The organism is Rathayibacter sp. PhB186 (genome assembly GCF_003751825.1).
Classification (GTDB): Bacteria; Actinomycetota; Actinomycetes; order Actinomycetales; family Microbacteriaceae; genus Rathayibacter; species Rathayibacter festucae.
Genome location: NZ_RJKO01000007.1, coordinates 1 through 53,567, shown reverse-complemented (window position 1 = coordinate 53,567; position 53,567 = coordinate 1). Strand labels below are relative to the sequence as shown.

Below are 53,567 nucleotides of genomic sequence, written 5' to 3'. Positions count from 1 at the left end.
ACGCGAGGCCCGCTGACAAGTCGAGGTAGGCGCGGCGTCACCGGCCAGCGGCGCTCACCCGGCGAGACGTCCCGCCGACGTCGAGGCGTCCTGCTCCGCGTGGACGCCTCGCCGTTCCGGATGGAGGGTGACTCGGAGTCAGGCGCCTCCCCGCGGCGAGCGACCGCGCAGCGCCAGCACGGCGGCGGCGCCGAGCATCGCGCAGCCCGCGGCGGCGACGGTCGCGGCGACGACGGTCTCGGTCCACGGCGTGGTGTCGAAGGACTGGTAGCCGGTGATCGCGGGCGCCCTGCACCGACGCGGATCCCGCGCGCCGAGGAGCGGTGACCGCCGAGCTCCGGCTCGCCGAATCTGCTCCGGCTCGTCGGAGCACGCGGGTTCCACGAGCCGAGGCGGTTCCGACGAGCCGGATGTCCGCGGGCCGGTCAGCGCCCGTCGCCCGCGGCCAGCAGCTCCCGGACCGTGCGCGGCTCGCGCCCCAGCAGGCTCGCGAGCGTCGGGTCCGTCCCCGCGAAGAAGCCGGCCGCCGCCGCCTGGTGCATGCCGAGCAGGAAGCGCGCCTGCGGCTCCGGCTGCCCGGCGGCGACGCGGCGCGCGAGCCACTCGTCGTCGCCGAGGATCCGGAACTCGATCGGCCGCCCCGCGACGTCCGCGGCGAGCTCCGCGACCTCCGCGAAGGTCGGCGCCTCGAGGGCGGTGAGGGTGACCGGTCCGTCGTGCGCCTCGTCCGCGAGCAGGAGGAGAGCGGCGGCCTCCGCCGCGTCCTCCCGCGCCGTCCAGGAGACGGGGCCGTCGGACGGCACCTCGATGACACCGGTCGAGCGCCAGTCGCCGAGGAAGAACGCGAGGCTGTGGGCGTAGAAGCCGTTCCGCAGCGAGGTCCAGGCGACTCCCGACTCCGCCAGCAGCTGCTCGGTCGCGGCGTGATCGCGGCCCGGCCCGAACGGGGTGTCCGGCGAGGCGCCCTGGTGGCTGGTGTAGAGGATGCGGCCGACCCCGGCCTCGACGGCGGCCTCGACCGCGGCGCGGTGCAGGGCCGGCGCATCGGCTCCCGGGTCGTTCGAGGAGACGAGCAGCAGCTGGTCGGCGCCCGCGAACGCGCCGGGCAGGGACGCGGAGTCGGCGTAGTCACCGCGCCGCACCACGACACCCCGGTCAGCGAAGCGCGCGGCCTTCGCGGTGTCCCGCGCGACGACGACGATCTCGGCGGCGGGCAGGGAGTCGAGGAGGTGGTCGACGGTGGCGCCGTTGAGCGCTCCGGTGGCGCCGGTGACGATGATCATGGAGGGCCTTTCGAGCGGGGACCACCGGGTATCGGTGATACTGCTCGAACGATAACCCTGGAATACCAGCGATAGCAACAGTGCGATATCGTCGATCCATGACCGCGCCCCCCACGGACACCCGAGCCCGCATCGTCGACGCGGCGGCCCGCCTCCTGCGCGAGGCCGGCCCAGCGGCCGTCACCACCCGCGGCGTCGCGGAGGCGGCCGGCCTGCAGGCTCCGGCGATCTACCGCCTCTTCGGCGACAAGGACGGCCTGCTCGAGGCGGTCGCCGAGCACGTGCTGAGCAGCTGGGTCGCCGAGAAGTCGGCCGTCGTCGAGGAGGCCGCGGCCGGCGACGTCGACCCGATCGAGGATCTCCGCGCCGGCTGGACGGCGCAGATCGAGTTCGGCCTCGCGAATCCCGCACTCTTCCGCCTGCTCAGCGACCCGGCCCGCGCGGCCGCCTCACCGGCGGCGACGTCGGGGAGGCGGGTTCTCGCGGCGCGGATCCAGCGGGTCGCGGCCGCCGGTCGCCTCCGCGTCCCTGAGGACCGCGCCGTCGGGCTGATCCAGACCGCGGGGACCGGCGTCGTGACGACCCTGCTCTCCTCCCCCGCGGCGGAGCGCGACGCGGGTCTCGCCGACGCCGCGTTCGAGGCGGTGCTCGCCGGGATCCTGACCGAGCAGCCGCCCGCCGCGGACGACGCGCCACTCGCCGCCGTCGTCGCCGTCCGCGCCCTCGCCCCGCGGCTCGCCGATCTCCGGCCGGCCGAGCGCGAGCTGCTGCGCGACTGGCTCGACCGCGTGCTCGACGGCGGCGTGCGGCGGCGGACCGCGGAGGACTGACAGGATCGCCGGGTGCCCTCCTCCGCCGCGTGCATCACCGAGCGCGACGTCGACTGGATGATCGATGACAGCGACGCGGCCGTCGTCGTCGCGACGAGCTACGGCCGGGACCCCGTGGTCGAGGTCGTGCTGGACGCCGGCCTGTCCGGCGGTCGCGAGATCCTCGCCGCCCTCGCCCCGGCGGTCTCCTCGGTGCCGGCGACACGGAGGTGCTCGTGAGCGGCGCGCGACCCGGAGGCTCGGCCGGCCGCGCGCCCGGAGCCCGCGGGCGCGAGCACGCCGTCCGAGCCGTGCTGGGCGCGATGCTGGCGCTCGTGCCGCTCGCGATCGGGGCGCTCGTCGACAGCGCGAACGGGACCGCGGCCACTCCCCTGTCGGCCGACCCGGGCTTCGTCCTCCTCGCCCTCGGCGGGCTCGCCGTCTGCGCGGCGGTGGCGAGTCTGCCCGTCGGCGCCGCGACGTACCTGCTGGACCGCCTGATCGAGCGCGTCTGGACCAGCAGCGGAGGGCGGCTCGCCGCGCAGGTCGTGGCGAACGCCCTCGTCGGCGGCGCGGCCGGCCTGCTCCTCGGCGGACTCGTCGCCCCGCTCTGGCGTCCGATCGAGCGCGCGCTCGTCTTCACCGGCCCGTGGGCGGTGGCCGCCGCCGCCCTGGTCCTCCTCTCGGCCGTCCTGCGGAGCCGCCGAGCTGCATGCTGATCGAGTAGCTCGCGCAGCGGGCGCATCGAGATCCACCGGCGTCCGAGCGTCACTCCGCCGCGTTCTCCTTCTGCGGCGGGCAGTCGCCGCCGGGCTCGGTCGCCAGCTCGAAGTGCCACATCTCGTTGCCGTAGGTCTGGCAGAGGCCGTAGTCGGCGCCGTGCTGGCTGAGCCAGCTGTCCGCGTCGGTGTAGCCGATGTCGATCGCGTCGCCGGTCACGTGCGCCGAGAGCTCCGGCGTGCTCACCCACTTCCGGGCCTCCTCGAGGCTGCCGTACTCCTGCACGGCGTCGTCGAGGAGCGCCTGCTGGTACGCGGCGCTCCGCCAGCCGGACGTGACGACCGTCTCGACGCCGTCGGCCGCCATCGCGTCGGCCGCCGCCTCGACGGCGGCCCGCAGCGCGGGGTCGAGGTTCGCGATGACCGGCAGGTGGTCGTCGTGGATCGAGACGGAGTCGCCGACGCCGAGGTAGCCGTCCTCGACGGAGCGGCCGGTGTCGCCGGACACGGTGGTGAGGCCTGCGAAGCCGCCGGAGACCTGCTCGGCGGCGGCGCAGCCGGTGAGGCCGAGTGCCGCGACGAGGAGGAGGACGCCGGCGCGGGCCCGGGTTCGCTGGTGGTGCTGACTCATGGTCGATCCCTTCTGCGGCCGCCGTTCGGATCGGCGGTGCGGGGACCACTCCACCGCGGAGGGTGTTGCGGGGGCGTAGGGCTTTTCGGAGACGCCCGCGATACACCGCGGCTCGTAGCATCGACCGCATGCGTGTGCTGGTGGTCGAGGACGAGCCTCTGATGGCGGAGGCGATCCGCGACGGGCTCCGCCTCGAGGCGATCGCCGCCGACCTCGCGTGCGACGGTGACACCGCGCTGGAGCTGCTGGGACTCACCGCCTACGACCTCGTCGTCCTCGACCGGGACATCCCGGGGCCGTCGGGCGACGAGGTCGCCGCCGCGATCGTCGCGTCCGGGAGCGGCGTCCCGATCCTGATGCTCACCGCCGCCGACCGGCTGGACGACAAGGCCTCGGGCTTCGAGCTGGGCGCCGACGACTACCTGACGAAGCCGTTCGAGCTGCGCGAGCTCGTCCTGCGCCTCCGGGCCCTGGACCGCAGGCGCGCGCGCAGCCGCCCGCCGGTGCGCGAGATCGCGGGGCTCCGCCTGGACCCGTTCCGGCGCGAGGTGCACCGCGACGGGCGCTACGTCGCGCTGACCCGCAAGCAGTTCGCCGTGCTGGAGGTCTTGATGGGCGCCGAGGGCGGCACGATCAGCGCCGAGGAGCTGCTCGAGCGGGCCTGGGACGAGAACGCGGATCCGTTCACGAACGCGGTCCGCATCACGATCTCCGCCCTCCGCAAGCGCCTCGGCGAGCCGTGGCTGATCGGCACGCTGCCGGGAGTCGGCTACCGCATCCTCACGGACGGTGCCGGCGACGAGAGCGGCGGCGGCACCCGTGGCTAGGCCGCCCGGCATCACCGCCCGCGTCCGGCTGACCCTCAGCTACGCCGGCTTCCTGCTGCTCGCCGGCGGCCTCCTGCTCACCGTCGTCTGGCTGTTCCTGCTGCGCTACATCCCCGCGGAGGCGGTGGTCGGCCCCGGCACCGACGGCACCGACGGCACCGACGGCTTCCGCCCCGGGCGCGACGACCTGCTCCGCGCCTTCACGCCCGCCGCCGTCGCCGCCCTGGCGCTCCTGCTGCTCTTCGGGGTGGTCGGCGGCTGGTTCCTGGCCGGCCGGATGCTCGCCCCGCTTCGGCGGATCACCCGCGCCACCCGCCTCGCCGCGGCCGGGGACCTCTCGCACCGGATCGCGCTCGAGGGCCGGCGGGACGAGTTCCGCGAGCTCGCCGACGGCTTCGACGCCATGCTCGAGCGGATCGAGGCGCACGACGCGGAGCAGCGGCGGTTCGCGGCGAACGCCTCGCACGAGCTGCGCACCCCGCTCGCGATCACGCGGACGCTCCTCGAGGTGGCGCGCGACGATCCGGACCGCGACGTCGACGCGCTGGTCGCCCGCCTCGGGAGCGTCAACACGAGGGCGATCGAGCTCGTCGAGGCGCTGCTGCTGCTCGGCCGCGCGGATCAGCGCTCCTTCGCCCGCGAGAGCGTGGACCTGTCGCTCCTGGCGGAGGAGGCGGTCGAGACGCTGCTGCCCCTCGCCGAGCGGGGCGGCGTCGCCCTGGAGACCGCCGGCGGCGTGGCCCGCACCTCGGGTTCGCCGGCGCTGCTGCAGCAGCTGAGCGTCAACCTGCTGCACAACGCGATCGTGCACAATCTGCCGGCGGGCGGCTGGGTGCGGCTCGGCACGAGCGTCGACGCGGGCTCCGCCGTCCTCGTGATCGAGAACTCCGGGGCGCCCCTCGACCCGCTGTCCCTCCCCGCGCTGACGGAGCCGTTCCAGCGCGGAGCCGCGCGGGTCCGCACCGAGCACGCCGGGACGGGTCTCGGCCTCGCGATCGCGGCGAGCATCGTCCGCGCTCACGGCGGCGAGCTGGACCTGACCGCACGACGCGAGGGCGGGCTCCGCGTCGCGGTGCGGCTGCCCGCGGCCTGAGTCCGCCCTGCTGGCCCCGCGCTACTGCCCGCCGCCCTGCTCCCCCGCGGCGAGCGCCGCCTGCAGCGTGCGGATGAACGCGCCGAGCGCGCCGGAGGCCAGGAGTCCCGGCCCGAGCGGACCGGACGGGTCCTCGCCGAGCAGCGGCAGGCGCGCCAGGGCCGTCCGCACCGGGGCGCTCATCCCCGCCAGCTGCCGGTCGATCTCGGCCGCGCCGCCGCGCCCCGGGTCGGCCAGCTCGGCCGCCTTCGCCGCGAACGCCGCGGCACCCAGCGCGTGCGCGCCGAGGTGCGCGACTCCGGAGGCCTGCCCCGCCGACCAGGCCGCCGCCTTCGCCGCGGGCGACGTCGCCGACTGCGACGCCCGGCCCGCCTCGAAGCGGCGCCGGATCTCCCCGGCCGCGCTCAGCTCGCCGCGGGCGAAGGCGCGTGCCCGGGCGATGCCGTCGCGGGGGCGGTCGTCGTCGGGCGCCTCCGCCTCGAAGAGCGGCAGGACCCGCTCGGCGCAGTCGGCGGCCCAGGCGGCGACGAGCCGGCGGTCCTCCTCGGTCAGGGTCTGCGGAGAGGGCATGCCAGCACTCTGGCAGACGCCCGGCGGACACTCCGGGCGCGGATCCTCCCCGGCCTCTTGTCGTGCCGCGCACTTCTGGGCAGTGTTGCCCGCATGAGCCTCTACCTCTCCTGCCCCGTCGCGAGCGTCGAGCGCGCCACCGCCTTCTACACCGCCCTCGGCTGGAGCCGGAACGAGGCGATGTCGAACGAGAACGTCGCCTGCTTCGCGATCGCGCCGGATCAGTACCTGATGCTCAGCAGCCGCGAGATGTACGCGAGCGTCGGCGGCACCGAGGAGCTGATCGGCGGTCCGGACACCCCCTCGAAGATGACCGTCTCCTTCGATCTCGGCAGCCGCGAGGCCGTCGACGAGCTGACCGAGCGCGCCGGCGCCGCGGGCGGCCGCATCGGCGACACCGACGAGTACCCCTTCATGTACCAGCGCCAGTTCGACGACCCCGACGGCTACCACTACTCCCCCTTCTGGATGAACCCCGACGCCTGACGCCCGCACCGGCGGCCGGCGAGGCGTCCTCGCACCGTCGAGACGTCCACCTGCGCCGGGACGCCTCGACCGTTCGGGGACGCCTCGACCGTTCGAGGACGCCTCGGCGCCGCCGCCGGGCATAGTGGGCACATGACTGCTGCAGCCGACGTCCTCCTCCGCGGGCCTCGGGGGCGCCGCCTCTGCTGGGAGTACGCAACGGCGGCGGACCCCGAGCTGCACACTGCGGCGTTCCTCCTCGCGCACGCCGCGGTCGGCGGCGGGGAGTCGGTCCTGATGTACGCCTCCGAGGACGGCGCGGACGCTCGCGATCTGCCGGTCCCCACTCCCGAGAGCCTCGCCGCGATGATCGCGGCGCTCCCGCCGACCCCGGCGGAGGACGACGCCGTCCGCGCCGCGTTCCGCAGGAGCGTCGACACGGCGTACTCCTGGCAGGAGCCCGACGCCGAGGACGTCCTCGCCGCACTGCCGGAGCTCCGCGCCGCGCTGCTCCCCGTCGCCGAGCGCGTGCTCGCCTCTCCGGCCGCGGCGACGTGGACGAGCCCCGCCACCCGGACTCAGTGGGCCGTCGACTGGCGCCCCGACACCGCCCGGCCGCTCCCGACCGGCACCGCCGCGCTCCTGGACGAGTGGTCCGCAGCCCGCCGCGCCGACGAGGAGCAGTCCGCCCGCGAGCGCCCGGCCGACCCGCGCGCGAGCTACTCCGGCTCGTGGTGGTCGCTCCCCCTCCGACTGCTGCGCACGCAGTCCCGGATCGAGGATCTGCTGGAGCTGGTCGAGGACGCCGCCGGACTCGACACCGCGACCGTGATCCCGGTGAGCGGCGCCGGCCGCACGCTCGAGATCGGCAGCGCCGAGGACTGGGCCGCGCTCTGCCGCGCCTTCCCCGCCGAGGTCACCGCCTCCCGCCGGCACGACTGGTACCAGGTGACCGGCGGGGAGGGCCGCTGGCTGATCCCGGACTGGCAGCGCGTCGCCGCCGAGTGGGACGCCGTCCACCTCACCGTGCTCGGCTACCTCTCGAGCGCGACCCGGCTGATCCCGGTCGACGACGGCTACTCCTCCGTGATCGCCGGTTGGGCCCCGGACAGCACCCTGTGGCTGATGGACACCGCCCGGGAATCGGACGGGCCCCGCCAGCAGTGGCGCCGGAGCGGCCGCGACCACTGGGCGCGCACCGGCTGACGGCGCGGGTTCAGCCGAGCTGCGTCAGCGCCTCCCGCAGGCGGTCGAGCGCGGCGGTGGCGAGGGCCGGCAGCTCGCCGTCCCGGCCCTCGGACCACTCGGCGAACGACTCCTTGAAGGCGAGCACCCCGAGCTCGGCGGCGGCGTCGGCGACCGCCGGGGCGACCCCGCGCTCGCGGAGGGCGTCCGCCATCGCCGTCGCCATCCCGACCTTCTTCAGCAGAGCCCGCTGCTGCAGCTCTGCGCTGGTGGCGATCACCGCCTCGAGCCGCGGCCCGAGCTCACGGTTGAAGGGCGTCATCGCGGCGGAGGCCGACACCAGCCCGGCGGCGACCGCCTGCATCGGCGTCGCCCCGGCCGGAGCCTCGCGCACCCCCTGCGCGAGCAGCGCCGAGAGCGTCTCCTGACCGGCGGCGAGCACGTCGCGCTTGTCGGGGAAGTGCCGGAAGAACGTGCTCCGGGTCAGCCCTGCCCGATCGGCGATCTGCGCCACCGTGGTCTCGTCGTAGCCCTGCTCGGTGAACAGGTGCAGAGCGGCGGAGACGAACCGCTCGCGGGCATCGGGTTCCCAGCGTGGCATGGGGAGATCCTACCGTGACGCGACACGAGTCCCATCACGGGGCTACAGTGATGGGACATCGATCTCATCACTCAGAAGGAGTCCTCCCATGCGCATCCTCCTCACCGGCGCCCCGGGCGCCATCGGCCTCGCCGTCACCGAGGATCTCGTCGCCCACGGCCACGAGGTGCTCGGTCTCGCCCGGTCGGAGTCGGCTGCCCGCCGGGTCCTCGACGCCGGCGGCGAGCCCCTCCGCGGCGAGCTCGCCGACCTGGAACTGCTGGCGGACATCGCCCGTGCCGCCGACGGCGCGATCCACCTCGCCTTCAGCAACGACTTCTCCGACCTCGAGCGCAGCATCGCGGAGGAGGGCGCGGCGATGGACGCGATCGGCGCCGCGCTCGTCGGCACCGGCAAGCCGTTCTCCCTCGTCTCGGGCACGACCTTCTCCGCCGGTGCCGTCGCGACCGAGCACGACCCGCTGACCACCACCGGCCCGGTCGGCGGCCGCGGGGTCAATGCCGCGCGGGTCCTGGGTCTGGCGGAGCAGGGCGTCCGGACGACCACCGTCCGGCTCCCCCGGTCGGTGCACGAGCGCGACGTCGCCTACGGCTTCGCCGGGCTCCTCATCCAGGCCGCGCAGCGCTCCGGAGTCTCCGCCTACGTCGGCGACGGCGGCCAGCGCTGGCCGGCCGTGCACCGTCGCGACGCGGCGTCGCTGTTCCGCCTGATGATCGAGCGGGGCGAGGCGGGGACGGCCGTGAACGCCGTCGCCGACGAGGGCGACACGATGCTCGCGATCGCCACGGTCATCGGGCGGCGCCTCGGCCTGCCCGTCGAGCAGGTGCCGGCGGAGACGTTCGGACCCCTCGGCGAGATCTTCGCGATGGACCAGCCCGCGTCGAGCGCCTGGACCCGCAGCACCTACGGCTGGGCGCCGACCCACCCGAGCCTGCTCGCGGACCTCGAGGCGGGCGACTACCCCGCCCGGAGCTGACCCCGGCCTCCGTGCGCTTCGGCGGTCGAGCGCCGCGCGTCGCCGTCCGCCCGGGCGGCGCGCAGGCCCTACCGTGGGTGGTCGGTTCCGGGGAGGGCGACGTGCGCAGTGCAGTGGTGAAGGACGGTGTCCGCAGGCGGACGCCACTGCGGGACCCGGACACCTCGTCGCGGGCGGTGATGACCCGCCGCGCCTGGTGGCTGCTCGGGCTCGGCCTGCTGATCCCCGGGTCCGCGCAGGTGCTCGCCGGCTCGCGGCGTCTCGGCCGGATCGGTCTCGCCGCGACCCTGCTGCTGTGGGCGGTCGTCGTCCTGCTGCTGCTGGCACTCCTCGTCGTCCCGTCGCTCGTCTTCTCGGTCGCCGCGCTCGACGGGACGCTGACCGTCCTGCAGGTCGTGCTGGTCGCCTGCGCCGCGCTCTGGCTCGTGCTCACCCTCGACACCCTGCGGCTCGCCCGGCTCGTGAAGCTCCGGCCGCGCGCCCGCGTCGCACTCGGGGTGGCGACGGCGCTCGCGCTGCTCGTCTCGGTCGGGTCTGCGGGCTACGGCGGCCACCTCGTCGGGATCTCCCGTGGACTGCTGTCGACGGTGTTCGGCGACGGGCCGGTGGCCGCGCCCGTCGACGGCCGCTACAACGTCCTGCTGCTGGGTGGCGACGCCGGCGAGGACCGCGCGGGGCTCCGCCCGGACAGCATCTCGGTCGCCTCGATCGACACGGCGACCGGAGCGGCGACGGTCATCGGCCTGCCGCGGAACCTCCGGAACGTGCCCTTCCCCGAGGACTCGCCGATGCACGACCTCTACCCCGACGGCTACCTGTGGCGGGGCTGCAACGTCGATCCCTGCATGCTCAACTCCATCCACACGGAGGTCGAGCTGAAGAGCCCGGAGCTGTACCCGGACGCGGTGGCGCACGGCAGCTCCCCCGGCATCGAGGCGACGCGCGACGCCGCCGAGGGCGCGCTGGGGCTGCCGATCCAGTACTACGCCTTCGTCGACATGCAGGGCTTCGCAAGCCTGATCGACGCGCTCGGCGGCATCGACGTCGACTACACCGGCGACGGCGACCTCCCCTTCGGCGGCGTCCTCGACGAGACCACCGGCGAGCTGGTCGGCGTGAACGCCTGGCTCACCCCCGGGGAGCACCACCTCGACGGCAGCAACGCGCTGGCCTACGCCCGTTCCCGCTACGGCTCGGCCGGCGGCGACTACGACCGGATGGTCCGCCAGCGCGAGGTGCAGGGCGCGATCCTCGCCCGCCTCTCCCCGGTGAACGTGCTGCTGCAGTTCCAGGGGATCGCCGACGCCGGCGCGCGCGTCGTCCGCACGGACATCCCGCAGGGCGCGCTGGGCGGCTTCCTGCAGCTCGCGCTCCGGACCCGCTCGCAGCCGATCGGCTCGGTCGAGCTGACGCCCCCGGCGGTCGACCCCGAGCATCCGGACTACGACGCGATCCACGCGTCGGTCGCCGAGGCGCTCACAGGCGGCTGACCCGCGTCCGGCGGACGCGCCGCGTAGAGCCGCCGAGCCGTGGATAGTCGACGAGCGCGATGTCGCGGGGTCGCGGTAGCGTCGGCAGTGGTGGTCAGCCCTCACCAGAGAACGGGAGAACGCCGTGAACGCCGTGAAAGCCGTGATCCATCGCCTCCGATCCCTCGCCGCAGCGCTGCGGAGCGCCGTCTCGAGGACTCCGGCCGAGCTGCCGGTCGACCCCTTCGGCGAGCCGCCGCGGGCGCCGCACGATCCGCACGCCTACCGGTCGGAGGCGTGGAAGGCGCCGTCGCCGTCCACGCTCAACTTCCACTGACCGGCGGAGCTCGATCGTGCGCGGGACGTGCGGCGCACTGGCGGTCGTTTCCGCGGTCGCGCTGCTGCTCGCCGGGTGCTCCTCGGAGCCGGAGCCGGTGCTCGTCGGAGCCACGGGCGACCTGCACGTGAGCCCCGACGGCGGCATGCTGTTCTGCGAATCGGTCATCGACACCGGCTTCGGCACGGACTGCCGCGACGGCGTCCCGACGGCGGGGATCGACCGGGCGTCTCTCGCGAGCACGCCCGGCGACACGGTCGTCCTCTCCCCCCGGGGCGAGCGGTCGACGTCCCCCGGCGGCCTCGTGCGCACCCTCGAGGACGGCACCCGGGTGTACTCGCTCTTCCTCGTCGGCACGAGGGACGCCGACGTCTTCACCGTTTCCTCGATCGGGACCGCAGACTTCACCCTCCCCGAGGAGTACCGGAAGCCGGACGTCGACGTCCCCGGCGGCTTCCTCGTCCCGGTGGTCCCGACGGGCTGACCGTCCGGGCCGGGCGAGCGCGGCGACGCCGAGCCGCGCGCCACCCCCGCACTGCGCCATGCCGGCACTGCGCCAAGATCGAGTCATGGTCGCGTCGGTCGAGGTCGTCACCCGCTCGGAGCGGTCGGTCGAGGACCTGTTCGACCGCGCGCGGAGCATCGACCTGCACACGGAGTCGCAGGCCGCGGCCGGTGAGCGGGCGGTCGGCGGAGTCGTCAGCGGCCGGATCGGCCTCGGCGAGGAGGTGACCTGGCAGGCCCGGCACTTCGGCGTCCGCCTGCGGCTGACCAGCCGGATCACCGCCTTCGACGCGCCGCACTCCTTCACGGACGAGCAGACCCGCGGCCCGTTCCGCTCCTTCCGGCACGAGCACCGCTTCGAGCCGGACGGCAGCGGCTCGGTGATGACCGACCGGCTCACCTTCCGCGCGCCATTCGGCGTCCTCGGCCGGGTCGCCGAGCGGCTCGTCCTCGCGCGCCACCTGCGCCGGCTGCTCGAGGAGCGCGGCGCGTTCCTCGCGGCCTCGCCCGCTCCGGGAGACGACCGGCGCTCGTGACGGCCGCCCGATACTCCTGCCGTTGGAGTATGGTGTCGCCCGTGCCCGAGGAGATGCGAGAGACGACCTTCTGGATCCTGACCGCGCTCGCTCTCGGGCGCCGCCACGGCTACGCGCTGCTGCAGGAGATCGAGGAGCAGTCGGAGGGCCGCGTGCGGCTGCGGGTGACCACGCTCTACGCGGCGCTCGAGCGGCTGGGGTCGGCGGGTCTGATCGCCCCCGACGGCGATGAGCGGGTCACCGGCCGCGTGCGCCGCTACTTCCGGCTGACGGACAGCGGCCGATCCGCACTCGGCGCCGAGGTCGCCCGGATGGAGGCGAGCGCCGTGCGGGCGCGGATCAACCTCGGGCTCTCGCCGTCCGCCGCGCTCTGACCCGACCACTCGACGAAGGAGAACGGCATGACGACGAACGAGGACGCGCGGCGCACCGACCGCTTCCGCCGCGCGCTGCGCTGGTACCCGGCCGCCTGGCGCGACGAGCACGGCGAGGTCCTGCTGGGGATCCTGCTCGACGAGGCCGACGACCGCGGGCACCGCGGCCCGGGCATCGGGCAGCGGATCACCCTCGCGGTCGGCGGTCTGCGCCACCGCCTCCGATCCGCTCCCGGGCGCTCTTCGTCGACGATCGTCCCCCTCGCCCTCGCCACGGCGTTCTTCGTCTTCTACGCCGTCGTCAACTGGTCCCCCCGTGTCAGCTACCCCGGTGCGATCGGACCGTTCACCAACCCCTCCTTCCTCGCCGGGGCGCTCTTCGCGATCGCCCTCGGCCTCGCCCTCGCCGCCCGGACCGGTGCCGCCCGGGTCACGGCCCTGCTCGCCTCCGGCACGGAGCTGAGCATCGCGCTCGTCGCCGCGGCGGCCGGCTGGCTCGGTCCCGATCTGTCGACGGCGGGTCCGGTGGCGGCGCTCGGCGTGCTCGCCGTCGTGCCCTGGCGCGGTCGGGTGGCGGCCGTGATGTCGGTCCTCCTGCTGGTCGGCCTGTCGGCGCTGCTGACCGCCGTCGACGCCCTCGGCGCGACGGTGCTCGCGGACGTGCCGGCCGCCCGCGTCGTCCTGCCGCTCCCCGTCATCGCCGCCGTGCTGCTCGCACTCGCCCTGGCCGCCCGCCGCGCCACCCTCCTGGAGCGGAGTCTCCCCCGCGGCGTCGGGGCGTGACGCGCGAGGCGTCCCCGAACGGTCGAGGCAGCCCGTTCCTGCGGGACGTCTCGACCGTTCCGGGACGCCTCGTGGAGGCGTGACGGCTGACCGCGGGCCGACCCGCGGCAGGGGTGCCCCGGCAGGGAGTCCCAGCCGTGCGCCCGGCGCTCCTAGCCTGGGCGGACCCGAGGAGAGGACGACGACATGGACCCGGACCCGGACCTGGACCTGGACCTGGACCTGGACGACCTGATCGCCGCGTTCGACGCGCGGCGGACGATCGAGGGCGGCTCCCCGCTGCACGCGGTCCTGCACACGGCGAGCCAGGAGGCGCTGCGCATCACCGGCGAGCTGAACAGCGGCTACCATCCGCCGGAGCGCGTGCGGGAGCTGCTGGCGGAGCTGACCGGCCGGACGATCGACGAGTCGGTGACCCTGTTCCCGCCGCTGCGCGCCGACTTCGGCCGCAACCTCCGGATCGGCGCCCAGGTCTTCATCAACTCCGGCTGCGCCTTCCAGGACCAGGGCGGCATCACGATCGGCGACGACTGCCTCATCGGGCACGACGTCGTCTTCGCGACCCTGAACCACGACCTGGATCCGTCGCGACGCGGCGACCTGCACCCCGCTCCGATCGTCGTCGGCTCCAACGTCTGGATCGGCGCGAAAGCCGTCCTGCTCGCCGGCGTCACGGTCGGCGACGACGCGGTGATCGCCGCCGCCGCGGTCGTCACGAAGGACGTCCCGGCGGGAGCGGTCGTCGTCGGCGCCCCGGCCCGCGTCGTCCGGAACGTGCGGGAGGCCGGCGCGGACGCGACGGCCTGAGGGCCCGCCCGCGGCCGGTTCCGCGCGTCACTCCGACGGGACGGCGCAGGTCTCCTCGGCGGCGGTCTGCCCGGGAGCGTCGAGCGGCTCCGGAGCGGGCTCCGCGGCGGCGGGGTCGGGTGTCGCAGGAGCGGAGGTGCCCGCCTCGACCGGCGGCGCGGGCTGCTCCTCCGCGGGCGCCGACGCGAGCACGACCGGCTCATCGTTCAGAACCTTCGCCATCAGCTCGCCGCCGAGCACCGTGTCCGGCACGACCTTGCCCGGCCGGTCCGGGTCGTCCAGCGCCGGGTACTGCACGAACACCATCTGCGCGAGATCGACGTCCTTGAGCGCCAGCGCGAGCGAGATCATCGTCGACGGGTTCGCCAGCGTGGTGGAGAGGTGCACGTTCGAGGACACCGCCTGCGCGAGTCCGTAGAGCGCGGGCACGTTCGACAGCGTGTCCGCCGAGCGGACCGTGCGCATCAGCGAGGCCAGGTACTGCTGCTGCGAGGAGATCCGGCTGAGGTCGCTCTCGTCGCCGACGCCGTGCCGGGTGCGGAGGAACGCGAGCGCGGTCGCTCCCGAGACGGTGCTCGTGCCGGCGGGGAGGTCGAGCCCGGAGTCGGTGTCGCGGATCGGCCCGGTGAGGCAGATCGGCACTCCCCCGACGGCGTTGCTCATCTCGATGACGCCGTTGAAGGAGACCCAGCCCGCGTACGGCACGGTCAGGCCGGTGAACTGCTGCACCGTGTCGTTGACGCAGGAGAGCCCGCCGGCCTCGAACGCGGAGTTCAGCGGGACGTCGGCGGTCGCCTCCGTGACCTCGCCGGTCTCCGGATCGGTGCAGGCCGGGCGGTCCAGGACGAGGTCGCGCGGGAAGCTGATCACCGTGGCGCTGCGATGGTCGGCGGAGACGTGCAGCAGGATCGTGACGTCGTTGAGCGTGCCGTCGCGGACCCCGAAGGCGTCGCCCTGCACCGCGTCGTTGTCGGTGCCCACGATGAGGACGTTGAAGCCGCCCTCGATCGCACCCAGCTGTGCGGCGCGCGGCTCCGCGGAGGGCGCGATCCCGAGGTCGACCGCGTTGCCCGCGACGTTGCTCGTGATGCTCGCGGTCGCGATCCCGACCAGGCAGGCGCCGCTCACGGCGAGGACCGCGACGGCGGCCGCAGCGCCGCGGAGCAGAGTCCGCGGTCCCGAGCGCGGCCTGAGCCGTCCGTGCCGTGCGCCACCCGTCGTCGCCATCGGTCCCCGCCACCCCCGCAGCTCGTGCCGCCGTCCGCGCGGCGCCCGGGCCAGTGTACGGAAGCGCCTCGACCGGGAGCGGACGGCGTCGCGCCGGGTAGCCTTCCCCGGTGACGACTCCGACCGCAGCGCTCGATCTCGGCTACGCACGCCTGGCGGTCGGCGCCCGGGGCCTCGTGCACGCAGCACTCGCCGCAGTCCTGGTGCCGTTCGTGCTCCTGGGCACCGCGTCCGCGATCGACCCGGGCATCGACAGCTGGAAGGACCTGCGCGTGCTGTCGCCCGCGGTGCAGTGGGCCGTGCTCGGCGCGTGGCTGCCCGTCCTGATCACGCCCGTCGTCGGGTTCGCGGTGGTCCAGCGGCTCGCGAGACCGCTGCGCTGGTGGTGGGTGACGCCCGCGATCGGTGTCCTCGCGACGCTCGTCCTGCACTTCCTGCCGTACCTCTTCTTCACGGCTCCGCCGCCCGCGATCGGCGGGTAGCGGCACCGCCTGTGCCACCGTCTGTGCCACCGCCTGTGCCACCGCCTGTGCCACCGTCGCCCGGTACGCTCGTCAGCGGATCCGAGAGGGAGGCGACCGGTGCTGGAGACGATCCTGGAGGCTCTCTCCCTCATCACGCTCCCGCTGGGGCTGCTGTTCCTGTTCGCGGCGTTCGTGGGGCTGCTGATCGACGGGCGGTGGTCGACGACGACCGCCTACCTCGAGGACGGTCCGCCGCGCGCGCTGCACTGGGTCACCCGTGCGGGCGAGGTGCGCTCGCGGCCGCTCGCCGTCGACGACCCGCTGACGCCGGTCGGCTCGGACCAGCGTGAGGTCTACTACCGCGAGGAGGACCCGGAGCGCATCCGGCTGCACCGGCGCGCGGATCCGGTGCGGGCGCTGCGGCTGACGGGCCTGATCCTGGTCGGCACCGGCGCGGTCTGCGGGATCCTGTCGACGGTGCTCGCGATCCTCGGGAGCTGAGGCCGCGGCGGTGTGCCCGGCTCACGTGCGCCGGGCTCACGTGCGCCCGGGCTTGGGTGCGCCGGACTCGGGTGCGCCGGGCTCAGGCCTCCGGACGCCGCTCGTCGTCGATCGCGCGGCGGTGAGCCTCGTCCTCGCGATCGAGGGCGGCGGCGCTCGCCGGAGTGATGACTCCGGCCCGCCGCAGCGCGCTCGTCACCGCCGCCCGGACGACGAAGTAGACCGCGACGAGGACGAGCGCGAACCAGAAGAGGTTGATCACGAGACCGGTGAGCAGGGCTCCGAAGCTGGGTTCCATGCCCTCCACGCTAACCACCGAGTCCGTCCGGAGCCGAGTGCGCCCACCCCCGAAATCGCGGCGATCCGCCGATCGACCCGTCACGAACGGCTCCCTCGGCACGTCGGCGAGAGCCGTCCGCGACGGATCGACCGCCCGCTGGGAGCGCTGCGGAGCCTCAGCGCCAGTGCGCGAGCGTCGCCTCCATCAGCAGGCGGGCCCGGGAGAGCTGCCCGCGGACCACGGTCGCGCTGACGCCGAGCTCGGCGCCGATGTCGTCGTAGCTGCGCTGCTGCAGCTGGCGGAGCTCCCAGCAGCGGCGCTGCAGCTCCGGCATCCGGCCGAGCACGGCGCGCGCCTCGGCGACGAGCGCCGCGCGCTCCGACACCGCGGTCGGGCAGTGGTCGAGCGACTCGGGCAGGTCCTGCTCCAGCTCGGCGTGGTTCTGGTGGTCGCTCGAGCGCAGCCGGTCGTAGCAGCGCCGGCGCACCGTGGTCAGCAGCCAGCCGACGATCGTCTCCCCGTCGATCACGCTGTCCATGTGCGTCCAGGCGGCGAGGAACGTCTCCTGCACCGCGTCGTCCGCCTCGCTCGAGGCGCGGAGGATGCGCAGCGCCGTCGCGCGCAGCAGAGAGGTGTGCCGGCGGACGATCTCGGCGAACGCGCCGTCGTCGCCCGAGGCCGAGCGGATGACGAGCATCCGGTCGGAGTCGGGCGGGAGCAGCGGCAGCGCGGGCGCGAGGACGGCGCGCGAGCGGCGGGCGGCAGCGGTGCCGGCGGTGGGGGCGGTGCCGGTGGCGGTGGCGGTGGCGGTGGCGGTGGCGAGCATGCGGGCTCCGGTCCGAGGTTGATGTGTACGCATGATTCGGAGCAGACCTGGGAGCGGATGGCGAGAAGGGCCGCTCTGGCGCGACACGACGGCCGGAACGTCGCCGCGCCAACGATTCTGAGCACCTGCGCAGCCGCTGCCGGTGTGGCGTCCGTTGTTGCCGGTCGAGCAGCCCGGAGGGGCGTATCTCCTTGGCAGAGGCGCTCGCACACATGCTGGTCGAGTAGCCCCGGAGGGGCGTATCGAGACCCACCGTCGCCAGCAGGGCAGCCTGCAGACCCGCCTTCCGACGCTGGTGGATGTCGATACACCCGCTCCGCGGTCCACTCGATCAGCAATGGAGGCGCCCACTCGCGCCGGGTGCGGCACGCCCGGGATCGCCTACCGCGACTTCCGCGGCGAGGTGGTGCCCTGGTGACGGCGGTGCGGTGCCGGTCCTGCGGTACCGGTCCTGCGGTAACGGTCCTCCGGTAGCGGTCCTGCGGTGCCGGTCCACCGGTAGCGCTCCTCCGGAGCCGGTCCTCCGGTGACGGTGGTCTTCCGTACGCTCGGGGGGTGCCCTCTCCTCGACCCTTCCAGCAGCGACTCCTCCGGCAGCTCGTCGGCACGCTGAGCGGCCAGCGCCCCGCCGCGCCGGTGAGCCGGCGCTCGCAGCGCGCCGTCCTCGCCGAGCAGACCGTGCGCGGCGTGCTCGAGCTGGCGGTGCGGCTCGGCGAGACCCTGCTCTCGCTGGGGTCCGCGGCGGCGGAGGTCACCGAGACCATCGAGCGGGTCTGCCGCGCCTACGGCATCGAGGTGCAGGTCGACCTCACCTTCACCTCGATCCTGGTCGTGCACGACGGGAGCGAGGACTCTCCCAGCGTGAGCGTGCTGCGTGTCGTCGCCTCCCGCAGCGCCGACTACGAGCGGCTCGCCCGCGTGACGACGCTGGTCACCGCGATCACCGACGGCTCCCCCGAGGTCCGGGTCGCCGACACCGTCGACTCGTCGACCGCGCGCGACGAGGCCCGGCAGCAGTTCGAGGACGCGCACGAGCGGCTCGACGCGATCCTCGTCCAGCCGCACCGCTACCGGCGGAGCGTCGTGACGCTCACCCTCGCGGTGATGGCCGCGGGCGTCGCGATCCTGCTCGGCGGCGGGCCGCTCATCGTCCTCCTCGCCGCGCTCACGACCGCCGCGATCGACGGCGTCAACCAGCTGCTCGGCCGCTGGGGGCTGCCCGCCTTCTTCCAGCAGATCGCCGGAGCCGCGCTCGCGACCGGAGTCGCGGTGCTGCTGCTCGCGGTCGTGCCGCAGCTGCCGGTCGAGTTCGCCGTGCTGCCGCCGGCACTGGTGGTCGCCTCCGGAGTCGTCGTGCTGCTCGCCGGGCTCTCCTTCGTCGGAGCGGCGGACGACGCCATCAACGGCTTCCCGATCACGGCCGGCGGCCGGCTGCTCGAGGTCGGGCTGCTGACGCTCGGCATCGTCGTCGGGATCGCCGCCGTGCTCGACGGCGCGCGCACCCTCGGCGTCGAGCTGGTGCTGGTCGACTCCTATGCCCGCCCCTGGCCGGCTAGCGTGCAGGTCCTCGGTGCCGGCATCGCAGCCGGGGCCTGGGCGCTCTCGTCGCACACTCCCCCGCGGCCGGCACTCGTCGCCGCTCTCACCGGCGCGGGAGCATGGGTCGCCTCCGACGCGCTGAGCGGGCTGGGCGCCGCGCCGCTGCTCGCCAGCGCCGTGCCCGCGATCGTGATCGGCCTGCTCGGCGAGACCCTGGCCGAGCGCTGGCGCGTGCCCGCCGTGGTGACCACCGCCTGCGGCATCGTGCCGCTGCTCCCCGGCCTCACCCTCTACCGCGGCGTGCTCGACCTCACCTCCGGCCGTGGCCCCGAGGGCGGGATCGAGCTGCTGCTCCAGGCGGGCATGATCGCGATCGGGCTCGCGGGCGGCGTCACCCTCGGCCGCATCGCGTACCGGCGGCTGCGCACTCCGGTCGTCCGCGCGGTGGCGCCGGTCCGGGCGCGCCGCTCCCCGCATCCGGAGTCGGCGCCGACCGCCGAGGAGCCGCTCGCGCGGACGGGCACGATGCCGATCATCAGCACGATCGGGGTGAACGAGCCGACGGAGGACGACCTCGCCGGAGGGGCCGCGGCGGCGAAGGACTGAGGCGCGTTGGCAGTGGGCGGCGTCACTCGCTGTCGATGCGGCCGATCTCGCGCCCGTCCTCGCGGAACGCCGCCCGCGCCGCCGACCAGCTGCTCTCGTCGACGCCGAGCGCCGTGCGGAGGTAGGCCGTGGTCAGCTGCTGGATTGTGGAGAGTCTCGCCGGATCCGCGTCCGTCGTCTCGGCGACCTCCTCGCCGACGATGCCGCCGAGCGAGTGCTCGCCGCCGTGCAGGGTGAGCAGGTCGGTCGCGCCCGGGCTCTGCCTGTAGGCGTCGGTGAACCAGTCCGTCCCGCGCCGGGAGAGCCGCGACTGATCGCGGTCGCCCGCGACGACGAGGGTCGGCGTGCTCAGCTGCGCGAAGGAGGGGCGGAGGAAGGGGAAGGCCGCCTGCGCGAACGGCTCGAGGTCGTCGCCGGCGACGCCTGTCGCGGCGAGGAGGACGCCGGCGCTCACCCGGCGGTCGGAGCGGTCCGGGCTGAGCGAGCCGTCCTCTCCGACGATGCGGGCGCCGAGCAGCGTCTGCGCCGTCTGCGCGCCCCAGGAGTGCCCGGCGACGGCGATGCGGCTAGAGTCGACCCGGCCGGCGAGACCGGGCACGGCCGCCTCGAGGACGTCGAGCCGGTCGAGCACGCGGGTGAGATCGGCGATCCGCTCCTCCCAGATCGTCGGGAAGACGGGATGGTCGAAGCCGAAGCCGTGACGCCTCGAGTCCAGATGCGTCGGCTGGATCACGACGAAGCCGCGCGAGGCCCAGTAGGCGGTGAGCGGCGCGTAGCCGTCGTGGTTCCAGCCGTTGCCGTGCGAGAAGAGCACGACGGGGAGGTCCGTGCCGGTCGCCGGGGCGGAGATCCGCACGGTGAGCGGAACGGGGCGGCTTGGAGCGTCGAGCTCGACGGGGGCGACCGAGACGACGGGGACTGCTTCGGGGAGTACTTCTGGGAGAGAAGTGGGGACGGTGCTGGTCATGCTGGTGCCTTCCGGTTCGCGCTCTGCGATACTGCTTGTCGGAGCGACGTTCCGCAACGATACGGAGCGTTGTTCCGTTAAGCAAGCGGAGCGTTCGGAGGAGGAGCAGCAGTGACGGATGATGGCGGCACCGGCCCGGCGGTCCCCCGCGTCGGCCGGCCTCGGCGCGACTCGCAGGCGCTGCTCGACGCGGCCGCCGCGGTCTTCGTCGAGTCCGGCGTCGACGCCCCGGTTCGCGAGATCGCGACGCGCGCCGGTGTGGGCACGGGCACGATCTACCGGCACTTCCCCACCCGGGCCGACCTCGTGGTCGCCGTCTACCGGCACCAGGTCGAGGCCTGCGCCGAGGCCGGGCCGCGACTCCTCGCCGAGAGCGACTCCCCCGAGGCGGCGCTCCGGGAGTGGCTGGCGCTGTTCGTCGACTTCCTGGTCACCAAGCACGGGCTGCCGGATGCGCTGCAGGGCGACGGCGCCGGCTCCGACGCCCTGCACGCCTTCTTCGTCGATCGGCTGGTGCCGGTCTGCGCGACGCTGCTCGAGGCGGCGATCGCGCCGGACGCCCCACCCGTCGAGGCGTACGGCCTGCTGCGCGGCATCGGCAACCTCTGCATCGGCGGCGCGGGCGACCCGCGCTACGACACGGACGCCCTCGTGCAGCTGCTCGTCACCGGTGTCCTGGCGCGCGGCGGGTCCTGAGGCGCGCGGTCCGAGGCGCCGCACCCTCAGTCGCCGAAGCGGGTCTCCTTGTGCGGGGCGCCGGTGCGGTCGTAGGTGGTCCAGACTCCGACCTGGCGCCCGCGATCGAACGACCCGCTGCGCAGGCGGGTGCCGTCCAGGCGGAACCACTCCCAGTAGCCGTGCAGCTCGCCGTCGAGCGTGGCGCCGCGAGCGCGGAGGCTGCCGTCGCGGTGCAGGACGTCCTGCGGTTCCGGGTCGGTCATCGGTCTCCTCCGCGGTCGTGCTGTCGCATGCCGCATCGTCGCACGCCGGATCGCCGCACGCCGAGCCGGCCGGCTGCGCTTGGATGGACGGATGACCGCGCTCATCGTCGCCGCCCACCCCGATCGGGACTCGCTCACCCTCGCTCTGGCCCGACGGCTCGCGGAGGAGCTGCCGCCGGCCGAGCTCGCGGATCTCGCCGCGGAGGGCTTCGACCCGCGCTTCAGTGCGGCCGACCGGCACAGCTACCGCGTCGCGGGCGAGTACCCGGCCGACGTCGCGAGCGAGCAGCGCAGGCTCGACGCCGCCGAGCACCTCGTGCTGGTCTTCCCCGTCTACTGGTGGTCGATGCCGGCGCTGCTGAAGGGCTGGATCGACCGTGTCTTCGTCAACGGCTGGGCCTTCGAGATCGACCCGGCCGACGGAATGCGCCGGAAGCTCGGCGGGCTCACCGTCCACCTCGTGCCGATCGCCGGCGACAGCGCCGGGGTGTACGAGCGGCACGGCTACGAGCAGTCCCTGCGCACCCAGATCGAGCACGGCGTCGTCGACTACTGCGGCGCCGGGCGCGGCACGACGGCCTTCGTCCACGACTCCGAGCACGAGGACGCCGCCGCCCGCGCGGCGAGCGTCGACCGCGCGGTCGCGGCCGTCGTCGCCGCGGTCCGCGGGCGTGCCCCCGCGCCGGCCGAGTAGCCGCATCGGCCGCCCTCCTTCTCGCCCTCGCCGCCCTTCGTGCCGGTCGAGCAGCCGCCTCCGGCGCCGTTCATGCTGGCCGAGCAGCCGCCTCCTGCGGCATTCATGCTGGTCGAGTAGCCCCGGAGGGGCGTATCGAGACCCGCCCAGCTCAGCACGGTGGATCTCGATACGCCCGTTCCGCGGGCTGCTCGATCAGCGTGGGGTCGCCGTCCGCAGCCGCGATGCGGGTCGTGGGCTTCATGCCGGTCGAGTAGCCGCCACCGGCGCCTCCTCTTGCTGGTCGAGGAGCCGCCACCGGCGGCTCCTCATGCTGGTCGAGTAGCCGCCTCCGGCGGCGTATCGAGACCCACCATCACCGACAGGTTCGGGAGCGAGCCTCCTCCACACTCGCGTTCCATCGACGTTGTCCCCGATCAGCCCCTGGTTCCGACCATGCTGTCGGTGCCCCCTGCTTCAATACGCGTATGTCAGAGGATGAGAACGCGGCAGCACTCGCGGAGGTGCGCGACTGCTTCACCGACGCCGCGTCCGCTGAGCGCGCCGCGTCCCCGACGCGCCTGAGAGCCGCGGAACGCATCCACCGCGGCTACCGCGTCGCCCTCACCGTCCCGGAGGCGTTCGCCCGCGGCGCCTCTCGGAGCGAGACCCGTGACCTCGTCGAGCGCTCGATCCGTGCCGAGCTCGCGGTGACGCTCGGCGTGTCCGAGCGGGAGGTCTGCCGCCGGCTCGAGACCGCGCAGATGCTGATGGAGCACCTGCCGCTCACTCGCGCCCTGCTCAGGGACGCGCGGATCCTCTGGGAGGCGGGCGAGGCGATCTGCAGGACGGCGAGCAGTCTCCCTGAGGCCTCCCGCGCTGCACTCGACGAGCGCGCGGCCGACGCCGCGCTCACGCTGACGACGACCCAGCTGCGCCGCGCCCTGAGTCGCTGGCGGGAAGAGCTGCACGAGCAGCCCCTGAGCGAGCGCCACGCCCGCGCCACGCTGGACCGCGCGGTCTGGATCACACCGGACGTCGACGGGATGGCCACCCTCTGCGTCCACGCTCCCGCGCCGGCGGTGACGGGCGCGTACGACCGGCTGCGCCGCATCGCCCGCACCCTCCGCGACGACGGCGACCCCCGCACGCTCCAGCAGCTCAGCGCCGACGCGGCCGTCGATCTCCTCTGCGACGGCGACATCGCAGGAACGACGCCCGACCCCGAGCACCAGCCGGACCCGACCTTCGCCCCCGGAGTCCGCGCCGAAGTCCGGCTGACCCTCGCCGCCTCCACCGCCGTCGGCCTGGACGACGCACCCGCGGACCTCGACGGCTACGGACCCGTCCCCGCACCGATCGCCCGCGAGCTGGTCCGCACCGCCGCCTCCTTCACCCGCGTCCTCACCGACTCCGATACCGGCGCCGTCGTCTCCGTCGGCCGCACCCACCGTGTCCCGCCGCCGCAGATGCGCCTGCACCTGCAGCTGCGGGACCAGACCTGCCGCTTCGCCGGCTGCACCCGCCCCGCCAGCACCAGCGAGGCCGACCACACCCTCGAATGGCGCAACGGCGGAGAGACCTCCCTCGAGAACCTCGTCTCGCTCTGCACCTCGCATCACCATCTGCGGCACGGCGACCAGTGGACGTACATCGGGAGCGGCGACGGGACGATCGTCTGGACGAGCCCGACCGGTCGGCGGATCAGCAACCGCCCGCCCCCGCTCCCCGGCCGACCTCCTGACCCGCCCCCACGGCCGCACTTCGTCGACGTTCCCGCCCCGTTCTGACGACAGTGGATCTCGATACGCCCGCTCAGCGGGCTACTCGATCAGCAGGCAACGCGCGCGATACAGGCGTGCGCTCCCGGCCCGCACATGCTGGTCGAGCAGACCCGGGGGGCGTATCGAGACCCGCCCAAGCCCGCACGGTGGATCTACTCGGAAGAGACGCCCGCAAAAAGGCTGGTCGAGTAGCCCCGCATTGGCGTATCGAGACCCACCCACCCCAAGGACGTCGGTCTCTTACCCGCCCTCCGCTGGCGCCGGAGGCGCCCCCTCCGCTCGATCCGCCCGCGTGGCGGGCTACTCGATCAGCATGCAGGGGCTGCCCGATCGGCACGCGTCCGGGGCGGGGGCGGCGCCGTGATCGGATCGCGACAGCCCTCGATCCGATCGGGACACCCGCCGTCGGCCTCCGCCGCGAGGCTGGATCCATGACCGACACCACCACAGTCCCCCTCCTCACGGACGACCGGCTCGCCGGCCGCACCGCCCTCGTCACCGGCTCCTCCAGCGGGCTCGGCGAGGCCATCGCCCACCGGCTCGCCTCGTCCGGCGCGCACGTCCTCGTGCACGGCCGCGACCGCGCGCGCACCGAGGCGGTCGCGCAGGCGATCACCGCGGCCGGCGGCACCGCCTCCGTGCTCGTCGCCGACCTCGGCGGCACGCCCGATGCCACCCGAGCCGTCGCCGCCGAGGCGCTGCGCCTGCTCGGCGGCCGGATCGACGTGCTCGTCAACAACGCCGGCGTCTTCCCCGTCGGCCCGACCGCCGAGCTGAGCGACGCCGACGTCGACGCACTGCTCGTCACCAACATCCGGGTCCCGCACCAGCTCGTCGGAGCGATCGCGCCGACGATGGCCGAGCGCGGCTCCGGCGTGATCATCAACATCACCTCGTGGATGGCGCGCGTCGGCACCCTCGGCACCGCCCTCTACCCGGCGACCAAGGCCGCGCTCGACCACCTGACCCGCGCCTGGGCGGCCGAGTACGGCGCGGACGGCGTGCGCGTCGTCGCGGTCGCCCCCGGCGCGACGCTCACCCCCGGCAACGCGCACGCCTCGGCGATCCTCGACGCGATGACCGCCCCGACCCCCGCCGGCCGCCCCGGCCGCCCGGACGAGATCGCCCAGGCCGTCCGCTGGCTCGCGACCGACGAGGCGTCCTACGTGCACGGCACGACCCTGCTGGTCGACGGCGGCATCGTCGGCGCGCGGCGCTGACCGCGGACCCGGGAGCGCAGGTCAGTCGACCTGCACCAGCCGGCCGGGGTGCAGCGCGGCGTCGGCGGCGGGGGTCGTCTCGTAGGCGCGGCGGTAGTCGCGGCCGAAGTGCGATGCGCTCGCGTAGCCGACGGCCGCCGCCGCGCCCGCGGCCGTCTCGCCGCGCACGAGCAGGAGGCGCCGCGCCTCGCCCAGCCGCAGCCGACGCAGGTAGCCGAGCGGCGACATCCCGGTCAGCTCGCGGAACCGCCGGGTGAGCGTCGGCACGCTCGTGCTCGCCTCCGCGGCCAGCGCGTCGAGCGTCCAGCCGTGGGCGAGCGCGCCGGTCATCGCGTCGACCGCCCGGGTCACCGCGGCCGAGCGGACGGCGGACGACGCCGACAGCAGGCGCGGCGCCTGGTCGCTCTGCAGCAGCCGGAGCACCAGCTCGCGGGACACCGCCGGCCCGAGCACCGGGATCTCCTCCGGCGCGTCCAGGAGCCGGAACAGGCGGTGCAGCGCGTCGGCGAGCTCCGGGGTGATCGTGCCGATCCGCTCAGGGATCGCGGCGGCTGGCCGGTGCGCGACGAGCCCGGCGACCTCGGCGACGAGCACCGGATCGAGGTGCCAGTTGGCCGAGACGAAGTCGCCCTGCTCGCCGGTCTCGACGACGGCCGCGATCACCGGCAGGTCGACCGGCGTGATCAGGAAGCGGCCGGCGCCCCACTGCTCGTCCGAGTCGCCGACGATCGAGCGCTTCCGGCCGGAGAGCACGAGGCTCAGCGTCGGCGGGAAGCGCGTGTAGACCAGCGAGGTCGGCGCCGTGACCCGGTGCAGCCGCAGGTCCAGCGCGGCGGCGCGCTCCGGATGCTCCAGGTGCCGGCGGGCGAGATCGGCGGCGGCAACGAGGTGCTGCCGGGTGCTCCCTGGCGCGGCGGTCACGGGCGCGGCAGCGCCGCGAGGGCGAGCTCGCCGATCTCGGCGACGCGCTCGGCGCTCCCGCCGTCGCGGGCCTGCGTCGACATCCCGGTCAGCACCGCGACGACGAAGGCGGCCGTCCGCGCCGCGTCGGTGCCGGCCGGCACATCCCCCTCGGCGATCCCCCGCTCGATGCGGGCGGCGATGACGTCCTCCATCGAACGGCGGCGCTCGGCGAGGCGCGGCTCGCTCAGCACGAAGCAGCCGGAGGGCGTGCCCGGGTCGGAGTAGCCCGCGGCGCTCGAGCGGACGACGGCGGCCAGCGCGTCCCAGGCCGTCGGGGCGTCGAGGAGCCGGGCGAGGGCGGCGTCGGCGGTGTCGGAGTAGCAGCTCGCCGCGGCACGGAAGAGCTCGTCCTTGTCGCCGAAGGCCGCGTACAGGCTCGGCGCCGAGATGCCGATCTCGCGGGTGAGCACGGCGACCGTCGTCTCGTCGTAGCCGTCGCTCCAGAAGCGGCGCATCGCCGTGTCGAGCGCCTCGTCGCGGTCGAAGCCCCTCGGTCGTCCTGCCATGCTCCGATTCTATAACAGTCGCTACGGAACGTGCTAGCGTGCGTCGCACCAGTTCTTTATCGACCATTACAGAAAGGCACTCCCATGCAGATCCAGGACTCTGTCGTGCTCGTGACCGGCGCCAACCGCGGCATCGGCGCCGAGTTCGTCCGGCAGCTGACGGCGCGCGGCGCCCGCACCGTCTACGCCGCGGCGCGCGACGCCTCGACGATCGCCGCCGCGCCGGGCGTCGTGCCGATCGCGCTCGACGTGACCGATCGGGACCGCATCGCCGAGCTCGCGGCGACCCTCGGCGACGTGTCGATCGTCGTCAACAACGCCGGCATCGCCCCCACTGTCGACTTCGTCACCGGTGACCTCGACGAGATCCGCCGCACGGTCGAGACCAACGCCTTCGCGCCGCTGATGCTCGCGCGCGCCTTCGCCGGGAGCCTCGGCCGCGCGGGCGGCGGCGCCGTGCTGAACGTGCTCTCCGTGTCGGCCTTCGTCTCGTTCCCGGGCTCGGAGTCGTACTCGATGTCCAAGGCCGCGGCCTGGAGCGTCACCGACGGCCTGCGCCTGGCCCTCGCTCCGCAGGGCACCCAGGTGCTCGGCCTGCACATGGGCCTCGTCGACACCGACATGGCCTCGTGGTCGGACGCTCCGAAGTCGAGCCCCGAGGCGATCGTGACGGCCGCCCTCGACGGCCTCGAGCGCGGCGCCGCCGAGGTCCTCGCCGACGACACCGCCCGCGCGGTGAAGCCCGGCCTCGCCCTCGACCCGGCCGAGCGCGACGCGGACGCGCTCGCCACCACCCGCTGACGCCTCATGCTGGTCGAGTAGCCGCGGGACGCGGCGTATCGAGACCCGCCGTCCCAGCAGGACAGGTCTGCAGACTCGTCCTGCTGACGCCGGTGGATCTCGATACGCCCGCTGCGCGGGCTGCTCGATCAGCATGGAACGGCCGACACGAAGAGGACGCTCCCTCCCAGGATTCGGAAGGGCGTGGCCGCCGCTTGCCATCATGCTGGTCGAGTAGCCCCGCAGGGGCGTATCGAGACCCGCCGTCACCAGCACGTCAGGTCTGCACACTCGCCCTGCCGACGCCGGGTGGAGGCGGATCCGCGATCTCCGACGCGGTGCGGCCACTGCTCCGCCTTCGCGGGAATAGAGTGGCCTCTGAGACGCAGAAGCGGAACTCCTTCCCGCACCGTCGAACCCAGGAAGGCCCCTCCATGACGCTCCCCCGCGCCGCCGCCGCACTGCTCACCTCCGCGGCCCTCCTCGCGGTCCTGGCCGGCTGCTCCGCCTCGGCACCCGCCGAGACCGCGACGGCCGAGGCCTCGAGCACGCCGACCGCGACCAGCGCGCTCTCCGGCTCGATCACCGTCTACGCCGCCGCGTCGCTGAAGGGCACCTTCACCGAGATCGCGACCGCCTTCGAGGCCGAGCACCCGGGCACCACCGTCGAGCTGACCTTCGCCGGCTCGTCCGACCTGGTGACCCAGATCACGAACGGCGCGCCGGCCGACGTCTTCGCCTCGGCCGACGAGAAGAACATGGCGAAGCTCACCGACGCTGATCTCCTCGCCGGCGACCCCGTCGACTTCGCGACCAACACCCTCGAGATCGCCGTCCCGCCGGCCAACCCCGCAGGGATCGCCTCGTTCGCCGACCTCGCCCGCGAGGGCGTGAAGACGGTCGTCTGCGCGGCCCAGGTCCCGTGCGGCGCGGCGACGGTCACCGTGGAGACCGCGACCGGCGTCGACCTCCGGCCGGTCAGCGAGGAGTCGTCGGTCACCGACGTCCTCGGCAAGGTCACCTCGGGCGAGGCCGACGCCGGCCTGGTCTACGTCACCGACGTCGCCGCCGCCGGCGACGCGGTGACCGGGATCGAGTTCCCCGAGTCGTCGCAGGCCGTGAACACCTACCCGATCGCCCCGGTCGCCGGCTCTGCGAACCCGGACCTCGCCGCCGCCTTCACCGCATACGTGGCCGGCGACGAGGGCCGCACGGTCCTCGCCGCGGCGGGCTTCGGCGCCCCCTGAGCACCCTCCCCCTCCGCCGAATCGGCTCTACGATGGCTCCCATGCCGCAGATCCGGATCAAGAACGCCGCCGACTACCTCGGCGTCAGCGACGACACCGTCCGCCGATGGATCGAGAACGGCACCCTCGCGAGCAGCAAGGACGCCTCCGGCCGCAGCGTCGTCGAGGGCCTCGACCTCGCCCGCCTCGCCCGGCAGAACGCGATCCTCCCCGTCGACCCGAGCGAGGTGGGCCGCTCGGCGCGCAACCGCTTCGTCGGCATCGTCACCGAGGTGGTCTCCGACACCGTGATGGCGCAGGTCGAGCTGCAGTGCGGCCCGCACCGCGTCGTCTCGCTGATGTCCGCCGAGGCCGTCCGCGAGCTCGGCCTCGAGCCGGGCTCGCCCGCGATCGCGATCGTCAAGGCGACGATGGTCGTGGTGGAGACGCCGAACGGGAAGGCGTGACGCGCTCGCCCGTGACCCGCTCGCCCGTGACCCGCCGGCCGGTGACGCTCTCCGCCGGAGTCCCCCGCTGGGTCGTCGCCGTCGCGGTCGTCGGCGGTGCCTTCGTGCTGCTGCCGCTGGTCGGCATCCTCACCCGCGTCGACTGGGCCGGGTTCGTCCCGCTGATCACCTCGGACTCCTCGATCGCGGCGCTCCTGCTGAGCCTGCGCACCGCCGCCGCCGCCACCGCACTCTGCCTCGTGATCGGCGTGCCGATGGCGCTGACCCTCGCGCGCACCTCCTTCCCCGGCCAGGGCCTGGTGCGCGCCCTCGTGCTGCTCCCGCTCGTGCTCCCCCCGGTGGTCGGCGGCATCGCCCTGCTCTACACCTTCGGGCGGCTCGGCCTGCTCGGCGGCGCCCTCGAGGCGCTCGGGATCCGGATCGCGTTCTCCACCACCGCGGTGATCCTCGCGCAGACCTTCGTCGCGCTGCCGTTCCTGGTGCTCAGCCTCGAGGGGGCGCTCCGCTCGGCCGGCGACCGCTACGAGAGCGTCGCCGCGACCCTCGGCGCCCGGCCCTCGACCGTGCTGCGCCGGGTCACCCTGCCCCTGATCCTGCCCGGGCTGCTCTCCGGCGCGATCCTCTCCTTCGCCCGCGCGCTCGGCGAGTTCGGCGCGACGCTGACCTTCGCCGGCAGCCTGCAGGGCGTCACCCGCACGCTGCCGCTCGAGATCTACCTGCAGCGCGAGACCGACCCGGACGCCGCGGTCGCCCTCTCGCTGGTGCTGGTCGTCGTCGCGGTCCTCGTGATCGGGCTCGCGCATCGCCGGCCGCGCGCCGCCCGAGTGGAGGCTCGCCCGTGACGCTCGAGATCGACGCGCGGCTGCACGCCCGCGGCGTCGACGTCGCGCTGCGGGTCGAGACCGGGACGACCACGGCCGTCCTCGGCCCGAACGGCGCCGGCAAGTCCACGCTCGTCGGGCTGCTCGCCGGCCTCCTCCGCGCCGACGACGGACGCGCGATCCTGGCCGGAGCGACCCTGTTCGACTCCGCCCGCCGCCTGCACCTGCCGCCGCACCGCCGCAGCGTCGCCCTGCTGGCCCAGGACCCGCTGCTGTTCCCGCACCTCAGCGTGCTCGACAACGTCGCCTTCGGCCCGCGCAGCACCGGCGCCGGCCGCTCCGCCGCGGCCGAGACCGCGCGCACCTGGCTCGAGGCCGTCGACGCCGTCGACCTCGCCGACCGCCGGCCGGCGCAGCTCTCGGGCGGGCAGGCGCAGCGGGTGGCCGTCGCCCGGGCGCTCGCTCCGAGCCCGGAGCTGCTGCTGCTCGACGAGCCGATGGCGGCGCTGGACGTCGCGGTCGCCCCGCTGCTGCGGCGGATGCTGCGCCGCGTCCTGCCCGGGCGGACCACGATCCTGATCACCCACGACGTGCTCGACGCCTACACGCTGGCCGACCGCGTCGTGGTGCTGCACGGCGGTCGGGTGATCGAGGACGGCCCCACCCACGAGGTGCTGGAGCGTCCGCAGAGCCCGTTCACCGCCGAGCTGGCGGCGCTCAATCTGCTGACGGGCACGGCGACCGGCACCGGGCTGCGGACCGACGACGGCGTGGAGCTGCGCGCGGCGGGCTCCGTCGCCGCGGGCGTGCGGGCCGCGGCCGCGTTCCGGCCCGCCTCCGTGACGGTCGCGCCGGCCCTGCCGGGGGCGCCGGGCGCGAGCCGGGTCCGCGCCCGCATCCGCGACCTCGAGCGGCGCGGCGACCTCGTGCGGGTGCGCGCCGCCGGCATCGCGGCCGACCTCTCCCCCGCACAGCTCGCCGCCCTCGGCGCGGGGATCGACGACGAGGTCGACTTCGTGATCGATCCGGAGGCGGTCGCGCTCTACCCGGCGCGCGGCGTCGCGGGAGGAGGGTAGCCCTCCGCGGCCCGCACGAGAAGGGCCCCCTCCTGCGCCCTCTCTCGCGGGTAGCTTTCAGCCATGGCGCAGCGCAGCGAGACCAGGTCCGTGCCGTCGACCGCGATCGACGTCACCGTGAACGGCGAGTCGAGAGCGGTCGAGGTCGACAACCGCACCACCCTCCTCGATCTGCTCCGGGAGCGGCTCGACCTCACCGGCTCGAAGAAGGGCTGCGATCACGGCCAGTGCGGCGCCTGCACCGTGCTGCTCGACGGACGCCGGACCAACAGCTGCCTCGTGCTGGCGGTGTCGGTCGACGGCCGCGAGGTGACCACGATCGAGGGCCTGGCCGACGGCGACGACCTGCATCCGGTGCAGCGGGCGTTCCTCGAGCGCGATGCCTACCAGTGCGGCTACTGCACCCCGGGGCAGATCTGCTCGGTGGTCGGGATGCTCGCCGAGGCGCGCGCGGGCATGCCCAGCCACGTCACCGCCGAGCTGAGCTCCGACGACGCCATGCTCGACGACGAGGTTCCCGGCGATGTCGTCCTCGACGACGAGGAGGTGCGCGAGCGGATGAGCGGCAACCTCTGCCGCTGCGGCGCCTACGCCAACATCGTGCCCGCCGTCCACGACGCGGCGGAGCACCCGAGCGAGACGGAGACCGCGCGATGAGGACCTTCGAGTACCAGCGGTCCGCGGACGTCGCCGACGCCGTGCGCCTGCTCGCCGCGTCCCCCGAGGCGAAGCCGCTCGCCGGCGGCACCAACCTCGTCGACCTGATGAAGCTCGGCGTCGAGCGCCCCGCCGCGCTGGTCGACGTCAGCCGCGTCGATTTCGGCGGCGTCGAGGAGACGGCCGAGGGCGGACTCCTGATCGGCGCGGGAGTCGCCAACAGCGACCTCGCCGCGCACCCGCTCGTCCGCCGCCGCTACCCGGCCCTCAGCCGCGCCCTGCTCGCCGGCGCCTCCGGCCAGCTGCGGAACCAGGCCTCCACCGGCGGGAACCTGCTGCAGCGCACGCGCTGCACCTCCTTCACCGACGTCTCGAAGCCGTGCAACAAGCGGGAGCCCGGCACCGGCTGCTCCGCGCTGAAGGGCGTCTCCCGCGAGCTCGCGATCCTCGGCATCGCCACCGGCGCCGACCCCGGGCACGTCTGCATCGCCACCCACCCCGGCGACATGGCCGTCGCACTCACCGCGCTCGACGCCGTGATCCGCTTCGAGACCGGCGACGGGCCGGCGAGCCTGCCGATCACCGACTTCTTCCGGCTCCCCGGCGAGCACCCCGAGCGGGACACGAACCTCCCGGCGGGTGCGCTGATCACCGCCGTCGAGCTGCCGCCGCTGCCGTTCGCCGCGACCTCCACCTACCGCAAGGCCCGCGACCGCCGCTCCTACGCCTTCGCACTCGGCTCGGTCGCTGCGGCCCTGGACGTGACCGACGGGACCGTGACCGACGTCCGCCTCGCCCTCGGCGCGGTCGCGCATGCGCCGTGGCGGGCGCGGGTCGCGGAGGACCTGCTCCGCGGCGGCCCCGCGACCGTCGAGGCGTTCACGCGTGCGGCGGAGGCGGAGCTCGCCGCCGCGACGCCGACCGAGCAGAACGCCTTCAAGGTCCCGCTGCTCACCAGGCTGATCGTCGGCGTCCTCGCCGAGCTCGCCGGATTCGACGAGGAGGTGGCGGCATGACCGCGCTGGGCACACCACTGGCCCGGCTGGAGGGCCGCGACAAGGTCACCGGCGCGGCCCGCTACGCCTTCGAGCACTCGCCGGAGGGTCTGCTGCACGCCTGGCCGGTGCAGTCGGCCGTCGCGACGGGCATGGTGCGGCGGATCGACGTCGACGCCGTGCTCGCGCTGCCCGGCGTGCACTCGGTGATCACCCCCGACTCCGCGCTTCCCCTCGAGGACGCGGACGACGGCGAGCTGCAGGTGCTGCAGTCGCACGCGGTCGCCTACCGCGGCCAGGTGATCGCGCTCGTCCTCGCCGAGACGCTCGAGACCGCCCGCGAGGCCGCCGCCGCCCTGCGCGTCGAGTACGTCGACTCCGGGACCGACGTCGTGCTCACCGAGGACCAGCCGAAGCTCTACGCGCCGGAGCAGGTCAACGCCGGCTTCCCGACCGACAGCTCCGACGGCGACGTCGACGCGGCGATCGCGGCAGCGGCTTTCTCGATCGACGCGCGCTACTCCACGCCGGCGCTGTTCAACTCGCCGATGGAGCCGCACGCCTCGGTCGTCACCTGGTCCGACGGCCGCCTCGACGTCCTCGACTCCTCGCAGGGCACGAGCTCGGTGCAGTCGACCCTGGCGACGCTGTTCTCACTCGATCCCTCCGTGATCCGGGTGCGCAGCGAGCACGTCGGTGGCGGCTTCGGCTCGAAGGGCTCGCCGCGACCGAACGTCGTGCTCGCGACGATGGCGGCCCTCCTCACCGGCCGGCCGATCAAGATCGCCTACACCCGGCAGATGATGTTCGCGCTGGCCGGCTACCGCACGCCGACGATCTCGCACGTCCGGCTCGCGGCCGATGCGGAGGGACGGCTCACCGCGATCGCGCACGAGGCCTTCTCGCACACCTCCACGATCCAGGAGTTCGCCGAGCAGACCGGTGAGGCCACCCGCCACCTCTACGCGGCGCCGAACCGACTGGTCACCCACCGGGTCGCGGCGCTCGACGTGCCGACGCCGCGCTGGATGCGCGCCCCCGGCGAGTGCCCCGGCATGTACGCGCTCGAGTCGGCGATGGACGAGCTCGCGGTCGCCGCGGGGATCGACCCCATCGAGCTGCGGGTGCGCAACGAGCCGGACGTCGATCCCGATTCGGGCTCGCCGTTCTCCAGCCGGCACTACCTCGAGTGCTTCCGCCGGGGAGCGGAGCTGTTCGGCTGGGAGGACCGCGATCCGCGGGCCGGCAGGGACCGCCGCGGCCGCTGGCTGGTCGGCACCGGGGTCGCGGGCGCCACCTACCCCGTGCTCACCTCGCCGAGCGGGGCGCGGGCCACCGCGCTGCCCGGCGGCCGCTTCGTGATCGCGGTCAACGCGACCGACATCGGCCAGGGCGCCCGCACGGTGCTCACCCAGGTCGCGGCCGACGCGCTGGGCGTGCCGGTCGACCGGATCGAGATCGTCATCGCCGACAGCGCGCTGCCGCAGGGCCCGGTCGCCGGCGGCTCCTCGGGCACCGGATCGTGGGGCTGGGCCGTCACGAAGGCCTGCCACCGCCTGCTCGCCCTGCTGGCCGACGGGCAGCCGCTGCCCCCGGAGGGCCTCGACGTCGTCGTCGACACCACGGAGGACGTCGCCGGAATGGGCGACTTCGCCCGCTACGCCTACGGCGCCCACTTCGTCGAGGCGCGGGTGGACCTCGACTCGGGCGAGATCCAGGTGCCGCGGATGCTCGGCGTCTTCGCCGCGGGCCGGATCCTCAACCCGCGCACCGCGCGCTCGCAGTTCCTCGGCGGCATGACCATGGGCCTCTCGATGGCGCTGCACGAGCACGGCGCACTCGACCCGGTGCTCGGCGACTACGCCAACCACGACTTCGCGACGTACCACGTGGCGGCGAACGCCGACGTGCTCGACCTGCGGGCGGAGTGGCTGGACGAGGAGGACCCGCACCTCACCCCGATGGGCGGCAAGGGCATCGGCGAGATCGGCAACGTGGGCACCGCCGCGGCCGTCGCCAACGCCGTCTTCCACGCCACCGGCGTCCGCGTCCGCGACCTCCCCGTGCAGCCCGACTCGCTGCTCGCCGCCCTCCCGCCCCGCTTCTGACCGTGAGCTCTCCCTCTCGGTCGGACGACTGCATGCTGATCGAACCCCGCGCAGTCGCGTCTCGTCACATGCTGGTCGAGTAGCCGCGGAGCGGCGTATCGAGACCCACCAGCGTCAGAAGACGAGTCTGCAGACCGCCCTGCTGCCGACGGCGAGTCTCGATACGCCCCTGCGGGGCTACTCGACCAGCATGATCTCGCCCCTGCGGGGCTACTCGACCAGCATGATCTCGCCCCTGCGGGGCTACTCGACCAGCATGATGTCGCCCCGCGGGGCTACTCGACCAGCATGACGGGGCGACGCCGCGTCCGTTCCCTCAGCACCGAGCCGCGGATCGACTGAGGCCCGGCAGCCGGCCGAAGGCGGCGACGACGGCGGTCGCGGCGAACGGGAGGACGGCCCCGGCGGCCGCGAGGCCGAGCCCGGGGAGTCTCGTCGCGAGCGCCAGCAGCAGGAGCAGCACCGCGCCCAGCATCAGGGTGCAGAGCGGCCGCGCGAGCAGCAGCTGCGCGGTGGTGCGCAGCTGCCAGCGCGTCCGCTCCGCGAAGTGCGCGCGGACCACCCAGAACTCCACGGCGAACACCGCGAAGAGGGCTGAGACCACGAGGAGGACACCGGTCACCGCGACGCCGAGGCCGTCGACCTCGACGCCGCCGAGGATCCGGTGGTCGACCCAGAGGACCGCGCCGACGCCGAGGAGTGCGCAGCCCGGCACGTTCGCGCGCGGGAACTCGTCGCGCCAGAACCGCGCGAACAGCGAGACGGTCTGCCGGAGCGACCACGGACCGTCCGGGTCGAGCAGCCGGGCGCGGTGCACCGCGTGCGCGGCGGCCACCGCAGGGAAGAACCCGGCGACCACCGCGCCGCGCAGCGTGAAGAGCAGCATCGCCGCCGAGACGACCAGCACGAGCAGCACGACCCGGCAGGCCGCCTCGTAGCGCTCGGCGAGCGACGCCATCAGCCCTTCACCGCCCCGACCAGCACGCCCTTGTCGAAGTAGCGCTGCAGGAACGGGTAGAGCACGAGCAGCGGCAGCGTCGAGACGATGATCACGCCGTACTTGATCTGGTCCGCGGTCTCCTGCAGCTGCTGCGCGGACTGCCCGCCGCTGCCGCCCTGGCCCGCGACCGACTGGTTCGCGAGCAGGATGCTCTGCAGCACGTTCTGCAGCGGTAGGAGCGAGGCGTCGCGGACGAAGACCAGGCCGGTGAAGTAGTCGTTCCAGTGCCCGACGAAGTAGTACAGCCCGATCACGGCGATGATCGCGGCGGAGAGCGGGAGCACGATCCGCAGAAAGAAGCCGAGGTAGGTCACCCCGTCGATGCGGGCCGCGTCGTGCAGCTCCTCGGGTATCGAGGTCTCGAAGAACGACCGGGCGATGATCAGGTTGAAGACGCTGAGGGCACCCGGGAGCACGAACACCCACATCGAGTTCAGCAGCCCGAGATCGCGGTAGAGCAGGTAGTTCGGGATCAGTCCGCCGGAGAAGAACAGCGTGACCGCGAACACCAGCAGCAGCACCCGCCGCGGACGGAACTCGGGCCGGGAGAGCGCGAACGCCGCCGGGATCGTGACGAGCAGGTTCAGCGCCGTCCCGAGGACGGCGTAGACGACGGAGTTCCGGTAGCCGTTCCAGATCCGCTCGTCCTGCAGCAGCCGCTCGTAGCCCGAGAGCCGGAACCCCTCCGGGATCAGCGTGAGCCGCCCCGAGGAGACCGCACCCGGATCGGAGAACGACGCCACCACGATGAACCAGAGCGGGTAGAGCACGGCGAGCACGACGATCGCGATCAGGAGGCCGGCGACGGCGTCGATCACCCGGTCGAGCGGCCGCTTCGGCACCGTCCGGCGCCGTCGGCGCGGCAGAAGGGGTGCGCCGCCGCCGGCTCGGGCGTCGGCGACGGCGAGGCCGCGGGTGTCCGGTGCAGGGGTCATGGACGTCCTCTCCCTCGGGGTCCAGGGGTCCCAGCGGCGGGTCGCCCCTCCGCGCTCCGACGACCCTCCGCGCTCGGAAGACCCTCCGCGCTCAGAAGACACTGGAACCCGTGGCGCGCTTGGCGAGCTGGTTGGCCACGATCAGCAGGGTGAAGTTGATCACCGTGTTGAAGAGGCCGATGGCGGTGGAGTAGGAGAACTGATTGCTGAGAATGCCGATCTTGTAGGTGTAGGTCGCGATGACCTCCGCGGAGGACAGGTTGAGCGAGTTCTGCATCAGGTAGACCTTCTCGAAGCCGACGCTCAGCACCGACCCCATGTTGAGGATGAGCAGGATGGCCGCGGTCGGCAGGATCGTGGGGATGTCGACGTAGCGGATGAGCCGGAGCCGCCCGGCGCCGTCGATCTTCGCGGCCTCGTAGAGCGACGTGTCGACGGTCGAGAGCGCGGCGAGGTAGATGATCGCGTTCCAGCCGCAGTGCTGCCAGACCTCGCTCATCCAGTAGATCGCCGAGAAGGCGTCCGGCTCGGCGAGGAGGTTCTGACCCGGCAGGAACCGGCCGAGGAGCCCGTTCTCGGGCCGCAGGAAGATGTTGATCATCGCGACGATCACCACGACCGAGATGAAGTGCGGCATGTAGGTGATCGTCTGCACGAAGCTCTTGAGGCGACCGGCGCTGATCTGGTTGATCAGCAGCGCCAGCACGATCGGGGCGACGAACCCCATCGCGAGCGTCCAGAGGCTGATCTGCACGGTGTTCAGCACGATCGTCGAGAAGAGCGGCGACTCGAAGAACTGCACGAAGTAGTCGAGGCCGACCCACTCCCCGCCGCTGAGCCCGCGCGCGGGGACGTAGGTCCGGAAGGCGAGCTGGAGCCCGTACAGCGGCACGTAGGCGAAGACGGCGGTGAAGACCAGCGCCGGCAGCACCATCAGCCAGAGCTGCCACTGGTTCCGCACGCTGCGGAGGGCGCGCAGCGGCCGGGGCGGGGCCGGGAGCGGCGCCCCCGCGGCCGGGGCGAGGGGCGCCCCGGCCGCCGACGAGTCGAGTGCCGTCCGCGTCATGACGCCGCGGTCGCGAGGTCGTAGGCCTTCTGCCAGAGCTCGACGTTCTGCACGAGGCCGATCGACTCGAGCTGGGCGACGTACTCGTCCCAGTCCTCGTCGACCCCGCCCTCCGCGATCCACTGCGACGTCTTCTGCAGCGCGTAGTTGAGCACGGCGGTGTCGTTGTTGGCGGCGGTGATCGCGTCCTCGGCGGACAGCCGGACGTAGTCGGGCATCAGGTCGCGCACGTGGTCGTAGTGCGAGTACTGCTCGGTGTAGACGTCGTCCACCTCACGGAGATCGTCGCGGTTCCAGTCCCCGTTCAGGGTGACCGAGTCGGGGATCCAGCCGGCCAGGCGGTCGGCGAGCGCCGGGTCGCGACCGTCCGCGACGGCGGCCCGGTACGCCTCGGTGACCGAGTACGTGCCGTCGCCGTCGTCCGTGACGAACTCGGGGATCGATCCGGTGAACTGCTGGATCGAGTACTTCTCGCTGTAGAGGGCGTCGACCACCTTCCACACGCACTCGTCGCCCGCCGCGGCCGCCGAGACGGCGAGCTTCCCGCCCTCGAACTCGTTGTCCGAGCCGTCCCAGACCACGTCCTCGGCGGACATGCTCGCGGAGGCGGCGGGAGCGGGCATCGCCACGTACTGGTCGCGGAGATCTCCGAAGTCGGCGAGCGACCAGCCGAAGATCAGGCCGATCTGCGCGGTCTCCCCGTCCCCCGCCTGAGCGGCGTAGTACGCCGAATCGTCCTTGGTGAGCGCGTCGGCCGGGATGAGGCCGGCCGCGAGCAGCTCGTGCAGGTACTCCACCACCCGGCGGTACTCGTCCGAGACGAGGAAGTTGGCGACCCGTCCGCCGGAGACGTGGATCCCCTGCGCCGACGGACCCTTGTTGAACGAGGTCGCGATGCCGGTGGAGTTCAGCAGCAGGAACGGGCTGTACCAGCCGAAGCCGGCCGTCTCGAGGCGGCGGACGTTGAACGGGACCTCGTCCGCCTGCCCGTTGCCGTTCGGGTCCTGCGTCTTGAACGCCTGCAGCACCGTCGTCAGCTCGTCCCAGGTCCGCGGGACCTCGAGGCCGAGGGCGTCGAGCCAGGCCCGGTTGATCATCATGTGCTGGCCGGAGCCGCGATAGCCGCTGCCGCGGGACGAGGAGAGCGAGTGGATCTCGCCCTTCTCGTTCTCGACCAGCCGGCGCGCGTCGGGCTTCTCCTCGAAGAACCGCCGCACGTTCGGCAGGTCGTCCAGGTGCGGCGCGATGTCCTCGAAGAGGCCCGGGTACTGCACCGCGTCGTTCGCGCCGACCGCCCGGAGTGCGATGTCCGGCACGTCCCCCGCGGCGAGCGAGGGGTTCTTCTGCTGGGTCCACGCGGTGTCGTCGATCGTGTTCCAGTTCACCGTGCAGCCGGTCTCCGCCGCGAGCGCCGCGGCCCAGGGGGTCTCGCCGACCGGCACCTGCGCCGTGCTCTGCGCGACGAGGACGTCGACGGCGCCGTCATCAGCGGCCGGACCGCTGTCGGTGCAGGCCGCCAGGCCCGCCGTCAGCGCGAGCGCGGTCGCTCCGGCGAGCGATCGCCGGACCAGGGTGTTCGAGACGAGGGGCATGGTGGTCTTCTCCATCGAAGGGTGAGCGGCAGGGGAACGCGGCAGCCGTGACCGTTCACGTGAACGGTCACGGACGACGAGTGCCCACACGCTAAGCTGGCGGCCGTCGACCTGTCAAGGCAGCTGTCGCCGAAGACGCGAGGCGCTGTCGCCATATGCGTGTTGCCAGACGAGACTGAGAGAAGGAGGGCCGCTGTGGACCGCTCCGGCGAACCGCCGATGCCCCCTCGTCCACCGAGAGACCTGCCGGTTCGCCGCGCCACCATCCGCGACGTCGCCCGCGAGGCCGGCGTCTCGCGGCAGACCGTGACGCGCGCGATGAACGGCATGTCCGAGATCAGCGCCGCCACCCGCGAGCGCGTGCTCGCCGTGAGCGAGGCCCTCGGCTACGTCCCCAGCCGGTTCGCCGCCAACATGGCCCGGCAGAAGAGCATCGCGGTCGGCCTCGTGATCACCTCGCTGCGGAACCCGTACTACACCGACCTCGCCGCCGACCTGCTGGAGGAGTTCGCCGTGCGCGGCTGGCAGGTCGTCGTCGTCGCCGAGACGAACGAGTCCGAGGAGCAGATCGTGGCGGACCTGGCCACCCAGGTCGACGTCATCGTCGGCTATCTCGCCCGGGAGAGCCTGGAGTCGATCCGCCGGGCGGCGCGCGGGGTGCCGGTCCTGCTGATCGAGCGAGACGACGAGCTGCCCGGCGTGCACGCCATCGCCGTGGACTTCGCACCCGGGATGCGCGCGCTGGTCGACGGGCTGCGCGAGCGCGGGGCGCGCACCATCGGGATGCTCGACCACGCCGAGCCCGACGAGTACGCCCCGAGCGCGCGCCGGCTGCGATTCGAGGAGTGCCTCGCGCCCGGCGAGGCCGCGCTCGTCGCGACCGGCGGCGACACCATCGCCGGCGGAGCCGACGCCTTCGGCGAGCTGCTGGCCGCGCACCCCGAGGTCGACGCCGTCATCGCGTTCAACGACATGATGGCGCTCGGCGCCCTGCAGCGGGCGAGCCGCCTCGGGCTCGAGGTGCCGCGCGACGTCCGCATCGCGGGGATCGACGGCCTGAGCCTGGGCGCGGCGATGCTCCCGAGCCTGACCTCGCTCACCATCGATCGCGCGCTGATCGCCCGGGCGACGGCGCTCCGGCTGGCGGAGCTGCTGTCCCCCGCCGGCGCGATCCCGGGCGGTGCGGGTGCCGCGGGTCCGATGACCGTCGTCACGCCGTGGCCGGAGTGGCGGGACAGCGCATGAGGATCACCGCTCCGGCCCCCCGCTGGCACCGGCCGCGGGAGCGCGCCCTAGCCGACGGCCGTCGGCCGGTCAACGCGGTCATCCCGATCCGCTCCGCTCCGTACGCTGAGGATCCGGGCCGAGAGGCCCCACGAGACGGGGGAACCATGCTGCAGGTGACGGTGTCCGAGCGGACGTACCTCCTCGCCGCGGACGCGACGATGGAGCGGACCAAGCAGGACGTGCTCGAGGCGATGCGCACCGCCCCGGCCTTCCTGTCCCTCACGACGGTGCTCGGCGGGCGGGTCGAGGTGCTGCTGACCGCGGCCAGCTCGGTCGTGCTCGAGCTGCACGACGAGGCCCCGCTCCCGACGGCCCCGCACGGCGACGCGGCGCCGGACTACGACGACCTCTACGGCGTCGACTACCTCTGACCCGAGGGCGTGTCGGAGGTCGGTCGTAGACTGACCTCCCCATGCGCAGACACAGCCTGACCCCGCGTCCCGACTGGCGAGCCCGCTGCGACGAGGTCGGCTTCAGCTTCTACGACCTCCCCTCGGACGGCGGCCGGCCCTACTGGAACGAGTCGGCGGCCTACGGCTTCGCGCTCGCCGAGATCGAGCTGCTCGAGACGGCGACCCAGGAGCTCTTCGACCGCTGCATGGAGGCCTGCGAGCACGTCGTCCGCACCGGCCGCCTCGCGGAGTTCGGCATCCCGGAGCGCTTCCACGAGCTGGTCCGCACCTCCTGGGACGAGGACGACCCCACGGTCTACGGGCGGTTCGACCTCGCCTACGACGGCGAGGGCGCGGTGAAGCTCCTCGAGTTCAACGCCGACACCCCGACCTCGCTGGTCGAGACGGCCGCCGCGCAGTGGCAGTGGCTGGAGGAGACGCGCGGCCCCGAGGCCGACCAGTTCAACGGCCTGCACGAGCAGCTCGTCGAGCAGTGGCGGCACCTCCGCGTCGACCGCTGGCAGCTGGACGAGGGCGCACGGCTGCACCTCGCCTCGCTGCACGACTCCGGTGACGGCGAGCTGATCGTCGAGGACGCGGACACCGTGGCCTACATGGCCGAGACCGCGGCGCAGGCGGGCTTCGACCCGAAGCTGATCTTCGTGGAGGACATCCGCTACGAGCTCGACGGCGCCGGCTTCCTCGACGCCGACGGCGAGCCGATCCGGCGGATCTTCAAGCTCTACCCCTGGGAGTGGATGCTCGGCGAGCAGTTCGGCGGGCTCCTGCTCGACCGGCGGGAGCGCACCCGCTGGGTCGAGCCGGCCTGGAAGCTGCTGCTCAGCAACAAGCAGCTGCTCGTGGTGCTCTGGGAGCTGTTCCCGGGCCATCCGAACCTGCTCCCGGCCGCCGTCGAGCCGCTCGTCGGCACGGCGCAGGTGCGCAAGCCCCGGCTCGGCCGCGAGGGCGCGAACGTCACGATCCTCGATGCCGACGGCGCGGTCGTCGCGGAGAACGGCGGCGCCTACGGCGAGGAGGGCTTCGTGCACCAGGCCCGGGCCGATCTCGCCCGGATCGACGGCCGGACGGTCGTGATCGGAAGCTGGATCGTCGGCGAGACGCCGGCCGGCATCGACGTGCGCGAGACCGGCGGACCGATCACCGGCGACCTCGCGGAGTTCGTGCCGCACTTCATCGAGGAGGGCCGGACCCCCCGCGACGAGCCCCTCTTCGGCCGCCCCGAGCACGGCCGACCCCAGGACGCGCGGGAGAACCGCCCGCAGGACGAGGAGACCCGATGACCACCCCCGACGACCACACCGAGAACCGCCCCCAGGACGCTCCGCAGGACTCCCCCGCCGGCGACCCGGGCACCACCCGCACCCGCCGCCGGTCCGGCGACGTCGGCATCAGCGGCATCGCCTCGAAGCGGCGCGGCCTCGTCATCGGCGGCGTCGTCGCCGTCGGCGTGCTCGGGCTCGCGGTCGCGCTGAACTCCGCGAACCCCTCCGCCGACGGCGTGGTCACCACCGGCGCCGACGGCCAGGACTACGTCATCCCCGAGAACGCCGAGCGCCCGGTCTACGCCAGCCGCGAGGACTGCCTGGCGGACGTCCGCGAGCAGATCGCGCAGCTGCAGGCCCAGGGCGAGGAGGTCGGCGACGATCCGGAGCAGCTCTGCGAGGCGACCGACGAGTACCGCGGGCACTACGCCGGCGGCTTCTGGGTCGGCCCGCTGATCTTCGCGTCGTCGCGCTGGAACTCGACCCGCGCCACCAGCTGGGCCCCGGTCACGAGCGGCGGCTTCGCGGCGCGCGGGGCGACCCAGCCCGACGTGGTGCAGAAGGCGCCGGCCGGAGCGACTCCCGGCTCGAAGGCCACCCTCGCGGGCGGCTTCGGCGGCACGGGCAAGTCCGGCTTCGGCTCGCACGTCGGCGGCTGAGCAGCACCTCCGAGGGGAGGCGCCTCAGCGGCGGGCGTCGCGGAGCTGGTCGAGTGCGGCCCGCACGTCGCGCCGCACGTCCTTGTCCGGGTCGCGGACCATCGAGGTCAGCGTCTGCTCGACGCTCGCCGCGAACTCGCCCTTCGCGTCGCGCCCCGAGCCGATCCCGGCGACCGCGGCGGCGACGAGCGCCCGCGCACCGGCCGCGCGGACGCGCGCGTGCTCATCGGTGGTGAGCCGCGCCAGCTTCTTCTGCCCGCCGAGGACCCGCTCGGCGCAGACCCGGGCGCACATCTCGCGCACGCGCCAGGCCGGGTTGGCCAGCCCGGCGAGGACCGCGTCGGCCGCGGTGTCGTCCCAGACGTAGAGCAGGGCGCGCGCGCCCCACAGCTCCGGCCAGTACAGCGAGGGCGCGCCCTGCAGGACGCCCGCCGCGTGCTCGCCGCCGACGGTGAGCAGGAAGGCCTCGCCCTCGTAGCCGCCGGTGAGCAGCGCGGCCGAGCGCAGGGCGACCGCGCGCTCGCCCTCGCGGGCGACCTGGGCGCGCAGGCGCTCCTCGAGCGGATCGGTGAGGGTGACGGAGGGTTCGCTGTCGGATGCCATAGCGCCACCAGCGTAGTCGGGGCGCCGTCGTCCCCGGCGAGGGGGATGCGGCCGCCCGGTCGGCGTCGCTAGCGTGCAGGGATGTCACGAATCACGCGCCACGGCGCTCCCGCGCGCTTCGGCGCCGCCGCCACCACTGCCACCGCCGCCGCCCTCCTCGTCCTCCTCGCCGGCTGCTCCTCCCCCGCCGGCAGCGACTCCGAATCCGGCAGCGACGCCGACACCATCGACACGGCCGCCGCGACCGGCGACACGATCACCGGCGACGGCTACTCCTACTCCGTGCCCGAGGGCTGGGGCACCCCCGACGCCGACCCCGCGAGCATGGGCGCGGACACCCTCGCCGCCGACCTCACCGACACCGACGGCTTCGCCGACAACGTGAACGTCGTCCTCAGCCCCGCCGGCGAGGTCTCCGCCGAGCAGGTCGAGGACGCCGGGGTCACCGAGCTCGAGAACGCCGGGGCGACCGACGTCGAGGCGAACGACCGCGTCGTCGTCGCCGGAGCCGAGTCCGCGCACCTCAGCGCGAACCTCAGCGCGTCGGGCACCAGCTACGCCGTCGAGCAGTACTACGTCACCGACGAGGGCCAGACCTACGTCGTCACCTTCTCGTTCAGCCCCACCGTGGACGACGACCAGCGCGAGGCCGTCGCCGAGTCGGTGCTCGCCTCCTGGGCCTGGGCCTGATCCTGACGTGAGCCTGCTCCGGCCGCCGCCTCAGCCGCGCGGCCGGAGCAGGAAGTCGACGTGCCCGAGCACGGACGCCGCGACGAGCGGCCGACGCCCGACGACGGGCAGGATGATCGCCCCGAGGATCGAGAGCCCGAGCTCGTCGACCGGGGCGTCGGCCGGGAGCTGCCCCGCCTCGACCGCCTTCGCGAAGCGGTCCGAGAGCGTCTGGTCGACGCCGAACGCGCGGCCCAGTCGCTCCCCCACCGCGGCGTCCTCGGCACCGGCCGCGATCAGCGAGCGGACCAGCGACGCGCCGGGCTCACTGCCCGCGAGCTCCAGGATCGGCGCGAGCCACGCCCCGAGATCGCGGCGGAGGTCGCCGGTGTCCGGGAGCTGCACCTCGATCGCGACGAGCCGGCCCTCGATCATGCAGTCCGCGATCAGCGCGCCGCGCGAGGGCCACCACCGGTAGACGGTCTGCTTGGAGACCCCGGCGTCCTTCGCGATGCCCTCCATCGTGAGGTGGTCCCAGCCGCGCTGAAGGAACAGCCGGGCGGTCGCCTCGAGGACCGACTCGCGTGCCGCGGCGCTGCGGACCGGTCCGCTCCGGTGCTCCGTCATGCGACGAGCGTACAGCGGCTCTAGACGAGACGTACCGTATGATCTAGCGACCGCTGTCGCCGCTCGCGTCTGAGCACCTCTCGATCGGACATCTCCTTGGCCTCCCTGCTGTTCCGTCTGGGCACCTTCGCCGCTCGCCGCGCCTGGGCGGTGATCGTCGCGTGGGTCGTGATCCTCGGCGTCGCGGTCGGCGCCTTCCTCGCGGTCGGCGGCACGCTCACCAACAGCTTCGACATCCCGGGCACCGCGTCCGGCGCCGTCACCGACCAGCTGGCCGAGAAGCTGCCGGACACCGCCGGCGGCACCGGCACCGTCGTCTACCGCACCGCCGACGGCTCCGCGCTGACGGCGGAGCAGGAGTCGGCGATCTCGGCGCTGGCCGCCTCCGCCGAGGACCTCGAGGGCGTCGCCGCCGTCGTCGATCCGTTCGCCGCGCGCCAGTCTCAGCTCGACGGCGCGCAGCAGCTCGCCGACGGCCGAGCGCAGCTCCAGGCCGGGAAGGAGCAGATCGACGCCGGGCAGGCCCAGCTCGACGCGGGCCAGGCCCAGCTCACGGCGGGCCAGCAGCAGCTGACCGCGGCCCGCGAGCAGGCGGTCGCCGCCGGCGCTCCGGAGCAGCAGCTCGCCGCCCTCGACGCCCAGCAGGCGCAGCTCGACACCCAGCAGGCCGAGCTCACCGCGCAGCAGTCGGCGCTCGACGCCTCGCGCACCGAGCTCGAGGCCGGCGCGGCCCCGCTCGACCAGGGCGAGGAGCTGCTCGCCCTCGCGGACGGCATCGGCGTCGTCTCGGCGGACGGCTCGACCGCCATCGTCAACGTCTCCTTCACCGAGCCGCGCCTGGAGCTCCCGGAGGAGGTCAAGCAGGGCGTCATCGACCACTTCGAGTCCGCACCGGTAGCCGGCGCCGACGTCACGTTCGCGACGGATCTCGCCCAGGGCGTGCCGCAGATCTTCGGCGTCGGCGAGGCGATCGGCCTGGTCTTCGCCGGTGTCGTCCTGATCGTGATGCTCGGCTCGCTCGTCGCCGCCGCGCTCCCGATCGTCACCGCCCTGGTCGGCGTCGGCGTCGGCGTCACCGCCTCGCTCTCCTTCTCGGGCGTCATCGACATGGCCTCGGTCACCCCGGTCCTCGGCGTGATGCTCGGCCTCGCGGTCGGCATCGACTACTCCCTCTTCATCGTCAACCGGCACCGCAAGCAGCTGCTCTCGGGCGTCGAGGTGCGCGAGTCGATCGGCCTGGCCAACGGCACCTCCGGCACCGCCGTCGTCTTCGCCGGCTCGACGGTCGTCGTCGCGCTGCTCGCCCTCAACGTCACCGGCATCCCGTTCCTCGGCCTGATGGGGACGGTCGGCGCGGTCTGCGTCGCGGTCGCCGTGCTGATCGCGGTCACGCTCGCCCCGGCGATCCTCGGCCTGCTCGGCACCCGGCTCCTGCGTAAGAAGGCCCGCTCGGCCGTCGTGCACCACGCGGCGGTGAGGACGGTCGCGCCGATGTCGACCCTGCGCGCGGTCCTCACCGTCGTCGGCACCGTCGCCGTGCTGCTCGTCATCGCGATCCCCGCGCTCTCGATGCGCCTCGGCCTGCCGGACGGCGCCAGCGAGCCCGAGGGCTCGACCAGCGCCCGCACCTTCGAGATCGTCGGCGACGAGTTCGGCGCCGGCGCGAACGGCCCCCTGCTCGTCACCGCGTCCGTCCCCGGCGGGGTCGCCGACGACGCGCTCCTCGCCACCCAGGTCGACGTCGCCCGGACGATCGCCGAGCAGGACGACGTCGTCGCCGTGGCGCCCGTCGCCGCCTCCGACGACGGCACGCTGCTCGCCTTCCAGGTGCTGCCGACCGAGGGCCCGAACAGCTCCTCGACCGAGGCCCTCGTGCAGGATCTGCGCGCGCTGCCCCCGGTGGACGACGACATCGTCCTCGGCGTCGCGGGCCAGGCGGCCACCAACATCGACATCTCCGAAGGGCTGAACGACGTCCTGCCGACCTACCTCGCGGTGGTCGTCGGCCTCTCGCTGCTGATCATGATCCTGGTGTTCCGCTCGCTGCTCGTGCCGCTGATCGCGACCGGCGGCTTCATCCTGTCGCTGTTCGCGACCTACGGGCTGATCGTCGCGGTCTTCCAGTTCGGCTGGGGCGCCGACCTGATCGGCCTGCACTCGACCGGGCCGATCCTGAGCTTCCTGCCGGTGATCCTGGTCGGCATCCTGTTCGGGCTGGCGATGGACTACCAGCTCTTCCTCGCCTCGGGGATGCGCGAGGCCTACGTGCACGGGGCGAACGCCCGCCTCGCCGTCGCGCAGGGCTTCCAGGCCGGCAAGGCGGTCGTGATCGCCGCGGCGCTGATCATGGTCGCGGTCTTCGGCGGCTTCATCTTCTCGGAGTCGACCATCATCCGCTCGATGGGCTTCGGCCTGGCCTTCGGCGTCCTGCTCGACGCGTTCGTCGTCCGGATGCTGCTGATGCCGGCGCTGATGCACCTGCTCGGCCGCTCCGCCTGGTGGCTGCCCCGCTGGCTCGACCGACTCCTGCCGGACGTCGACCTCGAGGGCGCCGCGCTCGAGCGCAGCCACCCGCACCCGCACGCCTGAGCCCCGCGGCTAGATTGGCGGGATGACTGCCGCTCCGGACTCCCGCGCCTGGCGGCGGTCGCCCGCCACGCCCGACCAGCGCCGGGCCGACGTCGCGACCGCCGCCGTGCTCTTCGGCGCCGCCGTGCTCTCGCTGGTGCTCGGCCGCGCGATCGGGCTGTTCACCGATCCCGCGTCGCCCGCGCTGAGCGCCGCGGTGCTCGCCGTCGTCATCCTCCCGCTCGCGTTCCGGCGGACGGCGCCCGTCGCGGTGCTCGCCGTCATCGGGGCCGCGTTCCTGCTGGTCGGCGAGCTGAAGGTGCCCGAGCTGACGATCAGCAACATCGCGCTGTTCATGGCGCTGTACAGCGTCGGCGCCTGGGAGCAGAACCGGACGCGGGCGGGCTGGGCGCGCGGCGTGCTGGTCGCCGTGATGGGCGTCTGGCTGCTGATCACCTTCTTCCGCGCGAGCACGCAGGACCTCGACTTCGAGGGAGCCGGGATCGGCGCGCTCACCCCGATCGCGGCCTACATGCTCCAGCAGATCCTGATCAACGTCCTCTACTTCGCCGGCGCCTGGTGGTTCGGCGACCACGCCTGGGCGTCGGCCCGCCAGCGCGCCCTCACGGACCTGCGCACCCGCCAGCTCGAGGAGGAGCAGTCGACCGTCGCCCGCCAGGCGATCACCATCGAGCGCCTGCGGATCGCGCGCGAGCTGCACGACGCGGTCGCCCACCACGTCTCGCTGATGGGGGTCCAGGCCGGAGCGGCGCGGATGCTCGTCGACGCCGACCCGGCGAAGGCGCACGAGCAGCTCCAGGCGCTGGAGGGCACCTCGCGTGCGGCGGTCGGCGAGCTCTACCAGCTGCTCGGCACTCTCCGCGACGAGGAGTCCGCGCTCGACCCGGTCACGGCCTCGCTCGATCTGGACGCGCTGCCGGCGCTGGTCGCGGACGCCGAGGCCTCGGGTCTGCGGGTTTCGCTGGAGGTGGTCGGCGAGCCCGTCGAGCTCCCTGCACTCGTGGGGCTGAACCTCTACCGCATCGCGCAGGAGTCGCTCACCAACGTCCTCAAGCACGCCGGTCCGGGCACCCGGGCGCGCGTCCACCTGCGTTACGAGGGCGACTCGGTGGAGCTCGAGGTCGTCGACGACGGACTCGGGCGCCCCGGTCCGCGCCGGCAGAGCGGGGGGCTCGGCCTGCTCGGGATGCGTGAGCGAGCGGCGACGCTCGACGGGACTCTCGAGGCGGGGGCGCGCACCGGCTCCGGCTGGGTCGTGCGCGTCGCCGTGCCCCTGGCGGTGCGGGCATGAGCGGCGGTCCGGGCGTGAGCGGCGGCACGAGCGGCATCCGCGTCGTCCTCGTCGACGACCACGCGCTGATGCGGCAGGGCATCCGCACGATCCTCTCGCTGCAGGCCGGCATCGAGGTCGTCGGCGAGGCGTCCAGCGGCGAGGAGGCCGTCGAGGTGGTCGCGCGCACCCGGCCCGACGTCGTCTGCATGGACGTGGAGATGCCCGGCATCGGCGGTCTCGAGGCGACCCGGCGGATCCTCGCGGAGCCCGGTTCGACCGTCCAGGTGCTCGTGCTGACGACCTTCGAGCGCGAGGACTACCTGCTGGCGGCCCTGGAGGCGGGCGCCAGCGGCTTCCTGCTCAAGAACTCGCCGCCGGAGCGCCTCGTCGCCGGCGTCCGCGCGATCGCCGCGGGCGACGCCCTGCTCGCGCCCGAGCTGACCCGCGCGGTGATCGAGCGCGCCGTCGCCCGCGAGCGGGACCGTGCTCCGCTCGCCGCCCCCGGCGCGGCGCCCGAGAACCTGACCGTCCGCGAGACCGAGGTGCTCCGCCTGCTCGCGCAGGGTCTCTCCAACGACGAGATCGCCGAGCTGCTGGTCGTCGGTCGCGCGACGGTCAAGACCCACGTGTCGAACGTGCTCACCAAGCTCTCCCTCCGCGACCGCGTCCAGGCCGTCGCCTTCGCCTACCGCTCCGGCCTGGTCGACCCGCGGCGGCCGCCGGAGGCTCCTCCGTCCTGAGGCGGAGACGGCCGTTCACCCCCGCGCCGGAGGTGCCGATGACGCGCCCTCCGTAGCGTGGAGGGGTCAGTCGGATCCGAGGAGGTCGCATGCTCAGCGTGCAGAACATCAGTCGCAGCTTCGGTGCCCATCGCGCCGTCGACGACGTCAGCTTCGATGTCGGGCGGGGCCGGCTCACCGGGTTCGTCGGCGGCAACGGCGCCGGCAAGACCACGACCATGCGGATGATCCTCGGCGTCCTCCGGCCGGACTCCGGCGAGGTGACCCTGGACGGCGCGCCGGTCGGCCAGGCCGCGCTGCACGGCTTCGGCTACATGCCCGAGGAGCGCGGCCTCTACCCGAAGATGGAGATCGGCGAGCAACTCGCCTACCTGGCCCGGCTGCACGGCATCGACAAGGCCACCGCCGTCCAGCGGGCGGACGACCTGCTCGAGCGCCTCGGCCTGATCGAGCGCCGCCGCGACAAGCTCGAGGCGCTCTCGCTCGGCAACCAGCAGCGCGTGCAGGTGGCGGCCGCCCTCGTGCACGACCCGGACGTGCTGATCATGGACGAGCCGTTCTCCGGGCTCGACCCGCTGGCCGTCGACGACGTCGTCACGGTCATCGCCGAGCACGCCGCCCGGGGCATCCCGGTGCTGTTCTCCTCGCACCAGCTGGACGTGGTCGAGCGGCTCTGCGACGACCTGGTGATCATCGCCGGCGGCCAGGTGAAGGCCGCGGGCGAGCGCGAGGCGCTGCGCGAGCAGTACTCCGGCGACCGCTGGTCGCTCGAGACGGACGGCGACGCGGGCTGGGTCCGCGGCGTCCCCGGTGTCGAGGTGGCGGAGCTGGCCGGCACGTCGGTGCTCTTCCATGCGGACCGGGCGGCGGCCGACGCCGTGCTGCGTTCCGCCGTCGAGCGCGGCACCGTGGCGTCGTTCCGGCCGGTGCGGCCGACCCTCGGGGAGATCTTCCGGGACATCGTGGTGAGCGCGCCTGCGGGCGCCGAGAAGAAGACGGAGGCGGTCCGATGACGACGAGCAGCACGAGGAGCGCGACCGGTGCCGGTACCGGTGCCCCGGACGGCCGGCTGAGCACCTGGGGCGCGACGCTCCTGGTCGCCGAGCGCGAGATCCTCTCCCAGATCCGGTCGAAGGCGTTCCTGGTCTCGACGGTCATCACGCTCGTGCTGGTGATCGGCGGCATCGTGCTCGGCAACGTGCTGAGCAGCCGCACCGCCGACGCGACCCCCGTCGCGGTCGTCGGCTCCGCGGCGTCCGCGCTGACCGCCGCCGACGCCCTCGACGTCACCGAGGTCGGGAGTGTCGCGGAGGCGGAGGAGCTGGTGCGCGCCGGCGACGTCGACGCCGCGCTCGTCCCGAGCGACGACGCCATCGGCTTCTCGGTGCTCGCTCTCGACGAGGCGCCGGAGGGCCTGGTCGCGGCGCTCTCCGTCAGCCCCGCGGTCGAGCTGCTCGAGCCCTCGCAGACGCCGTCGGGCCTGCGCACGCTGATCGGACTGGCGTTCGGGCTGGTGTTCATGCTCGCCGTGCTGGGCTCGGGCGCGACCATCATGCAGAACACGGTGCAGGAGAAGCAGTCGCGCATCGTCGAGATCCTGCTCGCCGCGGTGCCCGCCCGGGCGCTGCTGGCCGGCAAGATCCTCGGCAACTCGGTGATCGGCGTCGGCACGGCCGCCGCGATCGCCGCCGCGTCGGCCCTCGGCCTCGCCGTGACGGGGCAGACCGAGCTGCTCGACCTCCTCTCGGCGCCGCTGATCTGGTTCGTCGTGTTCTTCGTCTTCGGCTTCGTCCTGGTCGCGAGCGTCTTCGCGGCCGGCGCCGCGCTCGTCTCCCGCCAGGAGGACACCGGCTCGGTGATGACCCCCGCGATGATGCTCGTGATGGTGCCCTACTTCGGCGTCGTGATCTTCGGCGACAACCCGCTGGTGATGACGATCCTGTCCTACGTGCCCTTCAGCGCCCCCGTCGCGATGCCGGTGCGGCTCTTCTTCGGCGAGGCGGAGTGGTGGGAGCCGCTGGTCTCGCTCGGCCTCCTCGTCGTCGCCACCGCGGCCGTGATGGCCGTCGCCAGCCGCATCTACACCAACTCGCTGCTGCGGATGGGCTCCCGCGTCCGCCTCCGCGACGCCCTGACCGCGAGCTGACCCCGTCGCTTGCCGATCGAGCAGCCCGCGCTTCGGGCACCCCTGCTGATCGAGTAGCCCGCATCGCGGGCGTATCGAGATCCACCAGCGTCGGAACGCGAGTCTGCAGACCCGCCCTGCTGGTGGTGGCGGGTCTCGATACGCCCCTGCGGGGCTGATCGACCAGCATGGAAAAGGGCGCAGCGCGTCCTTTTCCCTCACCACCGAGAAACGAAGAGAAGGCGTCGGGAGACACAGCAAGACCCGCCTGCCCACGTGTGTGGGGCGGGTCCGCTTCTCAAGCCTGACTCAGGCGAGTGGCCGGCTCTGTACCGTGTCGCCGGAGATCGCCGGCACGGCGGACCCGCCAGATCGACTGCATCGTGCCACCGATGGGGCGGTGCCGACCGCGGTGCCCGAGACTTCGGACTTCCAGCGGATGATCGGTGCTCGGCTCCCGCCTGACACGGGCACCGGCGCGATCAGGGAGAGACGATGCCGGACGCTCGACGGGACGATGCACGATTCGAGGAGAGGGCCAGCGCCGAGCGGGGGGTGACGCGCCGGACCGCCGTGGTGGCGGCCGCGTGGACCACTCCCGTGGTCTCGGCCGCCGTGGCGGCGCCGGGCGCGGCCGCCTCCGCACCGGTCCCGGTCGACCAGGGACCCTACGTCGGGCTCTTCCTCATCCCCTGGCGTGCGGGCGAGTTCCGGATCGATCTGCGGGTGGCGCGGAGCGGCGCAGCCGGAGCCCCCGTCGTGCTCGCCGACGAGGCGAGGGTGGACATCGCGTCGGAGCACGACATCGAGAGCTGGTCCGGCGGGGTCGTCGTCGACGGCCCGCGCGCCGGGCACCTCCTGATCCCGGCCGGCGCCTACCCCTCCGGGGGGACTTACACCGGCAAGGACGGAGTGACCCTCCAGGTCGCGAGGATCGTGGGAAGCGGGTACACCAACTTCACCAGGGAACCCCGGGGACGGTTCTCCGTGACGGCGACCGTGACGCGGGGTCGCGTCCACCCGGGCACCGACCCGAAGGCGCAGACCGCGCTCGGCTTCGGGACCCAGACCGTCGGCCTCGTGAACTGAGCGGACGACGTCTCCCCCGCCCGCCGCTCGACCCCGCGCGTCGACGTCCCGGCGCCAGGTTTACCGCATCGCGCCAGCGATTCGGCGGAACCGGACAGGTGACCGACCATTGCGGCATCCGTCCCGAGTCGCGAGCCGAGGGCGCGCGGCACGACGGGTCGCGAGGAGCCGTGCGACCGGAGGGAGATCTCATGTCCGGCAGTCGTTCGGACGGTCCGGGAGTCACCCGCCGCGCCGCAATCGCGATGGCCTGCGCGGCGCCCGTCCTCGCCGCGGCGGTCGGCGCCCCCGGGGCCGCCGCAAGCGCTCCGCGACCCCTCGAGGCCGGACCGTACGTCGGTCTCTTCCTGGACTCCCTGTCCTCGGGGAACTTCATCGTCGAGCTCCGGGCGGCGCGCAGCGGGGCGTCCGGAGCCTCGGTCGAGCTCCTCAGCGACGCCCGCATGGACGTGACCACCGAGCACGACGTCGAGCACTGGTCGGAGTGGCTGGTCGTCGACCACCCGCGCTCCGCCCACCTCGTGGTCCCGGCCGGGAGCTATCGGAGCCGCGGGACGTACACGGACCGGGACGGGCGGGTGATGCAGGTGGCGTCCCTCGGCCCGGGACGGATGTACTGCGCGCTGACGCAGGTTCCCCCGGGCGGCTTCCGAGTCACGGCGACCGTGACGCGAGGCCCGGTCTCTCCCGAGACGACGGGCGAGGCTCCCGCGTTCCTCGGCCTCCCGACCCGGACGATCCTCGTCGACGTCTGAGTGCGGCGACGGCGGGTCTCGATTCGCCCCGTCGGGGCTGCTCGACCAGCGTGGGGAGCGGCTGCACCCCACGGCGGGCTGCCTCGATCCAAGCTGATCAGCCATCCGTGCTGATCGAGTAGCCCGCGCAGCGGGCGTATCGGTGATTGCCTTGGTGTGTCGCGGGGTTCTGACTCGTCTGCGTATCTGACGCCTGGCAGGGCTGTCTGGATCTCGAACTGTCGAACCCCGCGACACCGTAAGCATCCGGTCGGCTGGTCATGACTTGATAGAAGCCTGACCGTCCT

Annotated in this window: 60 protein-coding genes and 1 pseudogene; 44 read left to right on the top strand and 17 right to left on the bottom strand. The window is 73.8% G+C overall.

The annotated features are described in order from the left end of the window. Positions 1-127 precede the first annotated feature (127 nt). Positions 128-271: a hypothetical protein gene (locus EDF45_RS21360; protein ID WP_185020225.1), complete on the top strand. Its 144-nt coding sequence runs from the start codon at positions 128-130 to the stop codon at positions 269-271. A 154-nt stretch (positions 272-425) separates the two neighbouring features. Here the strand turns inward: EDF45_RS21360 and EDF45_RS16320 are convergent, their stop codons facing one another. After that, positions 426-1,283, bottom strand: coding sequence for an NAD(P)H-binding protein (locus EDF45_RS16320; RefSeq protein ID WP_123737107.1), 858 nt, complete (start codon positions 1,281-1,283; stop codon positions 426-428). Between the two features lie 98 nt (positions 1,284-1,381). On the opposite strand from EDF45_RS16320, the gene EDF45_RS16315 reads away from it, so the two are divergent. The 3 genes from EDF45_RS16315 to EDF45_RS16305 are packed head-to-tail and all read left to right on the top strand — an operon-like array spanning position 1,382 to position 2,811. Beyond that, entirely contained in the window at positions 1,382-2,113 is a 732-nt protein-coding gene (locus EDF45_RS16315; RefSeq protein ID WP_123737108.1) for a TetR/AcrR family transcriptional regulator, read from the top strand. 12 nt (positions 2,114-2,125) lie between these two features. Then, the gene (locus tag EDF45_RS16310) at positions 2,126-2,332 is read left to right on the top strand and encodes a hypothetical protein (protein WP_123737109.1); all 207 of its coding nucleotides are present in this window, start codon (positions 2,126-2,128) and stop codon (positions 2,330-2,332) included. Continuing rightward, positions 2,329-2,811: a hypothetical protein gene (locus EDF45_RS16305; protein WP_123737110.1), complete on the top strand. Its 483-nt coding sequence runs from the start codon at positions 2,329-2,331 to the stop codon at positions 2,809-2,811. The genes EDF45_RS16310 and EDF45_RS16305 overlap by 4 nt, the downstream gene beginning before the upstream one ends. 49 nt (positions 2,812-2,860) lie before the next feature. Here the strand turns inward: EDF45_RS16305 and EDF45_RS16300 are convergent, their stop codons facing one another. After that, a complete protein-coding gene (locus EDF45_RS16300) occupies positions 2,861-3,442 on the bottom strand; it encodes a M15 family metallopeptidase (protein WP_123737111.1) in 582 nt (193 codons plus the stop codon). Between the two features lie 128 nt (positions 3,443-3,570). On the opposite strand from EDF45_RS16300, the gene EDF45_RS16295 reads away from it, so the two are divergent. Both EDF45_RS16295 and EDF45_RS16290 read left to right on the top strand, forming a co-directional pair. Continuing rightward, positions 3,571-4,269, top strand: a complete 699-nt coding sequence (locus tag EDF45_RS16295; protein WP_123737112.1) for a response regulator transcription factor — start codon at positions 3,571-3,573, stop codon at positions 4,267-4,269. Continuing rightward, on the top strand, positions 4,262-5,362 hold the full coding sequence (locus tag EDF45_RS16290) for a HAMP domain-containing sensor histidine kinase (protein ID WP_123737113.1): 1,101 nt from the start codon (positions 4,262-4,264) through the stop codon (positions 5,360-5,362). The genes EDF45_RS16295 and EDF45_RS16290 overlap by 8 nt, the downstream gene beginning before the upstream one ends. A 21-nt stretch (positions 5,363-5,383) precedes the next feature. Here EDF45_RS16290 and EDF45_RS16285 read toward each other — a convergent pair whose 3' ends face one another. Then, entirely contained in the window at positions 5,384-5,932 is a 549-nt protein-coding gene (locus EDF45_RS16285) for a putative immunity protein (RefSeq protein ID WP_123737114.1), read from the bottom strand. A gap of 93 nt (positions 5,933-6,025) precedes the next feature. Between EDF45_RS16285 and EDF45_RS16280 the strand changes: the two genes are divergently transcribed. Both EDF45_RS16280 and EDF45_RS16275 read left to right on the top strand, forming a co-directional pair. After that, positions 6,026-6,418 (top strand): VOC family protein, encoded by a 393-nt coding sequence (locus EDF45_RS16280; RefSeq protein WP_123703755.1) that lies wholly within the window; start codon positions 6,026-6,028, stop codon positions 6,416-6,418. A gap of 132 nt (positions 6,419-6,550) precedes the next feature. Further along, positions 6,551-7,603: a hypothetical protein gene (locus EDF45_RS16275; protein ID WP_123737115.1), complete on the top strand. Its 1,053-nt coding sequence runs from the start codon at positions 6,551-6,553 to the stop codon at positions 7,601-7,603. Between the two features lie 10 nt (positions 7,604-7,613). On the opposite strand, the gene EDF45_RS16270 is transcribed toward EDF45_RS16275, so the two are convergent. Continuing rightward, the gene (locus EDF45_RS16270) at positions 7,614-8,183 is read right to left on the bottom strand and encodes a TetR/AcrR family transcriptional regulator (RefSeq protein ID WP_123445943.1); all 570 of its coding nucleotides are present in this window, start codon (positions 8,181-8,183) and stop codon (positions 7,614-7,616) included. 88 nt (positions 8,184-8,271) lie between these two features. Between EDF45_RS16270 and EDF45_RS16265 the strand changes: the two genes are divergently transcribed. The 9 genes and pseudogenes from EDF45_RS16265 (at position 8,272) to EDF45_RS16230 (ending at position 13,969) form a co-directional block, all read left to right on the top strand. Next, a complete protein-coding gene (locus EDF45_RS16265; protein WP_123737116.1) occupies positions 8,272-9,159 on the top strand; it encodes an NAD-dependent epimerase/dehydratase family protein in 888 nt (295 codons plus the stop codon). A 101-nt stretch (positions 9,160-9,260) separates the two neighbouring features. Next, positions 9,261-10,649 (top strand): LCP family protein, encoded by a 1,389-nt coding sequence (locus EDF45_RS16260; RefSeq protein ID WP_260312251.1) that lies wholly within the window; start codon positions 9,261-9,263, stop codon positions 10,647-10,649. Between the two features lie 124 nt (positions 10,650-10,773). Next, positions 10,774-10,965 (top strand): hypothetical protein, encoded by a 192-nt coding sequence (locus tag EDF45_RS16255; RefSeq protein WP_123737118.1) that lies wholly within the window; start codon positions 10,774-10,776, stop codon positions 10,963-10,965. Positions 10,966-10,981: 16 nt separating this feature from the next. Then, the gene (locus tag EDF45_RS16250) at positions 10,982-11,449 is read left to right on the top strand and encodes a hypothetical protein (protein WP_123737119.1); all 468 of its coding nucleotides are present in this window, start codon (positions 10,982-10,984) and stop codon (positions 11,447-11,449) included. Positions 11,450-11,534: 85 nt separating this feature from the next. Beyond that, positions 11,535-12,005 carry an SRPBCC family protein gene (locus EDF45_RS16245; protein WP_123737120.1) on the top strand — a complete coding sequence of 157 codons (471 nt, stop codon included), beginning with the start codon at positions 11,535-11,537 and terminating at the stop codon, positions 12,003-12,005. Further along, positions 11,971-12,237 (top strand): annotated as a pseudogene (locus tag EDF45_RS21970) (hypothetical protein); the annotation flags it as partial. The gene EDF45_RS16245 and the pseudogene EDF45_RS21970, both read left to right, overlap by 35 nt. Further along, positions 12,122-12,379 carry a PadR family transcriptional regulator gene (locus tag EDF45_RS16240; RefSeq protein ID WP_397460058.1) on the top strand — a complete coding sequence of 86 codons (258 nt, stop codon included), beginning with the start codon at positions 12,122-12,124 and terminating at the stop codon, positions 12,377-12,379. The pseudogene EDF45_RS21970 and the gene EDF45_RS16240, both read left to right, overlap by 116 nt. A gap of 27 nt (positions 12,380-12,406) precedes the next feature. Continuing rightward, positions 12,407-13,162 (top strand): hypothetical protein, encoded by a 756-nt coding sequence (locus tag EDF45_RS21355; protein WP_185020224.1) that lies wholly within the window; start codon positions 12,407-12,409, stop codon positions 13,160-13,162. Positions 13,163-13,348: 186 nt separating this feature from the next. Beyond that, positions 13,349-13,969 (top strand): DapH/DapD/GlmU-related protein, encoded by a 621-nt coding sequence (locus tag EDF45_RS16230; RefSeq protein WP_221181141.1) that lies wholly within the window; start codon positions 13,349-13,351, stop codon positions 13,967-13,969. A 27-nt stretch (positions 13,970-13,996) separates the two neighbouring features. On the opposite strand, the gene EDF45_RS16225 is transcribed toward EDF45_RS16230, so the two are convergent. After that, entirely contained in the window at positions 13,997-15,097 is a 1,101-nt protein-coding gene (locus EDF45_RS16225; protein WP_260312253.1) for an LCP family protein, read from the bottom strand. Between the two features lie 209 nt (positions 15,098-15,306). Between EDF45_RS16225 and EDF45_RS16220 the strand changes: the two genes are divergently transcribed. Both EDF45_RS16220 and EDF45_RS16215 read left to right on the top strand, forming a co-directional pair. Next, positions 15,307-15,678 carry a hypothetical protein gene (locus tag EDF45_RS16220; RefSeq protein WP_123737122.1) on the top strand — a complete coding sequence of 124 codons (372 nt, stop codon included), beginning with the start codon at positions 15,307-15,309 and terminating at the stop codon, positions 15,676-15,678. A gap of 99 nt (positions 15,679-15,777) precedes the next feature. After that, positions 15,778-16,161 carry a hypothetical protein gene (locus EDF45_RS16215; RefSeq protein ID WP_123737123.1) on the top strand — a complete coding sequence of 128 codons (384 nt, stop codon included), beginning with the start codon at positions 15,778-15,780 and terminating at the stop codon, positions 16,159-16,161. Between the two features lie 82 nt (positions 16,162-16,243). On the opposite strand, the gene EDF45_RS16210 is transcribed toward EDF45_RS16215, so the two are convergent. Together EDF45_RS16210 and EDF45_RS16205 are read right to left on the bottom strand one after the other, a co-directional pair. Further along, the gene (locus EDF45_RS16210) at positions 16,244-16,459 is read right to left on the bottom strand and encodes a hypothetical protein (RefSeq protein ID WP_123445935.1); all 216 of its coding nucleotides are present in this window, start codon (positions 16,457-16,459) and stop codon (positions 16,244-16,246) included. Positions 16,460-16,616: 157 nt separating this feature from the next. Further along, positions 16,617-17,267 (bottom strand): RNA polymerase sigma factor, encoded by a 651-nt coding sequence (locus EDF45_RS16205; RefSeq protein WP_185020223.1) that lies wholly within the window; start codon positions 17,265-17,267, stop codon positions 16,617-16,619. A gap of 555 nt (positions 17,268-17,822) precedes the next feature. Here EDF45_RS16205 and EDF45_RS16200 point away from each other — a divergent pair. Then, positions 17,823-19,412 (top strand): threonine/serine exporter ThrE family protein, encoded by a 1,590-nt coding sequence (locus tag EDF45_RS16200; protein ID WP_123737125.1) that lies wholly within the window; start codon positions 17,823-17,825, stop codon positions 19,410-19,412. 22 nt (positions 19,413-19,434) lie between these two features. On the opposite strand, the gene EDF45_RS16195 is transcribed toward EDF45_RS16200, so the two are convergent. Continuing rightward, on the bottom strand, positions 19,435-20,379 hold the full coding sequence (locus EDF45_RS16195; RefSeq protein ID WP_123737126.1) for a chlorophyllase/cutinase-like alpha/beta fold protein: 945 nt from the start codon (positions 20,377-20,379) through the stop codon (positions 19,435-19,437). A 111-nt stretch (positions 20,380-20,490) separates the two neighbouring features. Between EDF45_RS16195 and EDF45_RS16190 the strand changes: the two genes are divergently transcribed. Then, positions 20,491-21,075 carry a TetR/AcrR family transcriptional regulator gene (locus EDF45_RS16190; RefSeq protein ID WP_123737127.1) on the top strand — a complete coding sequence of 195 codons (585 nt, stop codon included), beginning with the start codon at positions 20,491-20,493 and terminating at the stop codon, positions 21,073-21,075. A 26-nt stretch (positions 21,076-21,101) separates the two neighbouring features. On the opposite strand, the gene EDF45_RS16185 is transcribed toward EDF45_RS16190, so the two are convergent. Beyond that, positions 21,102-21,320, bottom strand: a complete 219-nt coding sequence (locus EDF45_RS16185; protein ID WP_123737128.1) for a toxin-antitoxin system YwqK family antitoxin — start codon at positions 21,318-21,320, stop codon at positions 21,102-21,104. Positions 21,321-21,411: 91 nt separating this feature from the next. Here EDF45_RS16185 and EDF45_RS16180 point away from each other — a divergent pair, with 91 nt between their 5' ends. From EDF45_RS16180 to EDF45_RS16170, 3 genes are all read left to right on the top strand, one after another. Further along, on the top strand, positions 21,412-22,014 hold the full coding sequence (locus EDF45_RS16180; protein ID WP_123737129.1) for an NAD(P)H-dependent oxidoreductase: 603 nt from the start codon (positions 21,412-21,414) through the stop codon (positions 22,012-22,014). 467 nt (positions 22,015-22,481) lie between these two features. Continuing rightward, positions 22,482-23,783, top strand: coding sequence for an HNH endonuclease signature motif containing protein (locus tag EDF45_RS16175; RefSeq protein WP_123737130.1), 1,302 nt, complete (start codon positions 22,482-22,484; stop codon positions 23,781-23,783). Positions 23,784-24,208: 425 nt separating this feature from the next. After that, positions 24,209-24,997, top strand: coding sequence for an SDR family NAD(P)-dependent oxidoreductase (locus EDF45_RS16170; RefSeq protein ID WP_123737131.1), 789 nt, complete (start codon positions 24,209-24,211; stop codon positions 24,995-24,997). A 21-nt stretch (positions 24,998-25,018) separates the two neighbouring features. On the opposite strand, the gene EDF45_RS16165 is transcribed toward EDF45_RS16170, so the two are convergent. Together EDF45_RS16165 and EDF45_RS16160 are read right to left on the bottom strand one after the other, a co-directional pair. Further along, on the bottom strand, positions 25,019-25,918 hold the full coding sequence (locus EDF45_RS16165; RefSeq protein ID WP_123737132.1) for an AraC family transcriptional regulator: 900 nt from the start codon (positions 25,916-25,918) through the stop codon (positions 25,019-25,021). Next, positions 25,915-26,466: a TetR/AcrR family transcriptional regulator gene (locus EDF45_RS16160; protein WP_123737133.1), complete on the bottom strand. Its 552-nt coding sequence runs from the start codon at positions 26,464-26,466 to the stop codon at positions 25,915-25,917. The genes EDF45_RS16165 and EDF45_RS16160 overlap by 4 nt, the downstream gene beginning before the upstream one ends. Before the next feature lie 84 nt (positions 26,467-26,550). Here EDF45_RS16160 and EDF45_RS16155 point away from each other — a divergent pair, with 84 nt between their 5' ends. The 8 genes from EDF45_RS16155 (at position 26,551) to EDF45_RS16120 (ending at position 34,596) form a co-directional block, all read left to right on the top strand. Then, positions 26,551-27,267: an SDR family oxidoreductase gene (locus EDF45_RS16155; RefSeq protein WP_123737134.1), complete on the top strand. Its 717-nt coding sequence runs from the start codon at positions 26,551-26,553 to the stop codon at positions 27,265-27,267. 413 nt (positions 27,268-27,680) lie between these two features. Further along, positions 27,681-28,493, top strand: a complete 813-nt coding sequence (gene modA / locus EDF45_RS16150) for a molybdate ABC transporter substrate-binding protein (RefSeq protein ID WP_123737135.1) — start codon at positions 27,681-27,683, stop codon at positions 28,491-28,493. A 41-nt stretch (positions 28,494-28,534) separates the two neighbouring features. Continuing rightward, on the top strand, positions 28,535-28,939 hold the full coding sequence (locus EDF45_RS16145; protein WP_123737136.1) for a molybdopterin-binding protein: 405 nt from the start codon (positions 28,535-28,537) through the stop codon (positions 28,937-28,939). A gap of 11 nt (positions 28,940-28,950) precedes the next feature. Next, a complete protein-coding gene (locus tag EDF45_RS16140; protein ID WP_260312372.1) occupies positions 28,951-29,781 on the top strand; it encodes an ABC transporter permease in 831 nt (276 codons plus the stop codon). Next, the gene (locus EDF45_RS16135; RefSeq protein ID WP_123737137.1) at positions 29,778-30,836 is read left to right on the top strand and encodes a sulfate/molybdate ABC transporter ATP-binding protein; all 1,059 of its coding nucleotides are present in this window, start codon (positions 29,778-29,780) and stop codon (positions 30,834-30,836) included. The genes EDF45_RS16140 and EDF45_RS16135 overlap by 4 nt, the downstream gene beginning before the upstream one ends. A 63-nt stretch (positions 30,837-30,899) precedes the next feature. Next, on the top strand, positions 30,900-31,493 hold the full coding sequence (locus EDF45_RS16130; RefSeq protein WP_123737138.1) for a 2Fe-2S iron-sulfur cluster-binding protein: 594 nt from the start codon (positions 30,900-30,902) through the stop codon (positions 31,491-31,493). Beyond that, on the top strand, positions 31,490-32,509 hold the full coding sequence (locus tag EDF45_RS16125) for a xanthine dehydrogenase family protein subunit M (RefSeq protein WP_123737139.1): 1,020 nt from the start codon (positions 31,490-31,492) through the stop codon (positions 32,507-32,509). Before EDF45_RS16130 ends, EDF45_RS16125 begins: the two co-directional genes overlap by 4 nt. Then, positions 32,506-34,596, top strand: a complete 2,091-nt coding sequence (locus tag EDF45_RS16120) for a xanthine dehydrogenase family protein molybdopterin-binding subunit (protein ID WP_123737140.1) — start codon at positions 32,506-32,508, stop codon at positions 34,594-34,596. The genes EDF45_RS16125 and EDF45_RS16120 overlap by 4 nt, the downstream gene beginning before the upstream one ends. Positions 34,597-34,912: 316 nt before the next feature. Here the strand turns inward: EDF45_RS16120 and EDF45_RS16115 are convergent, their stop codons facing one another. The 4 genes from EDF45_RS16115 to EDF45_RS16100 all read right to left on the bottom strand — a co-directional run bounded on the left by EDF45_RS16115 (position 34,913) and on the right by EDF45_RS16100 (position 39,189). Then, positions 34,913-35,554 carry a DUF624 domain-containing protein gene (locus EDF45_RS16115; RefSeq protein ID WP_123737141.1) on the bottom strand — a complete coding sequence of 214 codons (642 nt, stop codon included), beginning with the start codon at positions 35,552-35,554 and terminating at the stop codon, positions 34,913-34,915. Then, entirely contained in the window at positions 35,554-36,531 is a 978-nt protein-coding gene (locus EDF45_RS16110; RefSeq protein WP_123737142.1) for a carbohydrate ABC transporter permease, read from the bottom strand. The genes EDF45_RS16115 and EDF45_RS16110 overlap by 1 nt, the downstream gene beginning before the upstream one ends. A gap of 91 nt (positions 36,532-36,622) precedes the next feature. Next, positions 36,623-37,597, bottom strand: a complete 975-nt coding sequence (locus EDF45_RS16105; RefSeq protein ID WP_123737143.1) for a sugar ABC transporter permease — start codon at positions 37,595-37,597, stop codon at positions 36,623-36,625. Then, the gene (locus EDF45_RS16100; protein ID WP_221181142.1) at positions 37,594-39,189 is read right to left on the bottom strand and encodes an extracellular solute-binding protein; all 1,596 of its coding nucleotides are present in this window, start codon (positions 39,187-39,189) and stop codon (positions 37,594-37,596) included. The genes EDF45_RS16105 and EDF45_RS16100 overlap by 4 nt, the downstream gene beginning before the upstream one ends. Before the next feature lie 219 nt (positions 39,190-39,408). Here EDF45_RS16100 and EDF45_RS16095 point away from each other — a divergent pair, with 219 nt between their 5' ends. From EDF45_RS16095 to EDF45_RS16080, 4 genes are all read left to right on the top strand, one after another. Continuing rightward, on the top strand, positions 39,409-40,434 hold the full coding sequence (locus tag EDF45_RS16095) for a LacI family DNA-binding transcriptional regulator (protein WP_148060319.1): 1,026 nt from the start codon (positions 39,409-39,411) through the stop codon (positions 40,432-40,434). Positions 40,435-40,580: 146 nt separating this feature from the next. After that, positions 40,581-40,847 (top strand): hypothetical protein, encoded by a 267-nt coding sequence (locus tag EDF45_RS16090; RefSeq protein WP_123445913.1) that lies wholly within the window; start codon positions 40,581-40,583, stop codon positions 40,845-40,847. A 41-nt stretch (positions 40,848-40,888) separates the two neighbouring features. Beyond that, positions 40,889-42,169 (top strand): glutathionylspermidine synthase family protein, encoded by a 1,281-nt coding sequence (locus EDF45_RS16085; protein ID WP_123737145.1) that lies wholly within the window; start codon positions 40,889-40,891, stop codon positions 42,167-42,169. Continuing rightward, complete coding sequence (locus tag EDF45_RS16080; RefSeq protein ID WP_123737146.1) at positions 42,166-42,810, top strand: hypothetical protein; 645 nt, start codon at positions 42,166-42,168, stop codon at positions 42,808-42,810. Before EDF45_RS16085 ends, EDF45_RS16080 begins: the two co-directional genes overlap by 4 nt. A gap of 24 nt (positions 42,811-42,834) precedes the next feature. On the opposite strand, the gene EDF45_RS16075 is transcribed toward EDF45_RS16080, so the two are convergent. Further along, the gene (locus EDF45_RS16075; RefSeq protein ID WP_164874455.1) at positions 42,835-43,413 is read right to left on the bottom strand and encodes a HEAT repeat domain-containing protein; all 579 of its coding nucleotides are present in this window, start codon (positions 43,411-43,413) and stop codon (positions 42,835-42,837) included. Positions 43,414-43,494: 81 nt separating this feature from the next. Between EDF45_RS16075 and EDF45_RS16070 the strand changes: the two genes are divergently transcribed. Continuing rightward, positions 43,495-44,103, top strand: a complete 609-nt coding sequence (locus tag EDF45_RS16070) for a hypothetical protein (RefSeq protein WP_123737147.1) — start codon at positions 43,495-43,497, stop codon at positions 44,101-44,103. A gap of 30 nt (positions 44,104-44,133) precedes the next feature. Here EDF45_RS16070 and EDF45_RS16065 read toward each other — a convergent pair whose 3' ends face one another. Continuing rightward, complete coding sequence (locus EDF45_RS16065) at positions 44,134-44,709, bottom strand: TetR/AcrR family transcriptional regulator (protein WP_123737148.1); 576 nt, start codon at positions 44,707-44,709, stop codon at positions 44,134-44,136. A gap of 96 nt (positions 44,710-44,805) precedes the next feature. On the opposite strand from EDF45_RS16065, the gene EDF45_RS16060 reads away from it, so the two are divergent. The 7 genes from EDF45_RS16060 to EDF45_RS16030 all read left to right on the top strand — a co-directional run bounded on the left by EDF45_RS16060 (position 44,806) and on the right by EDF45_RS16030 (position 53,280). Further along, the gene (locus EDF45_RS16060; protein WP_123737149.1) at positions 44,806-47,298 is read left to right on the top strand and encodes an MMPL family transporter; all 2,493 of its coding nucleotides are present in this window, start codon (positions 44,806-44,808) and stop codon (positions 47,296-47,298) included. A gap of 22 nt (positions 47,299-47,320) precedes the next feature. Further along, positions 47,321-48,589 (top strand): sensor histidine kinase, encoded by a 1,269-nt coding sequence (locus tag EDF45_RS16055; protein WP_123737150.1) that lies wholly within the window; start codon positions 47,321-47,323, stop codon positions 48,587-48,589. Continuing rightward, the gene (locus EDF45_RS16050; RefSeq protein ID WP_123737151.1) at positions 48,586-49,311 is read left to right on the top strand and encodes a response regulator transcription factor; all 726 of its coding nucleotides are present in this window, start codon (positions 48,586-48,588) and stop codon (positions 49,309-49,311) included. Before EDF45_RS16055 ends, EDF45_RS16050 begins: the two co-directional genes overlap by 4 nt. Before the next feature lie 89 nt (positions 49,312-49,400). After that, the gene (locus tag EDF45_RS16045; protein ID WP_123737152.1) at positions 49,401-50,324 is read left to right on the top strand and encodes an ABC transporter ATP-binding protein; all 924 of its coding nucleotides are present in this window, start codon (positions 49,401-49,403) and stop codon (positions 50,322-50,324) included. Then, complete coding sequence (locus EDF45_RS16040; RefSeq protein WP_123737153.1) at positions 50,321-51,457, top strand: ABC transporter permease; 1,137 nt, start codon at positions 50,321-50,323, stop codon at positions 51,455-51,457. The genes EDF45_RS16045 and EDF45_RS16040 overlap by 4 nt, the downstream gene beginning before the upstream one ends. 534 nt (positions 51,458-51,991) lie before the next feature. Further along, on the top strand, positions 51,992-52,525 hold the full coding sequence (locus EDF45_RS16035) for a hypothetical protein (protein ID WP_123737154.1): 534 nt from the start codon (positions 51,992-51,994) through the stop codon (positions 52,523-52,525). 191 nt (positions 52,526-52,716) lie between these two features. Further along, complete coding sequence (locus EDF45_RS16030) at positions 52,717-53,280, top strand: hypothetical protein (RefSeq protein ID WP_148060320.1); 564 nt, start codon at positions 52,717-52,719, stop codon at positions 53,278-53,280. Positions 53,281-53,567 lie beyond the last annotated feature (287 nt).

Excerpts from the sequence above, each read along its gene's own strand:
- EDF45_RS16320 (WP_123737107.1), bottom strand. The coding sequence starts at position 1,283 with ATGATCATCGTCACCGGCGCCACCGGAGCGCTCAACGGCGCCACCGTC.
- EDF45_RS16315 (WP_123737108.1), top strand. The coding sequence starts at position 1,382 with ATGACCGCGCCCCCCACGGACACCCGAGCCCGCATCGTCGACGCGGCG.
- EDF45_RS16300 (WP_123737111.1), bottom strand. The coding sequence starts at position 3,442 with ATGAGTCAGCACCACCAGCGAACCCGGGCCCGCGCCGGCGTCCTCCTC.
- EDF45_RS16295 (WP_123737112.1), top strand. The coding sequence starts at position 3,571 with ATGCGTGTGCTGGTGGTCGAGGACGAGCCTCTGATGGCGGAGGCGATC.
- EDF45_RS16285 (WP_123737114.1), bottom strand. The coding sequence starts at position 5,932 with ATGCCCTCTCCGCAGACCCTGACCGAGGAGGACCGCCGGCTCGTCGCC.
- EDF45_RS16280 (WP_123703755.1), top strand. The coding sequence starts at position 6,026 with ATGAGCCTCTACCTCTCCTGCCCCGTCGCGAGCGTCGAGCGCGCCACC.
- EDF45_RS16275 (WP_123737115.1), top strand. The coding sequence starts at position 6,551 with ATGACTGCTGCAGCCGACGTCCTCCTCCGCGGGCCTCGGGGGCGCCGC.
- EDF45_RS16270 (WP_123445943.1), bottom strand. The coding sequence starts at position 8,183 with ATGCCACGCTGGGAACCCGATGCCCGCGAGCGGTTCGTCTCCGCCGCT.
- EDF45_RS16265 (WP_123737116.1), top strand. The coding sequence starts at position 8,272 with ATGCGCATCCTCCTCACCGGCGCCCCGGGCGCCATCGGCCTCGCCGTC.
- EDF45_RS16245 (WP_123737120.1), top strand. The coding sequence starts at position 11,535 with ATGGTCGCGTCGGTCGAGGTCGTCACCCGCTCGGAGCGGTCGGTCGAG.
- EDF45_RS21355 (WP_185020224.1), top strand. The coding sequence starts at position 12,407 with ATGACGACGAACGAGGACGCGCGGCGCACCGACCGCTTCCGCCGCGCG.
- EDF45_RS16230 (WP_221181141.1), top strand. The coding sequence starts at position 13,349 with ATGGACCCGGACCCGGACCTGGACCTGGACCTGGACCTGGACGACCTG.
- EDF45_RS16210 (WP_123445935.1), bottom strand. The coding sequence starts at position 16,459 with ATGGAACCCAGCTTCGGAGCCCTGCTCACCGGTCTCGTGATCAACCTC.
- EDF45_RS16205 (WP_185020223.1), bottom strand. The coding sequence starts at position 17,267 with ATGCTCGCCACCGCCACCGCCACCGCCACCGCCACCGGCACCGCCCCC.
- EDF45_RS16195 (WP_123737126.1), bottom strand. The coding sequence starts at position 20,379 with ATGACCAGCACCGTCCCCACTTCTCTCCCAGAAGTACTCCCCGAAGCA.
- EDF45_RS16185 (WP_123737128.1), bottom strand. The coding sequence starts at position 21,320 with ATGACCGACCCGGAACCGCAGGACGTCCTGCACCGCGACGGCAGCCTC.
- EDF45_RS16180 (WP_123737129.1), top strand. The coding sequence starts at position 21,412 with ATGACCGCGCTCATCGTCGCCGCCCACCCCGATCGGGACTCGCTCACC.
- EDF45_RS16175 (WP_123737130.1), top strand. The coding sequence starts at position 22,482 with ATGTCAGAGGATGAGAACGCGGCAGCACTCGCGGAGGTGCGCGACTGC.
- EDF45_RS16170 (WP_123737131.1), top strand. The coding sequence starts at position 24,209 with ATGACCGACACCACCACAGTCCCCCTCCTCACGGACGACCGGCTCGCC.
- EDF45_RS16160 (WP_123737133.1), bottom strand. The coding sequence starts at position 26,466 with ATGGCAGGACGACCGAGGGGCTTCGACCGCGACGAGGCGCTCGACACG.
- EDF45_RS16155 (WP_123737134.1), top strand. The coding sequence starts at position 26,551 with ATGCAGATCCAGGACTCTGTCGTGCTCGTGACCGGCGCCAACCGCGGC.
- modA (WP_123737135.1), top strand. The coding sequence starts at position 27,681 with ATGACGCTCCCCCGCGCCGCCGCCGCACTGCTCACCTCCGCGGCCCTC.
- EDF45_RS16145 (WP_123737136.1), top strand. The coding sequence starts at position 28,535 with ATGCCGCAGATCCGGATCAAGAACGCCGCCGACTACCTCGGCGTCAGC.
- EDF45_RS16130 (WP_123737138.1), top strand. The coding sequence starts at position 30,900 with ATGGCGCAGCGCAGCGAGACCAGGTCCGTGCCGTCGACCGCGATCGAC.
- EDF45_RS16125 (WP_123737139.1), top strand. The coding sequence starts at position 31,490 with ATGAGGACCTTCGAGTACCAGCGGTCCGCGGACGTCGCCGACGCCGTG.
- EDF45_RS16120 (WP_123737140.1), top strand. The coding sequence starts at position 32,506 with ATGACCGCGCTGGGCACACCACTGGCCCGGCTGGAGGGCCGCGACAAG.
- EDF45_RS16115 (WP_123737141.1), bottom strand. The coding sequence starts at position 35,554 with ATGGCGTCGCTCGCCGAGCGCTACGAGGCGGCCTGCCGGGTCGTGCTG.
- EDF45_RS16110 (WP_123737142.1), bottom strand. The coding sequence starts at position 36,531 with ATGACCCCTGCACCGGACACCCGCGGCCTCGCCGTCGCCGACGCCCGA.
- EDF45_RS16105 (WP_123737143.1), bottom strand. The coding sequence starts at position 37,597 with ATGACGCGGACGGCACTCGACTCGTCGGCGGCCGGGGCGCCCCTCGCC.
- EDF45_RS16100 (WP_221181142.1), bottom strand. The coding sequence starts at position 39,189 with ATGCCCCTCGTCTCGAACACCCTGGTCCGGCGATCGCTCGCCGGAGCG.
- EDF45_RS16095 (WP_148060319.1), top strand. The coding sequence starts at position 39,409 with ATGCCCCCTCGTCCACCGAGAGACCTGCCGGTTCGCCGCGCCACCATC.
- EDF45_RS16090 (WP_123445913.1), top strand. The coding sequence starts at position 40,581 with ATGCTGCAGGTGACGGTGTCCGAGCGGACGTACCTCCTCGCCGCGGAC.
- EDF45_RS16085 (WP_123737145.1), top strand. The coding sequence starts at position 40,889 with ATGCGCAGACACAGCCTGACCCCGCGTCCCGACTGGCGAGCCCGCTGC.
- EDF45_RS16080 (WP_123737146.1), top strand. The coding sequence starts at position 42,166 with ATGACCACCCCCGACGACCACACCGAGAACCGCCCCCAGGACGCTCCG.
- EDF45_RS16075 (WP_164874455.1), bottom strand. The coding sequence starts at position 43,413 with ATGGCATCCGACAGCGAACCCTCCGTCACCCTCACCGATCCGCTCGAG.
- EDF45_RS16070 (WP_123737147.1), top strand. The coding sequence starts at position 43,495 with ATGTCACGAATCACGCGCCACGGCGCTCCCGCGCGCTTCGGCGCCGCC.
- EDF45_RS16065 (WP_123737148.1), bottom strand. The coding sequence starts at position 44,709 with ATGACGGAGCACCGGAGCGGACCGGTCCGCAGCGCCGCGGCACGCGAG.
- EDF45_RS16055 (WP_123737150.1), top strand. The coding sequence starts at position 47,321 with ATGACTGCCGCTCCGGACTCCCGCGCCTGGCGGCGGTCGCCCGCCACG.
- EDF45_RS16050 (WP_123737151.1), top strand. The coding sequence starts at position 48,586 with ATGAGCGGCGGTCCGGGCGTGAGCGGCGGCACGAGCGGCATCCGCGTC.
- EDF45_RS16045 (WP_123737152.1), top strand. The coding sequence starts at position 49,401 with ATGCTCAGCGTGCAGAACATCAGTCGCAGCTTCGGTGCCCATCGCGCC.
- EDF45_RS16040 (WP_123737153.1), top strand. The coding sequence starts at position 50,321 with ATGACGACGAGCAGCACGAGGAGCGCGACCGGTGCCGGTACCGGTGCC.
- EDF45_RS16030 (WP_148060320.1), top strand. The coding sequence starts at position 52,717 with ATGTCCGGCAGTCGTTCGGACGGTCCGGGAGTCACCCGCCGCGCCGCA.